Origin of the sequence: Guyparkeria sp. SB14A (genome assembly GCF_005096345.1) — a bacterium.
GTDB lineage: Bacteria > Pseudomonadota > Gammaproteobacteria > Halothiobacillales > Halothiobacillaceae > Guyparkeria > Guyparkeria hydrothermalis.
Genome location: NZ_SWAW01000011.1, coordinates 1 through 55,213, shown reverse-complemented (window position 1 = coordinate 55,213; position 55,213 = coordinate 1). Strand labels below are relative to the sequence as shown.

The 55,213-nt window shown below is 67.8% G+C and carries 54 protein-coding genes; 28 read left to right on the top strand and 26 right to left on the bottom strand.

Going from position 1 to position 55,213, the window contains the following annotated elements; translation table 11 throughout:
* Positions 1-140: 140 nt before the first annotated feature.
* On the bottom strand, positions 141-1,541 hold the full coding sequence (locus tag FAZ79_RS06170; RefSeq protein WP_169303618.1) for a M48 family metalloprotease: 1,401 nt from the start codon (positions 1,539-1,541) through the stop codon (positions 141-143).
* A 234-nt stretch (positions 1,542-1,775) separates the two neighbouring features.
* Between FAZ79_RS06170 and FAZ79_RS06165 the strand changes: the two genes are divergently transcribed.
* The 11 genes from FAZ79_RS06165 to FAZ79_RS06115 all read left to right on the top strand — a co-directional run bounded on the left by FAZ79_RS06165 (position 1,776) and on the right by FAZ79_RS06115 (position 12,509).
* The gene (locus FAZ79_RS06165) at positions 1,776-2,096 is read left to right on the top strand and encodes a rhodanese-like domain-containing protein (RefSeq protein ID WP_136867106.1); all 321 of its coding nucleotides are present in this window, start codon (positions 1,776-1,778) and stop codon (positions 2,094-2,096) included.
* Between the two features lie 61 nt (positions 2,097-2,157).
* Positions 2,158-2,394, top strand: a complete 237-nt coding sequence (locus FAZ79_RS06160) for a sulfurtransferase TusA family protein (RefSeq protein WP_247709510.1) — start codon at positions 2,158-2,160, stop codon at positions 2,392-2,394.
* Between the two features lie 199 nt (positions 2,395-2,593).
* A complete protein-coding gene (locus FAZ79_RS06155) occupies positions 2,594-3,541 on the top strand; it encodes a hypothetical protein (protein WP_136867105.1) in 948 nt (315 codons plus the stop codon).
* Between the two features lie 392 nt (positions 3,542-3,933).
* Entirely contained in the window at positions 3,934-5,634 is a 1,701-nt protein-coding gene (locus FAZ79_RS06150; protein ID WP_136867104.1) for an acetolactate synthase 3 large subunit, read from the top strand.
* Between the two features lie 13 nt (positions 5,635-5,647).
* Complete coding sequence (gene ilvN / locus FAZ79_RS06145; RefSeq protein WP_136867103.1) at positions 5,648-6,148, top strand: acetolactate synthase small subunit; 501 nt, start codon at positions 5,648-5,650, stop codon at positions 6,146-6,148.
* A gap of 51 nt (positions 6,149-6,199) precedes the next feature.
* On the top strand, positions 6,200-7,216 hold the full coding sequence (ilvC, locus tag FAZ79_RS06140) for a ketol-acid reductoisomerase (RefSeq protein WP_136867102.1): 1,017 nt from the start codon (positions 6,200-6,202) through the stop codon (positions 7,214-7,216).
* A 42-nt stretch (positions 7,217-7,258) separates the two neighbouring features.
* Positions 7,259-8,038: a CDP-diacylglycerol--serine O-phosphatidyltransferase gene (pssA, locus tag FAZ79_RS06135; RefSeq protein WP_136867101.1), complete on the top strand. Its 780-nt coding sequence runs from the start codon at positions 7,259-7,261 to the stop codon at positions 8,036-8,038.
* A 233-nt stretch (positions 8,039-8,271) separates the two neighbouring features.
* Positions 8,272-9,819: a 2-isopropylmalate synthase gene (locus tag FAZ79_RS06130; protein WP_136867100.1), complete on the top strand. Its 1,548-nt coding sequence runs from the start codon at positions 8,272-8,274 to the stop codon at positions 9,817-9,819.
* A gap of 15 nt (positions 9,820-9,834) precedes the next feature.
* Positions 9,835-10,377 carry a hypothetical protein gene (locus tag FAZ79_RS06125; protein ID WP_136867099.1) on the top strand — a complete coding sequence of 181 codons (543 nt, stop codon included), beginning with the start codon at positions 9,835-9,837 and terminating at the stop codon, positions 10,375-10,377.
* A 17-nt stretch (positions 10,378-10,394) separates the two neighbouring features.
* On the top strand, positions 10,395-10,844 hold the full coding sequence (gene rimI, locus FAZ79_RS06120; protein WP_136867098.1) for a ribosomal protein S18-alanine N-acetyltransferase: 450 nt from the start codon (positions 10,395-10,397) through the stop codon (positions 10,842-10,844).
* Positions 10,845-10,907: 63 nt separating this feature from the next.
* A complete protein-coding gene (locus tag FAZ79_RS06115; RefSeq protein ID WP_136867097.1) occupies positions 10,908-12,509 on the top strand; it encodes a peptide chain release factor 3 in 1,602 nt (533 codons plus the stop codon).
* A 20-nt stretch (positions 12,510-12,529) separates the two neighbouring features.
* On the opposite strand, the gene FAZ79_RS06110 is transcribed toward FAZ79_RS06115, so the two are convergent.
* Entirely contained in the window at positions 12,530-13,240 is a 711-nt protein-coding gene (locus FAZ79_RS06110; RefSeq protein ID WP_136867096.1) for a hypothetical protein, read from the bottom strand.
* A 268-nt stretch (positions 13,241-13,508) separates the two neighbouring features.
* Between FAZ79_RS06110 and FAZ79_RS06105 the strand changes: the two genes are divergently transcribed.
* Complete coding sequence (locus FAZ79_RS06105; protein WP_169303617.1) at positions 13,509-14,315, top strand: rhodanese-like domain-containing protein; 807 nt, start codon at positions 13,509-13,511, stop codon at positions 14,313-14,315.
* A gap of 83 nt (positions 14,316-14,398) precedes the next feature.
* On the opposite strand, the gene gluQRS is transcribed toward FAZ79_RS06105, so the two are convergent.
* Positions 14,399-15,295 (bottom strand): tRNA glutamyl-Q(34) synthetase GluQRS, encoded by an 897-nt coding sequence (gene gluQRS / locus FAZ79_RS06100; RefSeq protein ID WP_136867094.1) that lies wholly within the window; start codon positions 15,293-15,295, stop codon positions 14,399-14,401.
* Positions 15,296-15,509: 214 nt separating this feature from the next.
* On the opposite strand from gluQRS, the gene FAZ79_RS06095 reads away from it, so the two are divergent.
* The 3 genes from FAZ79_RS06095 (at position 15,510) to FAZ79_RS06085 (ending at position 19,929) form a co-directional block, all read left to right on the top strand.
* Positions 15,510-17,471 carry a lytic transglycosylase domain-containing protein gene (locus FAZ79_RS06095; protein WP_169303616.1) on the top strand — a complete coding sequence of 654 codons (1,962 nt, stop codon included), beginning with the start codon at positions 15,510-15,512 and terminating at the stop codon, positions 17,469-17,471.
* A gap of 32 nt (positions 17,472-17,503) precedes the next feature.
* Positions 17,504-19,042 (top strand): exodeoxyribonuclease I, encoded by a 1,539-nt coding sequence (sbcB, locus tag FAZ79_RS06090; RefSeq protein ID WP_136867092.1) that lies wholly within the window; start codon positions 17,504-17,506, stop codon positions 19,040-19,042.
* Positions 19,043-19,290: 248 nt separating this feature from the next.
* Positions 19,291-19,929 carry a CBS domain-containing protein gene (locus FAZ79_RS06085; RefSeq protein ID WP_136867091.1) on the top strand — a complete coding sequence of 213 codons (639 nt, stop codon included), beginning with the start codon at positions 19,291-19,293 and terminating at the stop codon, positions 19,927-19,929.
* Positions 19,930-19,959: 30 nt separating this feature from the next.
* Here the strand turns inward: FAZ79_RS06085 and FAZ79_RS06080 are convergent, their stop codons facing one another.
* Both FAZ79_RS06080 and FAZ79_RS06075 read right to left on the bottom strand, forming a co-directional pair.
* Positions 19,960-20,388 (bottom strand): CZB domain-containing protein, encoded by a 429-nt coding sequence (locus FAZ79_RS06080; protein ID WP_136867090.1) that lies wholly within the window; start codon positions 20,386-20,388, stop codon positions 19,960-19,962.
* 313 nt (positions 20,389-20,701) lie between these two features.
* On the bottom strand, positions 20,702-21,457 hold the full coding sequence (locus FAZ79_RS06075) for an HAD-IA family hydrolase (protein WP_136867089.1): 756 nt from the start codon (positions 21,455-21,457) through the stop codon (positions 20,702-20,704).
* Between the two features lie 78 nt (positions 21,458-21,535).
* On the opposite strand from FAZ79_RS06075, the gene FAZ79_RS06070 reads away from it, so the two are divergent.
* Positions 21,536-22,342 carry a BPSS1780 family membrane protein gene (locus FAZ79_RS06070; protein WP_136867088.1) on the top strand — a complete coding sequence of 269 codons (807 nt, stop codon included), beginning with the start codon at positions 21,536-21,538 and terminating at the stop codon, positions 22,340-22,342.
* A 142-nt stretch (positions 22,343-22,484) separates the two neighbouring features.
* Here the strand turns inward: FAZ79_RS06070 and FAZ79_RS06065 are convergent, their stop codons facing one another.
* The 4 genes from FAZ79_RS06065 to wrbA all read right to left on the bottom strand — a co-directional run bounded on the left by FAZ79_RS06065 (position 22,485) and on the right by wrbA (position 24,916).
* Entirely contained in the window at positions 22,485-22,967 is a 483-nt protein-coding gene (locus FAZ79_RS06065) for a peptidylprolyl isomerase (RefSeq protein ID WP_136867087.1), read from the bottom strand.
* A gap of 103 nt (positions 22,968-23,070) precedes the next feature.
* Positions 23,071-23,892 (bottom strand): UTP--glucose-1-phosphate uridylyltransferase GalU, encoded by an 822-nt coding sequence (gene galU / locus FAZ79_RS06060; protein WP_136867086.1) that lies wholly within the window; start codon positions 23,890-23,892, stop codon positions 23,071-23,073.
* 2 nt (positions 23,893-23,894) lie between these two features.
* The gene (locus FAZ79_RS06055) at positions 23,895-24,326 is read right to left on the bottom strand and encodes a DUF2069 domain-containing protein (RefSeq protein WP_136867085.1); all 432 of its coding nucleotides are present in this window, start codon (positions 24,324-24,326) and stop codon (positions 23,895-23,897) included.
* Positions 24,326-24,916: an NAD(P)H:quinone oxidoreductase gene (gene wrbA / locus FAZ79_RS06050; RefSeq protein ID WP_136867084.1), complete on the bottom strand. Its 591-nt coding sequence runs from the start codon at positions 24,914-24,916 to the stop codon at positions 24,326-24,328. The genes FAZ79_RS06055 and wrbA overlap by 1 nt, the downstream gene beginning before the upstream one ends.
* Positions 24,917-25,095: 179 nt before the next feature.
* On the opposite strand from wrbA, the gene FAZ79_RS06045 reads away from it, so the two are divergent.
* The 3 genes from FAZ79_RS06045 to FAZ79_RS06035 are packed head-to-tail and all read left to right on the top strand — an operon-like array spanning position 25,096 to position 27,975.
* The gene (locus FAZ79_RS06045) at positions 25,096-25,677 is read left to right on the top strand and encodes a thioredoxin family protein (protein WP_136867083.1); all 582 of its coding nucleotides are present in this window, start codon (positions 25,096-25,098) and stop codon (positions 25,675-25,677) included.
* Positions 25,678-25,735: 58 nt separating this feature from the next.
* Positions 25,736-27,190 carry a TolC family protein gene (locus FAZ79_RS06040; protein ID WP_136867082.1) on the top strand — a complete coding sequence of 485 codons (1,455 nt, stop codon included), beginning with the start codon at positions 25,736-25,738 and terminating at the stop codon, positions 27,188-27,190.
* Positions 27,187-27,975 (top strand): HlyD family efflux transporter periplasmic adaptor subunit, encoded by a 789-nt coding sequence (locus FAZ79_RS06035; protein ID WP_136867081.1) that lies wholly within the window; start codon positions 27,187-27,189, stop codon positions 27,973-27,975. Before FAZ79_RS06040 ends, FAZ79_RS06035 begins: the two co-directional genes overlap by 4 nt.
* A 79-nt stretch (positions 27,976-28,054) precedes the next feature.
* Here FAZ79_RS06035 and FAZ79_RS06030 read toward each other — a convergent pair whose 3' ends face one another.
* Positions 28,055-29,761: a proline--tRNA ligase gene (locus FAZ79_RS06030; protein ID WP_136867080.1), complete on the bottom strand. Its 1,707-nt coding sequence runs from the start codon at positions 29,759-29,761 to the stop codon at positions 28,055-28,057.
* 170 nt (positions 29,762-29,931) lie between these two features.
* On the bottom strand, positions 29,932-30,465 hold the full coding sequence (locus FAZ79_RS06025) for a DUF4124 domain-containing protein (RefSeq protein WP_136867079.1): 534 nt from the start codon (positions 30,463-30,465) through the stop codon (positions 29,932-29,934).
* Positions 30,466-30,699: 234 nt separating this feature from the next.
* On the opposite strand from FAZ79_RS06025, the gene FAZ79_RS06020 reads away from it, so the two are divergent.
* Positions 30,700-31,653, top strand: coding sequence for a LysR family transcriptional regulator (locus FAZ79_RS06020; RefSeq protein ID WP_136867078.1), 954 nt, complete (start codon positions 30,700-30,702; stop codon positions 31,651-31,653).
* Between the two features lie 293 nt (positions 31,654-31,946).
* Here FAZ79_RS06020 and FAZ79_RS06015 read toward each other — a convergent pair whose 3' ends face one another.
* The 3 genes from FAZ79_RS06015 to FAZ79_RS06005 all read right to left on the bottom strand — a co-directional run bounded on the left by FAZ79_RS06015 (position 31,947) and on the right by FAZ79_RS06005 (position 34,698).
* Entirely contained in the window at positions 31,947-32,516 is a 570-nt protein-coding gene (locus FAZ79_RS06015; protein WP_136867077.1) for a DUF302 domain-containing protein, read from the bottom strand.
* Positions 32,517-32,732: 216 nt separating this feature from the next.
* Positions 32,733-34,157, bottom strand: coding sequence for a PhoH family protein (locus FAZ79_RS06010; protein ID WP_136867076.1), 1,425 nt, complete (start codon positions 34,155-34,157; stop codon positions 32,733-32,735).
* 46 nt (positions 34,158-34,203) lie between these two features.
* Positions 34,204-34,698 (bottom strand): peroxiredoxin, encoded by a 495-nt coding sequence (locus tag FAZ79_RS06005; RefSeq protein WP_136867075.1) that lies wholly within the window; start codon positions 34,696-34,698, stop codon positions 34,204-34,206.
* Between the two features lie 273 nt (positions 34,699-34,971).
* Between FAZ79_RS06005 and dapA the strand changes: the two genes are divergently transcribed.
* Both dapA and bamC read left to right on the top strand, forming a co-directional pair.
* Positions 34,972-35,868 (top strand): 4-hydroxy-tetrahydrodipicolinate synthase, encoded by an 897-nt coding sequence (dapA, locus tag FAZ79_RS06000; protein WP_136867074.1) that lies wholly within the window; start codon positions 34,972-34,974, stop codon positions 35,866-35,868.
* Between the two features lie 65 nt (positions 35,869-35,933).
* Positions 35,934-37,049, top strand: a complete 1,116-nt coding sequence (gene bamC, locus FAZ79_RS05995; protein WP_169303615.1) for an outer membrane protein assembly factor BamC — start codon at positions 35,934-35,936, stop codon at positions 37,047-37,049.
* Positions 37,050-37,179: 130 nt separating this feature from the next.
* Here bamC and folE2 read toward each other — a convergent pair whose 3' ends face one another.
* The 12 genes from folE2 to FAZ79_RS05935 form a co-directional block, all read right to left on the bottom strand.
* On the bottom strand, positions 37,180-37,968 hold the full coding sequence (folE2, locus tag FAZ79_RS05990) for a GTP cyclohydrolase FolE2 (protein ID WP_136867072.1): 789 nt from the start codon (positions 37,966-37,968) through the stop codon (positions 37,180-37,182).
* Between the two features lie 99 nt (positions 37,969-38,067).
* Positions 38,068-38,469: a 6-carboxytetrahydropterin synthase QueD gene (gene queD / locus FAZ79_RS05985; protein ID WP_136867071.1), complete on the bottom strand. Its 402-nt coding sequence runs from the start codon at positions 38,467-38,469 to the stop codon at positions 38,068-38,070.
* On the bottom strand, positions 38,466-40,391 hold the full coding sequence (gene dxs, locus FAZ79_RS05980; RefSeq protein WP_136867070.1) for a 1-deoxy-D-xylulose-5-phosphate synthase: 1,926 nt from the start codon (positions 40,389-40,391) through the stop codon (positions 38,466-38,468). Before dxs ends, queD begins: the two co-directional genes overlap by 4 nt.
* Positions 40,391-41,374 (bottom strand): polyprenyl synthetase family protein, encoded by a 984-nt coding sequence (locus FAZ79_RS05975; protein ID WP_211238804.1) that lies wholly within the window; start codon positions 41,372-41,374, stop codon positions 40,391-40,393. The genes dxs and FAZ79_RS05975 overlap by 1 nt, the downstream gene beginning before the upstream one ends.
* Before the next feature lie 5 nt (positions 41,375-41,379).
* Positions 41,380-41,661, bottom strand: a complete 282-nt coding sequence (locus FAZ79_RS05970; RefSeq protein ID WP_136867068.1) for an exodeoxyribonuclease VII small subunit — start codon at positions 41,659-41,661, stop codon at positions 41,380-41,382.
* Positions 41,662-41,741: 80 nt separating this feature from the next.
* Positions 41,742-43,124 carry a DNA repair protein RadA gene (gene radA / locus FAZ79_RS05965; protein WP_136867067.1) on the bottom strand — a complete coding sequence of 461 codons (1,383 nt, stop codon included), beginning with the start codon at positions 43,122-43,124 and terminating at the stop codon, positions 41,742-41,744.
* Between the two features lie 6 nt (positions 43,125-43,130).
* The gene (locus FAZ79_RS05960) at positions 43,131-44,405 is read right to left on the bottom strand and encodes an HlyC/CorC family transporter (protein ID WP_136867066.1); all 1,275 of its coding nucleotides are present in this window, start codon (positions 44,403-44,405) and stop codon (positions 43,131-43,133) included.
* A 172-nt stretch (positions 44,406-44,577) separates the two neighbouring features.
* Positions 44,578-45,399: a cytochrome c biogenesis protein CcsA gene (gene ccsA / locus FAZ79_RS05955; RefSeq protein WP_169303614.1), complete on the bottom strand. Its 822-nt coding sequence runs from the start codon at positions 45,397-45,399 to the stop codon at positions 44,578-44,580.
* Positions 45,400-45,683: 284 nt separating this feature from the next.
* A complete protein-coding gene (locus FAZ79_RS05950; RefSeq protein WP_136867064.1) occupies positions 45,684-47,087 on the bottom strand; it encodes an FAD-linked oxidase C-terminal domain-containing protein in 1,404 nt (467 codons plus the stop codon).
* A 5-nt stretch (positions 47,088-47,092) separates the two neighbouring features.
* Positions 47,093-47,656 carry an SIS domain-containing protein gene (locus FAZ79_RS05945; protein WP_136867063.1) on the bottom strand — a complete coding sequence of 188 codons (564 nt, stop codon included), beginning with the start codon at positions 47,654-47,656 and terminating at the stop codon, positions 47,093-47,095.
* Between the two features lie 68 nt (positions 47,657-47,724).
* Entirely contained in the window at positions 47,725-48,150 is a 426-nt protein-coding gene (locus FAZ79_RS05940) for a YraN family protein (protein WP_169303613.1), read from the bottom strand.
* A gap of 25 nt (positions 48,151-48,175) precedes the next feature.
* Complete coding sequence (locus FAZ79_RS05935; RefSeq protein WP_136867062.1) at positions 48,176-50,122, bottom strand: penicillin-binding protein activator; 1,947 nt, start codon at positions 50,120-50,122, stop codon at positions 48,176-48,178.
* A gap of 179 nt (positions 50,123-50,301) precedes the next feature.
* Between FAZ79_RS05935 and rsmI the strand changes: the two genes are divergently transcribed.
* The 6 genes from rsmI (at position 50,302) to fliO (ending at position 54,969) form a co-directional block, all read left to right on the top strand.
* Positions 50,302-51,201: a 16S rRNA (cytidine(1402)-2'-O)-methyltransferase gene (gene rsmI, locus FAZ79_RS05930; protein ID WP_136867061.1), complete on the top strand. Its 900-nt coding sequence runs from the start codon at positions 50,302-50,304 to the stop codon at positions 51,199-51,201.
* A gap of 188 nt (positions 51,202-51,389) precedes the next feature.
* Positions 51,390-52,328 carry a GGDEF domain-containing protein gene (locus FAZ79_RS05925; protein WP_169303612.1) on the top strand — a complete coding sequence of 313 codons (939 nt, stop codon included), beginning with the start codon at positions 51,390-51,392 and terminating at the stop codon, positions 52,326-52,328.
* Positions 52,329-52,476: 148 nt separating this feature from the next.
* Positions 52,477-52,995, top strand: a complete 519-nt coding sequence (locus FAZ79_RS05920) for a flagellar basal body-associated FliL family protein (protein WP_136867059.1) — start codon at positions 52,477-52,479, stop codon at positions 52,993-52,995.
* A 57-nt stretch (positions 52,996-53,052) separates the two neighbouring features.
* Positions 53,053-54,105, top strand: a complete 1,053-nt coding sequence (gene fliM / locus FAZ79_RS05915) for a flagellar motor switch protein FliM (protein ID WP_136867058.1) — start codon at positions 53,053-53,055, stop codon at positions 54,103-54,105.
* Entirely contained in the window at positions 54,098-54,514 is a 417-nt protein-coding gene (fliN, locus tag FAZ79_RS05910; RefSeq protein ID WP_136867057.1) for a flagellar motor switch protein FliN, read from the top strand. Before fliM ends, fliN begins: the two co-directional genes overlap by 8 nt.
* Before the next feature lie 11 nt (positions 54,515-54,525).
* Positions 54,526-54,969 (top strand): flagellar biosynthetic protein FliO, encoded by a 444-nt coding sequence (gene fliO / locus FAZ79_RS05905; protein ID WP_169303611.1) that lies wholly within the window; start codon positions 54,526-54,528, stop codon positions 54,967-54,969.
* Positions 54,970-55,213 lie beyond the last annotated feature (244 nt).

Here is a 55,213-nt window from a genome sequence, read left to right as displayed (position 1 = left end):
CGGTTCGCCCGATTGTTTTTACCACATCCTGGTGGTTTTTGACGAGTGGGGGTGTTGGCTGACTAGTCGGGCGATCTTGAGCGTTCGAGGCGCGCCATGGTCAAGTCCGAGGCTGGGTTTTCCCACAAAAAACAGGGGGTTCAGTCGTCTGTCTGGCCGGCGCGACGTTCGATTTCCTGCAGGGTGGACTCGATGCGTGCCTGGGCGCGCGGGTTGTTGGCCGTGAAGGTGTAGGCGGTCTCGAGCTCCTGATGGGCGGCGACCAAGTTGTCCTTGAGCAGGAAGTAGCGGCCGAGTTGCTCGTGGTGCTCGAGCGGTCGGTCGGCCGCGCTCGCCGCGCGGGAGAGGGTCAGCGCGGCCTCGGCGTCCCCGGGGCGCGCCTCGACGGCGCGGCGGGCGGTTTCGTAGGCGGTCTCGGCATCGCCCCGGTCGAGCATCCAGTCGACCTCGACGCGCAACAGGGTCGTGTCGCCGGGATAGAGCGCGATGAGGTCGTCGAGGATGCGGTCGGCCGCCTCGGTCTTGCCGACGTCGTTGAGTGCCCGCGCCAGGGGCAGGGCATACCAGCGGTTGCCCGGGTTGGAGGCGTAGAGCGGGCGGAGCTTGTCGATCGCCTGGTCGTGCCGCCCCTGGCGCTGGGCGACGACGGCCTGGCGATAGGTTTCGTCGGCCGGGTCGAGGGAGAGGCCGCTGCGGCCGGTGAGCGCTGCGAGCCGGGCCCGGGCGAGGCGGAACGATTGGCTGTCGCTTGCACCGAACCGGTTGCTCGACAGGCCGGCGAGGCGGTCGCGTATGGCGCTGATGCGCTCGCTGTTCATCGGGTGGGTGCGCAGGAACTCGAACTGGCGCCCCGGGTCGGCGCCGGCTCGCCGTTGCAGGGTCTCGAAGAAGCTGGCCATGCCACGCGGGTCGATGTCCGCTCGGCGCAGGGTGTCGATGGCGATGCGGTCCGCCTCGCGCTCGTGCATGCGCGTGTAGTTAATGGCGCTCTGTGCCGCGCCGGCGATGCCGGCCGTGGCGACCGCCGCGCCCAGTTGCGGATCGATGGCGCCCAGCAGGATGCCGGCGATGAACCCGGCCACCGCGGTCATGCTGTTGCCGGTCTGCGCGGCCACCATCTGCGCGATGTGCCGCTGGGTGGCGTGGGCGATCTCGTGGGCGACCACGCCGGCGAGCTCGCTCTCGTTTTCCGCGGCCAGCATCAACCCGGAGAACACCGCGATGTAGCCGCCGGGCACGGTGAAGGCGTTGATCATCGGGTTGTCGACGATGATCATCTGGGGGGCGAACTGCCTGTCGTTGCTCGACGACATCAGGCGGATGCCCAGGTCGTTCAGGTAGGCATCGAGCAAGGGGTCCTCGATCACGCCGCCGCGGGCGCGCAGGCGCTCGAATACCTCGGCGCCGATCTGGCGCTCTTCGGCGGGCGAGAGCACGGTGTCGACCGGGTTGCCCAGTTCCGGCAGTTGCGCGTCCGCACGGCCCGGCAGGCTGATGAGCAGCAGGGTCGAAAGCAGACAGATAACGAGATGTCGTGTCATGGGTGCGCTGTCTTGCATGGTGAGGGCAGGGTATTCGCTGTGCGGTATGACCGTGGGGCGCGCGTCGGGTTTCGTCCCTTGAGCCGGATAAATGGACGCGGCGCGATACTCGCCGCTAAACTGCGGCGCACTCCCTTTAATAGGGAAGGCCCGCATGCGGCGTGCGATGACTGGTTTATCCTGTCTCGCGCCGCCGTCGGGGCCTTCCCCGATCGAACCGGTTTGGAGAGGATTATGGCAGCCTACGAAAGCATCAGCCCCGACGAATTGAACGCACGCCTCGGCGAGGTCGCGCTGTTCGACGTGCGTGGCCCGGCCGAGACGGAGCGCGGCATTATCGAAGGGGCTACCCTCGTCCCGCTGCACCTGGTGCCGATGAACGTCGACCGATTCCGTGGTGATCGCGACGTGGTGGTCTACTGCCACAGTGGTGCCCGTTCGGCACAGGCCTGTCAGTTCCTCGCCGGTCAGGGTATCGATCGCCTGTTCAATCTCGAGGGCGGGGTGATGTACTGGGCCGGTTCTGGGTTGCCGCTGGTCGCGCCGAAGGATTGAGTCGTCCCCGTCAGTGCCGTCTGTTCGCGGGCGGGCCTGACGCCAACGAGAGGGAGTATCGATGAGCGAGGACATGCCGATCGAGGTCGATGCGCGCGGGCTCTCCTGTCCGATGCCGCTGCTCAAGGCGCGCAAGGCGCTGGCGACGGCGGCGCCCGGCCAGCGGATCGTGGTGATGGCCACCGATCGTGGTGCGGAAAGTGATTTTCGCGCCTATTGCGAGCGGGCCGGGCACGAGTTGGTGTCGCTCGACTGGCAGGGAGACGAGTTGCGGGTCGAGTTGATCCGCGGCGAGTAAGCCGTCGGCCTCGGTGTCGGCGGGTTTCATGGGCCCCAGGGATGGGGTGTGATGTCGTTGTGTCGCGACGTGAACGTTGCCAGGGCTGTCGTGGATGACGGCCGGGGGTAGGCGTTCGCAGGGGTTCTGGCGTATTGTCGGACTCGTCAAACGACAACAACAACGACAGAACGACTTTGACGCAAGGGAGTGATGAGCCATGGGGAATGCCCACCCGATCCGCCTGCTTCTGGCAGGTATCTTCATGTTTGGCCTGCTGTTTTCCGGACTGGTCCGGGCCGAATTCCAGCCGTTTATCGAGGGGCAGACGCTCGCCGAGGACGTCGATGCCTCCGCCGACACCGTGCGCGGCAAGCTGGTCGCCGAGGGCTTCGATCTCGTCGGTGACTACGCGCCCACCGAGGGCGTGCGCGTGCTGGTCGTGACCAGCGATACGCTGCTCGACACCGCGGCGCAGAGCCCGCGCGGCGGCTACGGTGCCGTGCTGAGCGTGGCCCTCGAGCAGACCGACGCGGGCACACGCGTGTCCTACCAGCACCCGCAGTACGTGGCGCACGGTTACCGCCTCGAGTCCGACAACGAGCCGGTCTTCCAGGCCATGGCGCGCGCCCTCGGGGCCATCGGCTACTTCGGTGCCGAGCCGATCTCCAGTACCAACCTGCGCACCTACCAGTACGCCTTCGGACTCGAGACCTTCGAGGACCCGGTCGACCTGGGTGGCTTCCCGTCCTTCGATGCCGCCGACCGTCAGATCGGCGCGCGGGCCGAGGACGAGGCGCGCGGCACGGAGCTGGTCTACCGCGTGCGCATTCCGGGGCGCAACCAGGTCGTCTACGGCATCGGCATGCACACCGACGACCCCAACGCCAACGGCGCGGCGCTGGTGCAGTCGGTCGATCACGACGCGCCGCGCGGCTATGCCTTCCTGCCCCACCCGGTGCTGCTCGACGGCAGCGAGGCCGAGACCCTGAGCCTGCGTTTTCGCATGGCGCTGTTCTTCCCCGACCTGCCCATGATGGGCGGCGATGCCTCGTTCTTTAAGCTCCGCAAGGCGCCCGATGCCATCAACCAGTTGATGATCGAGGTGGTCGACGGCGAGATCGAGCAGGAAGAGCCGAGCTCGGGTGGTGGCTTCGGTACCTTCTGAGTTCGATTGCTGATCGGCTCGCGCCGCTCGTCGAGGGCGCGGCCGTTAGGCCCAAAGTGGTGAAATCTGACCAATAACACGTTATATTGGCAGGTCTACGATTGAGACCGCCGGGCCCTAACGGGCGCATCCGCGGTTGATGGCAGCCTGCTCGGCCGGTGATGATCTCACCGCCCGGGCGGGCTGCCGTCGTCATGGGCTGCGTTGATCGCGTTGCACTCTTTGCCTTTGGGCAAACTCAATGAGAAGTGGATGACCATCCGGGGCAGGGTCCCGGATGCGGGGACGGTTACCCCGAAATCGGACGCTCGCTCCGGTGGTTCGCCCGCCGTCGAGTCGATCGTCAAGCCATTTAGTCAGTGAAACGCGCAAGTTTCGAGGTGAGTACTCTCGTGGAATTGTCCGGCGGTGAAATCCTGGTCGAGTGCCTCAAGTCGGAAGGGGTCGATACGGTCTTCGGCTACCCCGGTGGGGCGGTCCTTCACATCTACGATGCCCTGTTCCAGCAGGAAGACGTCAAGCACGTGCTGGTGCGTCACGAGCAGGGCGCAGTCCACATGGCCGATGGCTTTGCTCGCGCCACGGGCAGGCCGGGCGTGGTGCTGGTCACCTCCGGCCCGGGGGCGACCAACGCCGTGACCGGCATCGCCACGGCGCACATGGACTCCATTCCGCTGGTGGTCTTCACCGGCCAGGTCCATAGCGCCCTGATCGGCAACGACGCCTTCCAGGAAGTCGACAACGTCGGCATCACGCGTCCCTGCGTGAAGCACAACTTCATGGTCAAGGACGTCAGCGAGATGGCCGAGACCATCAAGAAGGCGTTCTACGTCGCGACCACCGGTCGCCCGGGCCCGGTCGTGGTCGACATCCCCAAGGACGTCACCGATCCCAAGGTGAAGGTCCCGTTCGAGTACCCGGAAAAGGTCGCGATGCGCTCGTACCAGCCGACCGAGAAGGGGCATTCCGGGCAGATCCGCAAGGCGGTCGACCTGATCGTCAACGCCGAACGGCCGATGATCTACACCGGCGGTGGCGTGGTCCTCGGCCGGGCCGGCGACGAGCTGACCCACTTCACGCAGAAGCTCGGCTACCCGATCACCCAGACCCTGATGGGCCTGGGCGCCTACCCGTCGAGCGACAAGCAGCACCTGGGCATGCTCGGCATGCACGGCACCTACGAGGCGAACATGGGCATGCATCACTGCGATGTCCTGATCGCCATCGGTGCGCGCTTCGATGACCGGGTGACCGGCGACCTGTCCAAGTTCTGCCCGCACGCGAAGATCGTCCACGTCGACATCGACCCATCCTCGATCTCGAAGAACGTGGTCGTCGACGTGCCGATCGTCGGCGCGGTCAAGTCGGTGCTCACCGAGATGATCGAGCTGATCAACCAGGCCGGCGGCGCGAAGAAGACGAAGGAACTCGAGGCCTGGTGGGACCAGATCGAGCAGTGGCGCGGCATGAAGTGCCTCGACTACAAGTGGTCCGACGAGATCATCAAGCCGCAGTACGTGGTGCAGAAGCTCTGGGAGGTCACCAAGGGCGACGCCTTCGTCACCTCCGACGTCGGCCAGCACCAGATGTGGGCGGCCCAGTACTACGGCTTCAACAAGCCGCACCGCTGGATCAACTCGGGTGGTCTCGGCACGATGGGCTTCGGCCTGCCGGCCGCGCTGGGCGCGAAGTGGGCCTACCCCGACGAGGAGGTCGCCTGCATCACCGGCGAGGGCAGCATCCAGATGTGCATCCAGGAGCTGTCGACGGCGCTGCAGTACAACCTGCCGGTCAAGATCGTCAGCCTCAACAACGGTTATCTCGGCATGGTCCGCCAGTGGCAGGAGTTCTTCTACTCCGGCCGCTACGCGATGAGCTACATGGAGTCCCTGCCGGACTTCGTCAAGCTGGCCGAGTCGTATGGCCACGTCGGCATGCGCATCGAGAAGCCGTCCGACGTCGAGGGCGCGCTCAAGGAGGCGTTCGCCATGAAGGACCGACTGGTCTTCATGGACTTCCAGACCGATCCGGAAGAGAACGTCTACCCGATGGTCCCCGCCGGCGCGGGCCTCAACGAAATGATCCTGGTGTGAGGGCGGCCTGACTATGCGACACATCATCTCGATCCTGATGGAAAACGAGGCCGGCGCGCTCTCGCGAGTGGCCGGGCTGTTCTCGGCACGCGGCTACAACATCGAGTCGCTGTGCGTGGCACCGACCCACGACGAATCCCTGTCGCGCCTGACGCTGGTGACCAGCGGCGACGAGCAGGTGATCGAACAGATCGTCAAGCAGCTCAACAAGCTGATCGACGTGGTCAAGGTCCAGGACATGGCCGACACCGCGCACATCGAGCGCGAACTGATGCTGGTCAAGCTGCAGGCCTTCGATGCCGTGCGCGAGGAGGTCTACCGGCTCGCCGACATCTTCCGCGGCCAGATCATCGACGTGACCGAGTCCAGCTACACCGTGCAGCTGGTGGGCCCGGGCAACAAGCTGGATGCCTTCATCGACGCGCTGGGTTCAATCCCGGTGGTCGAGATCGTGCGCTCGGGTGCGTTGGGTATCTCGCGTGGCCCGCGCGGCATGCTGATCCCCGAGGTCTGAGCCTCGGCCGAATTCCCGTAATTTCAAGTAACTCGACTGGAGACACATCTCATGCAGGTTTACTACGACAAGGACTGCGACCTCTCCCTGATCCAGGGCAAGAAGGTCGCCATCATCGGCTACGGCTCGCAGGGTCACGCCCACGCGCTGAACCTGAAGGAATCGGGCGTCGAGGTCGCGATCGGCCTGCGCGCCGGCTCCGCCTCGCAGAAGAAGGCCGAGGGCGAAGGCCTGACGGTCAAGACCATCGAGGAGGCCTCCGCCTGGGCCGACGTCGTCATGGTGCTGGCCCCGGACGAGAACCACGCCGAGATCTACGCCAACCAGATCGAGCCGAACCTGCGTGAAGGCGCGACGCTGGCGTTCGCCCACGGCTTCTCCGTCCTCTACAACCAGGTCACCCCGCGCAAGGACCTCGACGTGATCATGATCGCGCCGAAGGCCCCGGGTCACACCGTGCGCTCCGAGTTCGCCCGTGGTGGCGGCATCCCGGACCTGATCGCGATCCACCAGGACGCCTCCGGCAAGGCCAAGGACATCGCGCTGTCCTACGCCTCGGGCGTCGGCGGCGGTCGCACCGGCATCATCGAGACCACCTTCAAGGACGAGACCGAGACCGACCTGTTCGGTGAGCAGGCCGTGCTCTGCGGCGGCACCGTCGAGCTGGTCCGTGCCGGTTTCGAGACCCTGACCGAGGCGGGCTACCCGGCCGAGATGGCCTACTTCGAGTGCCTCCACGAGCTCAAGCTGATCGTCGACCTCATGTACGAGGGCGGCATCGCCAACATGAACTACTCGATCTCCAACAACGCCGAGTTCGGCGAGTACGTCACCGGCCCGAAGGTGATCAACGAGGAGTCCCGTCAGGCGATGCGCGAGGCGCTGGCCAACATCCAGAACGGCGAGTACGCCAAGCGCTTTATCAACGAGGGGGCACTGAACTACCCTTCGATGACGGCCCGCCGTCGCCAGGACGCCGAGCACCCGATCGAGCAGGTCGGCGAGCGCCTGCGTGGCATGATGCCGTGGATCAGCGCGAACAAGATCGTCGACAAGTCCCGCAACTGATCGCGGGACGGTCGCACGAGGCAATCCCGGGAGGGGCAGAACATGGATCACGAGACGCAGACCGAGCAGCAACCGGCCGACCGGCAGGATGACCATCGGCGGCGCAAGGCGATCTATCTTCTGCCCAACCTGATCACGACCGGCGCCCTGTTCGCCGGTTTTTTCGCGATTGTGATGGCCGTTCAGGACAACTTCGTCCCGGCGGCCATCGCCATTTTCGTTGCCATGCTGCTCGACGGCATGGATGGCCGCGTGGCGCGGATGACCGGCACCGAATCGGAGTTCGGCATCCAGTACGACTCGCTCTCCGACGTGATCTCGTTCGGCATCGCCCCGGCGCTGATCGTCTACCTGTGGAGCCTGCAGGGCATGGGCGATCGCTGGGGCATGCTCGGCGCGTTCGTCTTCGCCGCGGCGGCCGCGATTCGCCTGGCACGCTTCAACGTGCAGGTGGAGACGGTCGACAAGGGCTACTTCGTCGGGCTGGCCTCGCCGGCGGCCGCTGCGGTGCTGATGGGCATGGTGTGGTTCTTCGAGGCGCACGATATCCCGTTCGAGGCACAGCAGGGCTGGGTCTGGGTGATCACCATCACCACCGGCCTGCTGATGGTCTCGAGCTTCCCGTACTTCAGTGGCAAGCGGCTCTCGCCGCGTCTGCGCGTCTCGTTCCTGAGCCTGCCGATCGCGATCATCGTGTTCGTGCTGCTCCTGAAGGATTTCGCCCTGACGCTGTGGGTGCTGGCGAGTGCCTATGCGCTCTCGGCGCCTCTGTGGACGTTGACGCGGGGGTTGCGTCGGCGCCTCAAGCGCCCGGCATCTTGAAACGCATCGCGCGCGTCGTTACCTTGCAGTCATGAGCCGTCTTCTGCGCACAGCCCATTTTTCCCTCCCGGCCACCGTTCCGGTGGTGGGGCTGTGCGCCGTCGGCTCGTCGCTGCTGCTGCGACTGCCCCGCTGGGGCTAGTGACGAAGGCCTGGCGAGGCGATCCACGCGACCACCAATACGTTTGACATGCCGACGGGATCGCCCGGCGGTGACTTTTGAGGTTTATGCCATGAGCAGCAGTGACTCCTTGATCATCTTCGACACCACCCTTCGCGACGGCGAGCAGAGCCCGGGCGCGTCCATGACGCGCGACGAGAAGCTGCGCATCGCCCGTCAGTTGGAGCGACTGGGCGTGGACGTGATCGAGGCCGGCTTCGCCGCGGCAAGCGAGGGCGACTTCAACGCCATCCGCACGATCGCCGAGCACGTCGAGCATTCCACCATCTGTTCGCTGGCGCGCGCCGGCGAGAAGGACGTGCGCCGCGCCGGCGAAGCGGTTGCCCCGGCACCCAGGCGCCGTATCCACACCTTCATCGCCACCAGCCCGATCCACATGGAGAAGAAGCTCCGCATGACCCCCGACGAGGTGGTCGGGCATGCGGTGAACGCCATCAAGATCGCGCGCGAGTACACCGACGACGTCGAGTTCTCCGCCGAGGACGCGGTGCGCTCGGAGATGGACTTCCTGGTCCGCGTCTTCGAGGCGGCGATCGAGGCCGGTGCGACCACGCTCAACGTCCCAGACACGGTCGGCTATGCCACACCGGACCAGTGGGCCGAGCAGATGGCGACCCTGATCGAGCGGGTGAACGGCTCGGAGAACGTGATCTGGTCGACGCATTGCCACAACGACCTCGGGCTTGCCGTGGCCAACTCGCTGGCCGCGGTACGCTCCGGTTTCCGCCAGGTCGAGTGCACCATCAATGGCCTGGGCGAGCGCGCCGGTAACGCCGCGCTCGAAGAAGTCGTCATGGCCACCCGCACGCGCCAGGACGTCTACGGCGTCTCGACCCGCATCGACACCACCCAGATCGTGCCAACCTCGAAGCTGGTCTCCACCATCACCGGCTACCCGGTGCAGCCGAACAAGGCGATCGTGGGGGCCAACGCCTTCGCGCACGAGTCGGGCATCCACCAGGACGGCGTGCTCAAGCACCGCGAGACCTACGAGATCATGCGCGCCGAGGACGTCGGCTGGTCGACCAACCGGCTGTCGCTGGGCAAGCTCTCCGGGCGCAACGCCTTCAAGAGCCGCCTGAAGGATCTCGGCGTCGAGCTCGAGAGCGAAGAGGCGCTCAACGACGCCTTCCGTCGCTTCAAGGAACTCGCCGACAAGAAGCGCGAGATCTTCGACGAGGACATCCAGGCGCTGGTTTCCGAGGTCTATGACGAGCAGGAAGAGGCCTTCCGCTTGGTGGCCCTGCACGTCTGCTCGGAGACCGGCGAGACCCCCGAGGCGACCGTCACCGCCTCGATCCGCGGCGAGGAGATGACCGCCACGGCCACCGGCGCCGGCCCGGTCGACGCCGCGCTGGCCGCGATCGAGAAGATCGTGGCCTCGGGCGCCAACCTGCAGCTCTACTCGGTCAACAACATCACCAGCGGCACCGACGCGCAAGGTGAGGTCAACGTGCGTCTCGAGCGCGCCGGTCGGATCGTGACCGGGCAGGGTGCCGACACCGACATCGTGATCGCCTCGGCCAAGGCCTACCTCAATGCCATCGAGCGCCTCGAGCATCCCCCGAAGCGCGCCCACCCGCAGATGGGTGACGTGTGACCGGGCTCCTCTGACATGGGGTTGCGCGTGGATCGGCAGGCGGCGTTGGGATGGCTGGGTATCGAGGGTTACCGGCCCAGTGGTCGGATCGCTCCGGTCGCGCCCCGGTCGATGCCGGCCGACGAGGCCGGCGAGATGGACGCGCCGGTAGAGACGGCGGTTGACGCCGAACATCAGCCCGCCGAGCACCTGGGCGCATCGCCGGTGGCTGAGACCGCTGCCGTTGTCGAAACCGAAGCGAACATCGACGTCGAAGGGCAAGACCGCGGCGACGCGATGGCGCAAGCCGGGTCCGTCGCGACCGGGGCGGAGACGCCCAGCGACACGGCCATGGACGGATCGCCCGCCCGCTTGACGGTCAGCGTCGACTCGCCCCACCGCCCCCTGGCCGAGGCGATCGCCCGCGTGGCCGGCCTGGCCTGTGAGACCGACCCGGCCGGTGACTGCCTGCGGCTGGCCGGGGAGACCTGGTCGCTGGCTACCCTGGCGAACGATGCCCAAGCGAAGCGTCAGCTGTGGCGGGCGCTGGTCGCTCGTGGCAGGCGGCCGCGGGCGTGAGCACCGCGGCTGCCAGGATGCCGTCATGGGATTGGGCGGCATTGGCCGGCGAGGACCTGCCCGAGATCCTCGCGATCGAGGAGGCCGCGCACCCGTACCCCTGGAGCGAGGCGGTGTTCGAGGACTGCCTGCGCGCCGGTTACCGGCTCGACGGGGCGTTCGACCGCGGCCAGCTGATCGGCTACTCGGTGGTGATGACGGTGCTCGACGAGTGGCACCTGCTCAATCTGTGCGTCGACCCCGCCGTGCAGCGGTGCGGGGCGGGCCGGTTCCTGCTCGAGCGGCTGCTCGACTCGGCGGTCGCGGCCGAGGCCAGTTGCCTGCTCCTCGAGGTGCGTGCCGGCAACCGGGCGGCCATTGCCCTGTACGAGTCGGCCGGCTTTGCCGATATCGGCCACCGAAAGGCGTATTATCCGGCCCCAAACGGACGCGAGGACGCGCGCGTGATGCGCCGCTCGCTGTCCTGAACCTGTTTTACCGGCCTGCCGCCGCATCGGCGGTGGGCCGAGCGATTTCCTAGCCGAGCATTCATGAGCACCACACCCGAAAACGATTACTCCAGCCGCCGGACGTTCGCGATCATCTCGCACCCCGACGCGGGCAAGACCACCATGACCGAGAAGCTGCTGCTGTTCGGCGGCGCGATCCAGCTCGCCGGGACGGTCAAGGGCAAGAAATCCGGTCGCCACGCCACCTCCGACTGGATGGCGATGGAGAAGGAGCGCGGCATCTCGGTGACCTCCTCGGTGATGCAGTTCCCCTACCGCGAACGCATCGTCAACCTGCTCGACACCCCGGGCCACGAGGACTTCTCCGAGGACACCTACCGGGTACTCACCGCGGTGGATTCGGCGTTGATGGTGATCGATGCGGCCAAGGGCGTGGAGGCGCGCACCATCAAGCTGATGGAGGTCTGCCGCCTGCGCACCACGCCGATCATGACCTTCGTCAACAAGCTCGACCGCGAGGGTCGCGACCCGCTCGAATTGCTCGACGAGGTCGAGACGGTGCTGAACATCCGCTGCGCGCCGGTGACCTGGCCGATCGGCAGCGGCAAGCGTTTTCGCGGCATCTATCACATCGCCCAGGACACCACCTACCTGTACGGGGCGGCCGACGGCACCCGCGACCAGGCGGTCGAGGCGATCAAGGGGCTGGACAACCCCGAACTCGACGAGCGCATCGGCACCCAGGCCGACGAGTTGCGCGACGAGATCGAGCTGGTGGCCGGCGCGGCCGACGAGTTCGACCTCGAGGCGTACCTGGCCGGCGAGCAGACGCCGGTGTACTTCGGCTCGGCGATGAACAATTTCGGCGTGCAGTCGTTGCTCGATGACTTCGTCGAGTACGCCCCGGCCCCGCAACCGCGCGAGGCGACCGGCCGCACGGTCGACCCGTCGGAGAACAAGTTCACCGGCTTCGTCTTCAAGATCCAGGCGAACATGGACCCGCAGCACCGAGACCGGATCGCGTTCCTGCGAATTTGTTCCGGCGAGTTCCGCCGCGGCATGAAGTCCCACCACGTGCGCCTGGGGCGTGACGTGAAGATCCCGGACGCCCTGACCTTCATGTCCTCCGATCGGGTGCGCCTCGAGACGGCCCAGGCCGGTGACATCATCGGCATCCACAATCACGGCACGGTCCGCATTGGCGACACCTTCACCGAGGGCGAGAAGCTCGCCTTCACCGGCATCCCCAACTTCGCCCCGGAACTGTTCCGCCGCGCGCAGCTCAAGGACCCGCTCAAGTCCAAGCAGTTGCTCAAGGGCCTGTCACAGCTGTGTGAGGAAGGGGCGACCCAGCTCTACCGGCCGATGATCAACAACGACCTGATCCTGGGTGCGGTGGGCGTGCTGCAGTTCGACGTGGTCGCCCAGCGACTCAAGGACGAGTACAACGTCGATTGCCGCTTCGAGGCGGTCAACGTCAACACCGCCCGCTGGGTCGAGTGCGACGACGCCAAGCGCTTCGAGGAGTTCAAGAACAAGAACCAGCAGAACCTGGCGCTCGATCACGCCGGCGACCTGGTCTACATCGCCCCCACCCGGGTCAACCTGCAGATGACGCAGGAGCGCTGGCCCGAGGTCCGTTTCCTCGCCACCCGCGAGCACGGCGACTACAGCACGGAATAGTCGGGACGCCCGCCGTGGGCTCAGTGCTCCGCCGGATCCCCGTCGGGATCGCCGCCCAGTGTGCCCTCGACCAGTTGGTCGAACTGGGCCGGGTTGATGTACTGGAACAATTCCTTGTCGTCCGGCTCGACGGTGATGGCCAGGCCCTTCTCGGGGTAGAGCCACAGCTGTGCCTGCGGCTCGTCCTCGTCGCGCTCGGCGCGTGGCATCGGTCGTTTTTCCGCCGGCTCGCCGAAACGGCGGGTGATCAGGTCTTCCTCGTAGTCGGCGCTGGGCGCGTAACTGATCGAACGGATCGGCTTGTTTTGCGCCTCGAGCAGCGCGTCGTCCGACATCGACAGCTTGCGCGCCCCGCTGGGCGTCGGGTCGGCGATGCGCGAGTCCTCGGCCCACCGCTCCAGCGTGTCGGGATCAACCTCGGCCACCAGGATCACCTTGGCCGTCAGCGGTCCCACGTTCATGCGGCCGAAGAAGGCCTCCATCGACAGCGGCTTGCCGGGCTGGGAAAAGATCGCCAGGTCCGCCTTCTGGTCGTAGCGTCGCTTGAAGTCCAGCAGGGTCGATTCCCCCAGCGTCACGCCGAACACCGACACCTGACCGCGGTCGTTGACCTCGACGTCCCAGGGCAGGAACGGGTGGTCGGGCGGGGTAGGCTCGCAGCCGGCCAGCAGGCCGGCGAACAGGCTCGCGGCAAGCGCGATGGACCGGGGGGCGGAGAGGAGGTGGGGCATGGGCATTCCAGAAACGAGCCAGTGATAAGGAGAGTGGGGCGGTGTCGGATGCGGCAAACGGCCCGAGCCGGGATTTAATCAGCACGGCGGACGGCGGGCAAGTCGGCCGACCTCTCGTGACGGCTGGTCGTACGGCCCGTGTCTCGCCCATATATTGCGTTGAGCGAGTCCATGGGGGTATGTTGCCTGCATTCGGTTTGTCACATCAGGAGGGACGCGCATGCCGATTGCCGGGAGTTCGAATGGAATCGTTGGGCGAGTCGGGCCGTTGAAAGGCCTGTCGGGGGTCCTGGCGCTGGGCGTGGCCCTGCTGCTAGGCGCCCCGGCCGGTGCGGAGGACTTCCCGCTACGTGACAAGTACGCCTCGGTGGGCGTGCCGCCGGTGGAAACCGAGGAGCTGGCGGCCTCGCTGGATGCCATGACCGTGGTCGATGCGCGCTCGCCCTACGAGTACGAGACCCTGCACGTGCGCGATGCCGTCTCGATCCCGCTCGCCTCGCGGGACTTCGACGAATCCGTCCTCGCCCTGGCCGAAGAGAGCGGCCAGCCGCTGGTGTTCTACTGCAATGGCGTGACCTGCGCGGTCTCCTACAAGGCCGCCCTGAAGGCCAAGGAGGCGGGGGTCGAGGATGCCCGCGTCTACGACGCGGGGGTGTTTGCCTGGGCCCAGGCCCATCCCGAGCACACCGTGCTCCTGGGCGAGCCGCTGCAAAGCGTCGACCGCCTGATCGCCAACGAGGAATTCAAGGGCCGGGTCCTCGGGGAGGACGCCTTCTACGCGCGCATCCAGGCTAGCGCCGATCCGATCATCGTCGACATCCGCAGCAAGGATCAGCGCCAGGGGGTGTCGTTGTTCCAGATGCGCGACCGCCACGTGCCGCTGACCAACGACAACCGCGAGCTCGGTGGCCTGGTCGAGGTGGCCATGAGCGAGAACCGGCCGATGTTCTTCGTCGATGCCACCGGCAAGCAGGTGCGCTGGCTGCAGTACTACCTCGAGGGGCAGGGCGTCCCGGAATACTGGTTCCTCGAAGGCGGGGCCAGCAAGATCTACGAGAGCATGGGGATCCAGTAGTCCCCGGCCTCCCCATCGGCCGTCTGTCGCACGGCCGTCATTCCTAGCAAATCACCCCATTCCCTAGCCGCGGCCGGTGGCGCTCAGGCGATCGCGTGGCGATCCCGCCACTCGGAGGTCCAGCGTTCGAGCTGGTCGGGCACGGTCAGCCGGTCGGTGACCTGGGTGTCGAGCCCGAGCACGTCCCCCGCTGCGCGCAGGTTGTCGGTTGCCTGTCGCGTGTCCAGCGGGGCGGCCTGGTTCGTCTTGCTCAGCTTGCGCCCGTCCGGGCCGGTGACCAGGGGCAGGTGCAGGTAGGTCGGTACGCGCAGGCCCAGTGTCTCGGCCAGTTCCACGTGCAGCGGTGTCAGGGGCGCGAGGTCCTCGCCACGCACCACCTGCGTGATGCCCATCTCGTGATCATCCACCACGTTGGCCAGATGATAGGCAATTGGTCCGTCGGCCCGGCGCAATACCGGGTCGCCCACCTCGGTGGCCAGTTGCTGGCTCACCTCACCCAGGCGGCGGTCGGCCACGCGCCGTTGTCGATCGCTCACCCGGAACCGCCAGGCGTGTCGCTCGTCGGCCGCGGCGGGCTCTCGGCGGCAGAAACCGGGGTAGATCGGACCGATCGCGCCGATGACCTGGCCGTGTTCCTCGGCCCACTCGCGCAGCCGGGCGCGGGTGCAGTTGCAGCGGTACAATCTCCCCATGGTCTCGAGCCGTTCCAGGGCGGCTTCGTAATGGGCCGTGCGGCGGCTCTGGAAGACCACCTCGCCATCGAAGACCAGCCTGTGCGCCTGCAACTGGGCGAGGATCTCCTCGATCGCCTCCGGTCGACTGCGTGCCTGGTCGGTATCGTCGATCCGCAGCGACCACCGCCCCGCGTGGGCCCGTGCGTCCAGAAAGCTCCCCAGCGCCGCGACCAACGAGCCGGCATGCAGCGGCCCCGACGGGGTCGGGGCGAAGCGGCCGTGATAGCTCGGTTGGCGGGAGGTCATGCGATCAGGGGTCTCGGTTGCTGGTTTCCTGTCGATGTAATGACGGCGGGCGGCGAACTCAAGGGCGAATGGCGCATCCTACAGGGGCTTGAGAATCGCACCGTTGTCATGCCCCCATCGTTTCCTGATGTCGTAGAGTATCCCCATGTTCCCATCCGCTGTCTCCCGAGTTGTCCCTGCCATCGGCCGTTTCCTGCGCCGGGGTGCGTCCCTGTTGCCCGCGGGATTGCTGGCGATCAGCCCGCTGGCGGGCGCAGCGAATGGCCCCGCCAATGGATTCGGGCACCCGGCCCTCGGCGCCGAGCTGGACGGTTCGCTGGAGATTGCCCTCGAGGCGATCGAGCGTGGCGATCGTCGCGGCCTAGATCGGGCGCTGGAACGACTCGATGCGCTGCCACATGGCACGTCGGCCGGGCAGTACCTCGAGGCACGCTGGCTGCTCGATCGGGTCGACCAATCGCCCTCGGCCGTCGCCGCCCGCCTGCGCGATTACCCCGAGACGCCGCTGATGCCTCGGCTCAAGCGTCGCTATCTCGATCACCTGGCCGATAATGAGTCCTGGGGCGAGTACCGGCTGGTGTTCGATCGAGCCCCCGAGATCGAACCGGGCACCCGGCGTCAGTGTGCCTACTGGCAGGCCGAGCTGGTGCTCGAGGGCAGCCTGGGCGAGGCGCAGGCCGATGCCGCCCGCGAGGTCTGGCAGCGCGGGCGCAGCCAGCCGGAGGCCTGCGACCCGGCCTTCGAGTGGCTCGAGTCCAATGGCCATCTCGACGAGTCGGCCTACCGGGCCCGGGTGCGGGCCGCCGTGGCCGCCGGCCAGGATGGCCTGGCGCGCTACCTCGTTCGTCGCGGACCGACGGGGTTGGCGGAATATCGCGATCGCTGGCTGGCTCTGCGCGACCGCACCGCCACCGCCGTGCCCGCCTTGATCGAGGCCGAGGGTGATGCCGAGGAAATCACCCAGGGGCTGCTCTGGCTGGCCAAGCGCGAGCCGGCGCGTGCCCGCGAGTGGTTGGCCCGGGCCGAGTCACAGGAGTTGATCGAGACCGAGCAGGCCGGCCGCGTGGCACGCCTTGCTGCGCTCAAGGCGGCGTACCGCCACGAGCGCCAGGGGCACGAGTGGCTGACCGAGGTGCCGCTTGCCGCCCGCGACGAGGAGGTCTGGACCTGGACCGTGCGCTCGGCATTGCGCCATCTGGACTGGTCGCGGGTCAAGGCATCCATCGACGCCATGCCGGAGGAGCTGGCCGAGCGACGCGAGTGGCGCTACTGGCGCGCCGTTGCCGATGAGCACCTGGGCCAGTCGACCGCCGCGCGTGCCGCGTGGCGCGAACTGGCGGACACGCCCGATTACCACGGCTTTCTGGCCGCCGACCGACTCGGCCTGGGTTACCCCCTGCCGGCCCAACAGAACGGGCCGCCCACGCCCCCGGACGAGTCGGTGGCGGCCCTGCGTGAGCGCCCGTGGCTGGCGCTGGCCTTTGCCCTGCACCGGCTGGACCGTCCGGAGGATGCCCGCCGCCTGTTCAATCACGAGATCGACCAGATCGACGATGCGCTCCTGCCGGCCCTGGCCTACCTCGCCCACGCGGGCGAGTGGCACGACCGGGCCTCGGTGGTGATCGCGCGCATGGACAAGCTCCATGACCCGGCCTGGTACCCGACCCGATTCGCGCTGCCGCACCGGGCGATCGTCGAGGCCCAGGCCGAGCGTCAGGGCGTGCCCACCGAATGGGTCTATTCGATCATGCGTCGAGAGAGCCTGTTCATGCGGGATATCGGCTCGGGGGCCGGCGCGCAGGGGCTGATGCAGCTCATGCCGGCCACCGCGCGCTGGATCAACCGACAGGCCGGCCTGGGCCTCTCGCCACGCCAGCTGGCCGACCCCGGCACCAACGTCGCACTGGGCACGGCCTACATCGGCAACATGGCCGAGCGCTTCGGCGGGCAATACCCGCTGGCGACCGCCGCCTACAATGCCGGTCCCGGTCGCATCGGCGACTGGCTGCCGGCGGTGCCGCTGCCCGGCGACGTCTGGGTCGACACCATCCTGTTCGACGAGACGCGCGCCTATGCCCAGGCCGTGCTTGCGGGCATGGTGACCTATCGCTGGCGCCTGACCGGTGAGCCGCGCCGCCTGGGCGAGCTGCTCTCGGTGGTCAGGCCGGCGGATTGATTCACTTGTTTTGATGCCACGGAGTCGGGCCCTTGTCAGTCGCCACCTACCCACCGAGCTTCCTGTTCTTCGACCTGGAGACCACCGGGGCCGATCCGGTCTTCGACCGCCCGCTGCAATTCGCGGCCATCCGCACCGACATGGCCCTCGAGCCGATCGGCGAACCGGTGGTCTGGTACGCGCGCCCGCCCGATGACTGCCTGGCCCACCCGGCCGCGGTCATGACCACCGGGCTGTTGCCCGACGACCCGGTGCTGGCCGGGGCGGACAGCGAGGCCAACCTCGCCAACCGCATCCACCGCCTGGTGAGCCAGCCGAACACCTGCGTGGTCGGCTTCAACAACCTGCGCTTCGACGCGCCCATGTTGCGCTTTCTATTCTGGCGCAACCTGCTCGATCCCTACCGCCACGAATGGGCCGACGGCAACAGCCGCTTCGACATTCTCGACGCCGCGCGCGCCTATCGCCTGCTGGCCCCCGCCGCACTCAACTGGCCCGTGGACGGCAACGGCCACCCGACGTTGCGTCTGTCCGAACTGTCGGCGGCCAATGGCCTGACCCATGAGAACGCCCACGACGCCCTCAGTGACGTCGAGGCGACCATCGACCTGGCGCGGGCCCTGCGTAACGCCGACCCCGCGTTGTGGGAGCGCCTGCTCGCCGCGCGCGACAAGCGCGAGGTGGCCCGCGTGATCGACCAGCCGGGTCACGTCCCCTTCCTGCACGTCTCGCCGCGTCTGCCGGCCCGGGTGGCCTCCGCGTCCATGTTCTGCTCGTTCGGCCAGGTCGACGGCAATCGCAACCGCCGCGAATGCTGGGATCTGCGTTTCGATCCGTTGCCCTGGCTCGATCTGGATGCCGAGCAATGGGCCGAGCGTCGCTTTCTGAAAACCCCGCCGATCGAGGCCGAGCGCGACTGGGACGAACTGCGCCTGCCGATCAAGTCGATCCACCTCAACCGGGTGCCGGTGGTGCTGCCGGCCGAGGCGCTCGAGCGCGACGGGGTGGCCCAGCGGATGGTGATCGACCGCGCGCGCATCGAGGAGCACGCCGCGTCCTTCCGGCGGCACGTCGATGCCCTGCGCGAGCGCCTGATCGGCGCGCTCGAGCAGACGGAAGGGGACTTCCCGCCGCGACCGGCCGAGCAGTCCCTCTACGCGGGGTTCGTGCCCAACGCCGATCGCCGTCACCTCGAGGATTGGTGGGGGCGTGCCCGCGGGTTGCGCTCGCGCGACGAGGCGATTGCCCACGCGCGTGACCTCTTGGTCTGGCCGTTCGAGGACCCGCGCCTGCCGGAATTGGCCGAAGGTTTTGTCGCCCGGAACCTGCCCGAGGCGCTGGACGACGCCGCGAGGGAACGTTGGCGTGCGCGGCTGGTCGATCAATTGCGCCCCGGGCAGCGACTCGATCCGGGACAGGGGCAGGCGCCCGGCACGGACCGCGATTTCCCCACCCTGTTTGCCCAAGCGGATCGACTGGCGACCGACGAGCACTGGTCGCCCGAGCAACGGGCCTTGCTCGGCCCGTATCGACGCTGGCTCGAACAGCGCGAGCGGGCCCTCAAGGGTTAGGGAAACTCTGCACGAATGCCATACCGCTCTGCGCGCCTTGGCGAGTCGCCCGTGCTCGGCGTTGCAATGCCTTGACGTGGCCACCGGCACGCCGGCGACATCGCGCCTTGATCGCGAACGACTCGCCAAGCCAGAGTGGCATGGCATTCGTGCAGAGTTTCCTTAGGGAACGTCCGCCGATTCAGGCACTTGGCTCAAGTGGGGGCGTGGCGCGCCGATAACCCGGCAGGGAACACGAGGAATCCAGCATGAGCTTTACGGTCTTTGGTCGCGGGGTCAGCGACGGGGTGACGATCGACGAGGCGACGTCGCCCGGCCTGCTGCGCCCGCCGATGATGGTCGAGCCGCCGCCGGCCGTGCGCGAAGATCAGGCCGGTACGCCGTTCGCACGGGAGCGGGAGGCGGGCGGTCGACGGGATGACTCGTTGCGTGCGTATCGGGAGGCGGCCGGGCAGGTCAACCGCGAGCCGTCGCCCGTCTCGGTGGCCGAGCAGATCATGTCGAGCCCGGCACTGACCATCCGCATCAATGACACGGTGGGGCGGGCGCGCGATCTCATGGCCGAGCGGCGGATCGGGCTGTTGCCGGTGATGGGCGAGGACGGGCGCATCGAGGCGGTGATCACGCGCGGCGACATCACGCGCCAGCGGATTCGCTACTCGGATCTTGCCAAGATGCCGGTCGGGGCGATCGCCCGCTTCGAGGTGCTGACCGCCGGCCCCCAGACCAACATCCGCGAGTTGGCCCGGGTGCTGCTCGAGCAGGACATCCGTGGCATGCCCATCGTCGATCAGGCCGAGGACCCGCCCCGGGTGGTCGGCGTGGTCACACGCAGCGACATCCTGCGCGCGCTGATCAACTACGCGCCCCTCGAGCTCTGGCTCTAGCCCGGTATCGCGTGTGCCCGACCCCGAGGGTCAGATGGTCGGCGTCATGCCCTGGCGCTGTGCCAGTTCGCAGCTGTCGCTGTAGGCATCACGCATCAGGTTGAAGCAGGTCGCCAGGAACAGGCTCTGCAGTTCGACGAACTCGTCGAAGGCTTCCCGCTCGGCCTGCTCGCCGCCCTCGGCGCTCGTGATCAGCGTATCGGCCGCCTTGTGCATCTTGACGTGCAGCTGATGGACCTTGTCGAATTCGCCCTGGCGGCCGGGAGGTGCGCCGTGGCTCTCCAGGAAGCGCCCGAACCGGCACTCGTGTTCGCTCAGGGTCGGGCGGGGCGTGTTGTAGAGCAGCACCGCCATGATCCGCGAGTACCAGTCGAAGTGCCAGTAGGTGACTTCCTCGAAGCCGTCGATGAAGGCCTGGTAGTCGAACGAGTCCGGCAGGGTCTGGGACGATGCACTCATGGGCGATTTCACTTGCGGTGTGGGGCGTGGGGTCAGTCTAGGGAAGGTCTGCACGAATAGCCAATGCCTCTACGGGTCGCCCGACGGGGCTTGCCGGCTTGCCCGCCCTCGGTGTTGCCGATTCTCGCCGGGCAATGAGCCCGACTTCGAATCGGCGCCTTGATGGCGAACAAGCCGGCAAGCCAGAGGCATTGGCTATTCGTGCAGACCTTCCCTAAGCGATTTCAATTCGCCCTGACAGGATGAGTCGAACATTCGGCCATGACGACTTGATGTCGCCAGGGCCGCGTCGAGTGCGGCGTGCCGACCAGTCCTAGCGTTTCAGCAGTCCGGCCAGGTACTGCAAATCGACCACGCCGTTGTCGGGGGCGGGGCCGGCAAGCGTTTCGGCCGGCGCGTCCGGTTCGCCCAGCTGGTCGAGGACCGCGGCCGCGCCGTCGAAATCGTCGTCGGCGGTGTAGTCGTTAATGGTCACCACCACCGGCACGTCGGCCGCGCGGGCCGAGCGCACGCCGTTGGCCGAGTCTTCCAGGGCGATGGTCTCGCTCGGGGCAAGATCCATCTGCTCGAGCGTCCAGGTGTAGATGTCCGGGGCCGGCTTCTTGGCCGGGACGATGTCGCCGGCGGCGATCAGCTCGAACCAGCCCGGGCTGTCCTCGCCCAGGGTGGCGCGCAGGAGGCCGGTGACGTTTTCCGGCGTGGTGGTCGTGGTGATGGCCAGCCGCATGCCGGCCGCGCGGGCCTCGTCGATCAGTCGCTTGACCCCGGGACGCAGCGGGATCTCGCCGCGCTGCAACAGGTCGAGGTAGTGCGCGGTCTTGGCCTTGTGCAGGCCGGCGATCCAGGCGGCGAGGTCGTCGACCGCCGGACGAGCCGGGGCATGGGTCTCGATGAAGTGCCGGATGCGCTCCTTGCCGCCGGTGACGGAGAGCAGCTCGCCGTAGGTGGCCACGTCCCAGTGCCAGTCCAGCCCGGCATCACGAAAGGCGAGGTTGAAGGCGACGCGGTGACCGTCGCGCTCGGTGTCGGCCAGGGTGCCGTCGACGTCGAAAAGGATGGCTTGCAGCATGCGCGGTTCCAACTTTGGTTACCATTGGGCCCGTTCCCGGAACGGGGATACGAATCAAAACGATCGAGAGTCTACGCAATGCGCAAACGACCGGCCAGTTCCGGTGCCCGCTGGATCGCGGGTGGCTGGCAGCTTCTGAAGACCCGCCCGGGTCTCGTGATTGGCAGTGTGCTGCTGATGTACCTGCTGGTCTTCCTGACCAGTTTCGTGCCCGTGATCGGCATGGGGGCGGGCTACCTGATCGCCCCGATCCTGGGGGGCGGGGTGATCGTGATCTTCGCGCGGATCGCCGAGATCCTGGAACGGGCCGAGGACGAGCCGCTGGCGCGCGAGCAGCCGATCGGCTTCGACCTCCTGTTCTCGCAGTTTTCGGGCCAGGCGCCGTGGCGCCCGTTGCTCGGGCTGGGGGGCGTCACGATTCTCGTGAACCTGGCCATCCTGCTCCTGTTGGCGGCCTTTCTCACCGCGGCGATGCCCGAGGGGGGCATGGCGGCGCTGAACAACCCCGAAACCACCGACAGCGAGCGCCTGGCGCAGTTGCTGCCCATCCTGACCTCCGGCTCGGCCATGGGCATCTGGCTCGCGGTGATCGTGATCTACGTGCTCTACCTGTCGGCCATGCTGTTTGCCATCCCGCGGGTGGTGCTGGCCGGGGCGGGCCTGACCGCGGCGCTCACGGCGAGCTTCCGGGCCGTGTGGCTCAACTGGTTGCCGATGCTGATCTTCGGGCTGATCTGGCTGGCCCTGTTCATGACCATTCCGCTCACCGCGGGGCTGAGCGCGATCCTGCTGGTGCCCTGGGCCTGGGCGGCGCTGTATGCCGCCTACGTCTCCATCTTCCCGGCCGAGGAGCCGCGCGCCCAGACAGACGACGCCGTCGGCTGACGCCGTTCGAGGCGCGGGCCGCGCCGGGCTCTCTCGGGCGCTTGGCGCCAGGGCCTGTCCAGGCAAACAAAAAAGGCAGCGTGCTGGCACGCTGCCTTTTTCTTTGGGCGTGCCGGACGGGCGTCCGGCACGCGGCGCTCGATCAGTGCTCGTGACCGCCCGGGCCGTGGACGTGACCGTGCTCGATCTCCTCTTCCGAGGCCGGACGCACGTCCTTGATCTCGACGTCGAAGTGCAGGGTCTCGCCGGCCAGCTCGTGGTTGCCGTCGAGGGTGATCTCGTCGCCGTTGACTTCCTTGATGGTCACGACGGTGACGCCGCCCTCGGTCTGGGCCTGGAAGCGCATGCCCGGCTCGATCTCGTCGACGCCCTGGAACATGGAGCGCGGCACAGTCTGAATCATGCGCTCGTCGCGCTCGCCGTAGGCATCCGCCGGCTCGATGGACACGGACAGGGTGTCACCGACCGCCTTCTCGTCCAGCGCCTTTTCCAGGCCCGGGATGATGTTCTGGTGGCCGTGCAGGTAGGCCAGCGGGCCGGTCTGCTCGGAGCTGTCCATGACCTCTCCGGCATCGTTTTTCAGGGTGTAGTCGATGGAAACGACGTGGTCGTTCTGAACTTGCATTGATTTGCCTCGCGTGGACGGCTGTGAATGTCGGGGACACTTCCCGAATCCTTCTGCGACGTCAGGATCGATAAGAGGTTCCCCGGACGCGCGGGCAGGCGCCCTAGCGCGTGCTGAGGTGATAGAAGTGGTTGGTGGCGGCGACGAAGCCCGACGGGCTGCCGCAGTCGAAACGCCGTCCCTTGAACCGGTACGCGATCACCTTGCCTTGTTCGGCCTGCTCGCGCAAGGCGTCGGTGATCTGGATCTCGCCCCCGGTGCCCGGCGGCGTGCGACGCAGGATGTCGAAGATGTCCGGGGTCAGGATGTAGCGGCCGATGATGGCGAGATTGCCCGGCGCCTCCTCGGCGCTGGGTTTCTCCACCATCTCGCTCACCTGGATGACGTCGTCGTCGATCGGGGTGCCGCCGATCACGCCGTACTTGTGGATGTCCTGTTCGGGGACTTCCTCGACGGCGATCACCGAGCACTGGTGGCGCTCGTAGATGGTGGCCATCTGCGCCATGATCCCGACCGGCGAGCCGACGCAGAGATCGTCGGCCAGCACGACGCCGAACGGCTCGTGGCCGACCAGGCGTTCGCCGGTGAGAATCGCGTGACCCAGCCCCAGCATTTCCAGCTGGCGGGTATAGGAGAAGGTGCAGTTGTCGATCAGGCGGTCGATCGAGGCGAGCAGCGATTCCTTCTTGGTGCCGCGGATCTGGTGCTCGAGCTCGTAGTTGACGTCGAAGTGATCCTCCAGCGCCCGTTTGCCACGCCCGGTCACCATCGCCATCTGCGTCATGCCGGCCTCGAAGGCCTCCTCGACGCCGTACTGGATCAGCGGGCGATCGAGGATCGGCAACATTTCCTTGGGCATGACCTTGGTGGCCGGGAGGAACCGGGTGCCGTACCCGGCGGCGGGAAACAGACACTTGTCGATCATCGTCAGTCCTCTGGTTTGCTGTTTGCTTGTTCGGGGTGGCCGTTCTGCGCCTTGGCGTGACGGGCCTTGAGGTACCGCCGGCGCTTGATGCTGTGCCACCAGGCGGCCAGGAAGGCGACCGTGGCGGCGACGGCGATCAGCAGGTGCCAGCCACGATCGGCGGCGACCGCCCAGGCATCGGTGGCCGAGATCAGAAGGTAGAACAGGGCGACCAGCGCCGCCCAGATCATGGTCTTGTAATGCCCCAGCCACAGGCCGGGCAGGACGACGATCCCGGGCAGCAGCATGAACGTGGTGGTCAGGCCGCCGGGGCGGATTTCCGCGCGGCCGGCGAGCAACAGGCCCAGGTAACCGGCGATCACGGTGAGCAGACCGAGTGCCATCAGCCGCAGCGGCCAGATCGGCAGGCCTTCGCTGGTGCGCCCGGCGAACATCAGGTCAGTTGCCGGGCGATCGTGGCCACCCGCGCACCCAGCGCGCGGGTGAGCTCGCGCTCGTCGCGGCTGAGCCGGGGATGGTCGTTGGCGGTGTGGCTCGCGCCGTAGGGCGTGCCGCCGGTCTGGGTATGGGCCAGCTCGGGTTGCTGGTAGGGGATGCCGGTGATCAGCATGCCGTGATGGATCAGCGGCACGATCATCGACAGCAGCGTGGTTTCCTGGCCGCCGTGCATCGAGCCGGTCGAGGTGAACACCCCGGCGGGGCGGCCGGTGAGCTCGCCGCGGAACCACAGCCCGCTGGTGTCCTCGAGGAAGCGCTTGACCGCCGAGGCCATGCCGCCGAAATAGGTCGGGCTGCCCAGTAACAGGCCGCGGCACTCGCGCAGGTCCTCGATGCTCACCTCCGGGTCGCCGTCGGCGGGTTGCTGACCGTCCGGGCAGGGGATGCGGCGCAGTCGGGCCTGGGCCCCCTCGACTCGTTCGACGCCCCGCGCGGCCTGACGGGCGAGGGACTCGGTGTTGCCGCTGCGGCTGTAGTAGAGAATCAGGATGTCCACGGGAAATTCCGGCAGGGGTGGTAACGCCATTGCGGCCATTGCGCCTCGCGCCAGTTTAGCAATAACCTCGACGGGCAGGGGGCGACGTCCGTCGCCGGGCCGGTCGATGCGGGTGTATTGACAAATCCGCGTTTCGGTTTGATTGTTAGCCCACTATCTGTCTTGCTGCATGTCTGCGCAGGACATGGCCACATCGAGAGGTTACGGCGATGACTGCAAGCCACGTGACACGCCCTACATTGACCAAGCTGGCGAAGCCTCTGCGGTGGATCGGCGCCGCGCCGATCCTGGCCCTGCTCATGGCGATGGGGCTGGCGTTTGCGCCGGCCGGTCAGGCGCAGGAGCTCGAAGGCTTCTGGGACGACCCGTTCAAGGACCTGCAAGCCGACGTCGAGCAGGCCCGCGACGAGGGTAAGGCCGGGGTGTTCGCCTTCTTCGAGATGGACGAGTGCCCGTTCTGCCATCGCATGAAGACCCAGGTGTTCACCGACCCCGAGGTGCAGGAATACATCAAGGAGCACTTCGTCACGGTCAGCATCGACATCGAGGGTGACGTGATGATGACCGCCCCCGACGGCGAGCAGATCAAGGAAAAGGACTTCGCCTTCAAGAAGTATCGCGTGCGCGCGACTCCGGTGATGATCTTCTTCGACACCGAGGGCGAGCCGGCGCTGCGCTACACCGGCCCGACCCAGTCGCCCGAGGAGTTCCAGCAACTGATGGCGTTCTTCGCCTCGGGTGCCTACAAGGAGCCGGGCATGAACTTCTTCAAGTACAAGAAGCAGCAATAAGGCAACAAGGACGCCGCCCGCCGGGCGGCGTCACGGTGCGGGCAGGGAGGCATCGAGCATGGGAAAACGGCGAGACCTCGTCCCGAATCCGCCGGCCGGTCGCAAGCGAGCGGCCGCGCTGACGGCGTTGGTCGCGGGCCTGTTGGTCGCGGCGTTGCCGCCGGCAGGGTGGGCGGCCGACGACCTGCCGCCGCCCCCCGCGGTTGGCGAGGCGGGGCTGGTGAGCCCCGAGCCCCTGCCCGATGCGCTGACCTTCGAGCAGATGCTCCAGCTGCCGCTGGCCAACCAGTACGGCGTGATCGCCGCTCGGGCCCGTTACGAGCGCCAGCGGGCCGAGGAGCAATTGGTCCGTTCATCCAACCGTCCCCAGGTGACCCTCGACGGTCGGCTGCGCTACGTTGAGCCCGGCGAGCTTGCCGTCGAGAACGATCAGCACGACGACCATCGTGCCGGCCTCACCCTGCGCCAGAAGCTGTTCGACTTCGGTCGGCAACAGGATCGCGAGTCGGCCGCCGAGGCACGCCTGGCCGGAGAACGCCTCGCCCTGCTCGACGAGCAGCAGCGTCAGCGCCTGGCCCTGTTGCGTGCCTACTTCGATGTGCTGCTTGCCGACCAGCGCTACCAGGCGCTCAACGAGCGCATGGCCATCCTCTTCATCCGCTACGACCGCGCCCGTGACCGGCGCGAGCTCGGGCAGACCTCCGACTACGACATCGCGGTATTCGAGCGCGATTACCAGGACGTGATGCTCGAACGCGCCCGGGCGGATGCCGAGCGGCGCTTGACCCGCCGGCACCTGGCGGAGGTGGCCGGTCGTCCCGATCAGCTGCCGCGCGAACTCGAGCCCCCGGATCTCGACCGCCTGTTCGAACGCGAGGTGCCCGCCATCGGTGACCTGATCGAGACCGCGCTGGCCGAGGACCTCGCCCTCAACGGTCTGCGACGCCTGCACGAGGGCAGCCGGTCCGAATTGGCCGCGGCCCGCTCGGGCAACCTGCCCAGCGTGCACGGCGAGATCAATGCCGATTACTACACCCGCGAGGGCGCGACCCGCGACCCGTTCCGTGCCGGCGTCTACCTGGAATTCCCGCTGTTCCGCGGTGGGGCGCGCAACGCCGAGATTGCCGCCGCACAGGCCGAGCGCATGGAGGTCGTCGCCCGCATGGCCGAACGCGAGGCGGACATCCGTCGCTACGCCACCGAACTGGTCGAGATGATCCGGGTGCAGCAGTCGGTCGGCCGGCAGCGTATCGATGCGCTCGACACCTACGCCGAGCTCAACTTCATGCGCAACCAGACCCTCTACCAGATGGAGAAGGCCGCCGACCTGGGCGATGCCATGGCGGAGATGTCGATGGCCAAGTTCGAGCGCATGCAGACCACCTATGCCCTGGCCATGCGCTGGGCCGAGCTGGCCCTGCTGACCGACCAGTCGCTGGAGGCGGTGCTGTTGGGCGAGGCCGGCACAGCCCTCGGGGACGGTGACCAGAACACCATGGAGGAAACCTCATGAGACGAATCGAATCGAGCTGGGCGCGTCGCCTGATCGGACCGGTCGCCCTGCTCGGCGCCGGCCTTGCCACGCCGGCCTGGGCGGTCGAGGTCGAGGGGCGGCTGGGGTTTGCCGATCGCGTGGCACTCTCCACCCCGGTCGCCGGGGTGGTCGAATCGGTGCCGGTGCGGGCGGGCCAACGAGTCGAGGCCGGGGCCCTACTGCTCGCACTCGACTCGACGCCGTTCGATCAGCGCCATCGCATGGCCGCGGCGCAGATCGAGGGTCTGCGGCTGGCCGCCGACGAGGCGGCGCTGGACGCCGAGCGGGTCCAGGCCCTGTACGACCGCACGGTCGGCTCGGATTCCGAGCGGGCCCTGGCCGTGATCGCCCGCGAGCAGGCCGAGGGCGAGCGTGATCGGGTGCGCGCGCAGGCGGCCTTGCGGGCCTGGGAGCGTGACCAGGCCCGGCTGGAGGCGCCGTTCGACGCGCAGGTCCTGTCGGTGAATACCGCGGTGGGGGAGGTGGTCTCGCCGCAGCTGACGCCGCCGACCCTGGTCGAGATCGCCCGGGCGGACGAGCTGCTGGCCGTCGCCCGCGTGGATGCCGACCAGCTGGGCGCGCTCGAGCTGGGTGATGAGATCGCGGTCGATCGCAACGGTGATCGCCAGTCCGGCACCGTGGACGCGATCCGCGCCCGGACGGACGGAGACGGTCCGGTGCGTTACGAGCTGGCGGTACGCGTGCCGCGTGGCGACGGTTGGCGTGCCGGCCAGTCGGTCACCCTGGACCTGCCGGGCGATTGAACGCCTGAATTTTCCGGAGCCGGAAACGAAACGGGGCGGGATGCCAATCCCGCCCCGTTTTGCGTTCCCTTGATGCCGATCAGGCCAGCTGGGCATCCAGCCAGTCGAACAGTTGCTCGGCGGCAATGTCCTCGCTGGCGTCCGCGTCGCGGCGGCGCACCTCGAGCTGGCCGGCGGCGAGCCCGCGCGGGCTGACCACGATGCGCAGCGGGATGCCGATCAGCTCCCAGTCGGCGAAGGCCGCGCCCGGGCGCAGGCCGCGGTCGTCGAGGATGACCTCGATGCCGCGGGCGCGCAGGTCGGCGTAGATGGCCTCGGCGCGTTCCATCACCGTCTCGTCCTTGTTGGCGCCGATCGGCACGATGGCGACGGTGAACGGGGCGATCGGCTGGGGCCAGCGGATGCCGCGCTCGTCGAAGTTCTGCTCGATGGCCGCGGCAACGATGCGCGAGACGCCGATGCCGTAGCAGCCCATCAGCGGGGTGATCGGCTTGCCGTCCTCGCCGAGCACCTCGCAGTTCATGGCCCGGCTGTACTTGTCGCCCAGCTGGAAGACGTGGCCTACCTCGATGCCACGGCAGATGTCGAGCTTGCCCTGGCCATTCGGTGCCGGATCGCCGGCCACCGCGTCGCGCAGGTCGGCGGTTTCCGGCTCGGGCAGGTCGCGGCCCCAGTTGACGCCGGTCAGGTGATAGCCGTCCTTGTTCGCCCCGCAGACGAAGTCGCTCAGGGCAGCGGCGGCATGGTCGACGATCACGGGAATGTCGAGGCCGACCGGGCCGATCGAGCCGACCGAGGCACCGGTGAGCTTGGGCGCCTCGGCCTCGTCAACGAAGGTCAGCGGCTCGGCGATGGCCGGTTGCTTGGTTGCCTTGATCTCGTTGAGCGCGTGGTCGCCGCGCAGTACCAGCGCGACGGCCGGCACCTCGGTACCCTGGACCAGCAGGGTCTTGACCGTGCGTGTGGCCGGTACGTCGAGCGTGCTGGCCACGTCGTCGATGGTGCGCGCGTTGGGCGTGGCGACCTCGCTCATGGCCTCGGCCGGTTCGGCGCGCGGGCCGTCAGCCGGGAAGGTGGGGGCCATCTCGACGTTGGCGGCGTAGTCGCCATCGACGGCGTAGGCGATAGCATCCTCGCCGGAGTCGGCCAGGACGTGGAACTCGTGCGAGGCGTTGCCGCCGATCGAGCCGGTGTCGGCGACTACCGCGCGCCAGGCGAGACCCATGCGCTCGAGGATCCGGCTGTAGGCCGAGTACATCAGCTGGTAGGTCTGCTCGAGCGATGCAGCATCGGCGTGGAAGGAGTAGGCGTCCTTCATGACGAACTCGCGGGCGCGCATCACGCCGAAGCGAGGGCGTATCTCGTCGCGGAACTTGGTCTGGATCTGATAGAAGTTGACCGGCAGCTGGCGGTAGCTCTTGAGCTCGCGGCGGGCGTAATCGGTGATCACCTCTTCATGGGTGGGGCCGAAGCAGAAGTCGCGGCCGTGCCGGTCGGTCAGGCGCAGCAGTTCGGGGCCGTACTGCTGCCAGCGGCCCGATTCCTCCCAAAGCTCGGCCGGCTGGACCGCCGGCATCAGCAGTTCGAGCGCCCCGGCGGCATCCATCTCCTCGCGCACGATGGCTTCGACGCGGCGCAGCACCTTCAGTCCCAGCGGCGACCAGGTGTAGAGCCCCGAGGCCAGTTTCTTGAGCATGCCGGCACGCAGCATCAACTGGTGGCTGACAATCTCCGCCTCGGCCGGGGTTTCCTTCATGGTGTTGATGGCGAATTGGCTGGCGCGCATTGGGATCTCGTTCGTATTGGAAAGCGGGGTGCCGGCGGTGTCTCACCGGTGCGTGGCAGGCCGGGATTGTACCGAGCCGGGCGAGGGGGCGTCGAGCGAATCGACGTGACGCCCCGGGAAACGACAACGGCCGCGCGGGGCGGCCGTTGTGTCCGACGGATGGGCCGGGCTTATTCCTCGGCGGCGCTGCAGGCCTCCTCGATGATGGCGTCGAGCCGCTCGAGGCGTTCGCTGCGTTGCGCCTCGCTCATCGGCTGGTACTTGCCATCCTCGTCCTGGACCATCAGCTGGTTGCCGCTGTTGGCCACCGCCTCGCGCTGCTCGCGTGCCTGACGGCAGGTTTCCCTCGCCTTTTCCCGATCGACCACCTTGACCTCGGTGGCCGGGTCGGCGGCCCGGTCGCCGGCGGCCGGGGTTTCCTCGTCGCGGGCTGTCTCCGCCGACACGCTGGGGGCGGGGGGCGAGCCGCCGGCCTCGATGGTTTCGGAGGGGCGGTCCTTGGGCGGGGTCTGCGAGAACTGGACGTTGCCCCGCTCGTCGACGGACTTGTAGATCGTGGCGGCCTCGGCCGGCTGGTGGGCGAACGCCAGCATGATGACGGCCAGCGCGGTGACGCCGGCGCCGGCCAGGCGACGACCGGTGCTCGCCTGGCTGCGAGTCGAGGGGATCCCCAAGAGGGTGGGATGTGCTGCGATTCCTTGCATGATGTCGGGTCCCGAAGTGATGGACGATCCAGTGACGAGTCGACCCCTGCCCGGGCAGGCGTCCTCCTTGCCCGAGCATAAACCGCTCGCCCCGCCGTGAAAAGCCCCCGGCGGGGCGGTCGTGCGGTGATCGCGCCGCGCCTGGTGCTGGTCGCAAAGCAAAAGGTGGCTTGATACACTCACTGCCCAGTTTATCGCTCATCCCTACCGTTCACCGGAACAGAGACTGAACCAATGGCCGACCGTCGCCTCAAGGTTTTCAACACCGTCGCCCGCCTGCTGAGCTTCACCAAGGCAGCCGAGGCGTTGCACATGACGCAGCCGGCGGTCACGTTCCAGGTGCGCCAGCTCGAGGAGCACTTCGACACGCGCCTGTTCGACCGGACCCACAATCGGGTGACGCTCACCGACGTCGGTCACACGGTGTACGAGATCTCCGAGCGCATCTTCGAGCTGTACGACGAGATGGATCGGCGCGTGAAGGAGATGACCGGCGAGATCGGCGGCGCGCTGAACATCGGCGCGAGCATGACGGTCGCCGAGAACATGCTGCCCGCGTTGCTGGGCAACTTCCGCCAGGAGCACCCCGACCTGTCCGTGCGCCTGAAGGTGGGCAACACCGAGTCGGTGGTCTCGATGGTGGAGCACAACGTGGTCGACCTGGCGCTGGTCGAGGGCAGCGTCACCAACAAGAACCTGCTGGTCGAGACCTGCCGGCGCGACGAGCTGGTGGTGATCATGCCGCCGGAGCACGAGCTCGTCGCCTTTGCCGAGGAGGGCGTGCCGGTGGAGAAGCTGATGAAGTACCCCTTCATCTGCCGCGAGGAAGGCTCGGGCACCCGCGAAGTGGTCATCTCCTACATGAACGATCAGGGCTTTGCCGAGGGGTGGGACGTCTGCATGGAGCTGGGCAGTCCCGAGGCGATCAAGGGGGCCGTCGAAGCGGGCATGGGTCTGTCGATCATGTCCTCGGCGGGCATCAGCAAGGAGCTCAAGCTCGGCTTGCTGACCGCCGTACCGCTAAAGCCGCGACTGTTCCGCGACTTCTCCTTCGTGCGTCAGCGCCACAAGTTCCGGCTGCCGGCCATGGAGCAGCTGCTCGAGTTCTCGCGGGGTTACTGCCGAGACAGCACGCCGATGCACGACCTGGAGGTCATCCAGCACACCGCGAATGGCGAGGAGGCCTGACGCGCGCTGGCGATTCGCCGTTTGACCGCGATCCCATCCACGATCGAAACGCCCGGAGGCAACCCTCCGGGCGTTTTTCGTTGCGGGGGTGTCGGGTTTGCTCGCGGCAGATGCAGGACGGCGCGGGGCGGTTGGCGAGCGGGCGGCCGACGACTGCCCGTGAGTCGCGCGGCATGGCGACTCATCGACCCATGGATGGGTGTCGGGGCGAATGGCGGGCAACAAAAAGCCCGGCGCGGGCGACCCCGGCCGGGCTGATCAAGTGCCCCGCGGGGCGACGGGCTGGTCGGGGCTTAGAAGCCGCCGCTGGCAGCCGACTGCATCATCTTCCACATGGTGTCGCGGACGTGCATGGCGTCTTTCTTGAAGTCCGGATCCATTTCCTTGCCACCGTGAACGAACATGTCCATGTTCAGGCTGTAGAGGTGGTAACCACCTTCTTCGTCCTCGACCACGGCGATGCGGCAGGGCAGGTAGGCGGAGAAGTACGGGCTGAAGTTGACGGCCTTGCGAGCGATCTGCGGGCTGCAGTACTGATAGATCATCAGGTAGCGCTGCTCTTCGCCGGTCTCGAGCTCGAGCTGCTTGGACAGCGGCATTTCGCCGACATTCATCAGGCCAGAACCGACGGCTGCCGACTCGATGCTCATCTTGATGTCGTCCGGACCGAGGCCGTCAGCAACTTCCATATGCCAGACAGTGGCCGCGCCCAGGTCGCCGCCGCTCTCGACAAACTTGTCGTACATGTTGCTGTAGATGTCCATGGCCTTCGGATCGAGGTTGTCCTTGACGGACAGGAACCCACAGCCGGACAGCGTCGCGATGGCGACGCCAAGGATCGATGCCTTGAGGAAATTACGCATTGTGTGACTCTCCCTGTGTAATTTTTCGTCTTGAGGCCAGGTGGCCTCGACGAATCCGATTATCTGCGCATTAGAACATGCTTACAAACTTGATTAATTTACTCCTGATAAAGGGGCTTAATTTGGCTATCCAGCCCCGTCATGGCGCGGTTTTTCGGGGTGAAAAACGCCCGCATCGCGGCGGGCGAGGCGGCGTTGGCGGGCAATTTTCGGCCCTCAGAGCACCTCGGCAGCAAACTCGGCCAGGCGCGAGCGCTCGCCCCGGGTCAGGGTCACGTGCGCCCCGTGGGGCCAGCCGCGGAAGCGGTCGACCACGAAGGTCAGCCCCGAGCTGGTCTCGGTGAGATAGGGGGTGTCGATCTGGGCGATGTTGCCCAGGCAGACCATCTTGGTGCCCGGGCCGGCGCGCGTGATCAGGGTGCGCATCTGCTTGGCCGTTAGGTTCTGCGCCTCGTCGATGATGACGAACTTGTTCTGGAAGGTCCGGCCGCGCATGAAGTTGAGCGAGCGGATCTTGATACGCGACTGCAGCAGGTCGTTAGTGGCCGCGCGTTCCCAGGAGCCGCCCCCGCCATCGGTCTTGGCCAGCACCTCGAGGTTGTCCATCAACGCGCCCATCCAGGGGGTCATCTTTTCTTCCTCGGTCCCGGGCAGGAAGCCGATGTCCTCGCCCACCGGGATGGTCACGCGCGTCATGACGATTTCGGTGAACAGCTTCTGCTCCAGCACCTGGGTCAGGGCCGCGGCGAGGGTCAGCAGCGTTTTGCCGGTACCGGCCTGGCCGAGCAGGCTGACGAAATCCACGTCGGGGTCCATGAGCGCATTCAGGGCAAAGCTCTGTTCGGGGTTCCGCGCGGTGATCCCCCAGACCGAATGCCGCTCCTGCTGGTAATTGGTGACGCTCTCGAGCACCGCACTGCCGTCGGCCTCGACCTCGCGCACCACCGCGGTGAACGGCGAGGGTGCCTCGAGCCGCAGGTAGAGGTTGGGGTACCACTCGGCCGTGTCCGCGCCGTGGATGCGGTAGAACACCCGGCCCTCGTCCTGCCACGATTCCAGCGACTCGCCGTGCGCCTCCCAGAAGTCCGGGCCGAGGCTCTCGTGGCCGGTGTGCAGCAACGAGACGTCGTCGAGTACCTGGTCGTTGTGGTAGTCCTCGGCCTTCAGCCCGACGGCAGTCGCCTTGATCCGGAGGTTGATGTCCTTGGAGACCAGGATCACCTCGCGGTCCGTGACCCGCTCTTGCAGGGCAAGCGTGATACCGAGGATCTGGTTGTCCGCCCGGCTGCCCGGCAGACTCACCGGCAGGTCGTTGCTCTCCTCGCGGGTCTGCAGGAACAGCCGCCCGGTGGGTGTCACCGCGTGCTCCGGCTGGCCGTGCAGGGTGGTGTGGATGGGCAGACCCTGATTGATCGTCGTCATGTCGACGTCAGCGAGCATCTCGTCGAGGAACCGGCTGACCTGCCGCACGTTGCGCGCGGTCTCCGACTGGCCCTTCTTGCCGGCGTCGAGCTCCTCGAGCACGATCATCGGCAGGTAGATGTCGTGCTCCATGAAGCGGTAGAGGGCGGTGGGGTCGTGCATCAGCACGTTGGTGTCGAGGATGAACAGGCAGCGGGTCTTGCGGGTGGTGGTGATCATCGCGTGAGCTTGTCCCTGTGATTGGCGGGCGGGCGAGCGGTCGTCGTTAAAGGGCCTTGACCGCTTCGAGTACCGCCTCGACGTGACCGGGGACCTTGACCTTGCGCCAGGCCTCCCGGATCACGCCGTCGGCGTCGATGAGAAAGGTGCTGCGCTCGATGCCCTCGAAGCGCTTGCCGAACATGTTTTTCATGCGCAGGACGTTGAAGGCCTGGCTGACCGAGCGGTCGGTGTCGGCAATCAGGGGAAAGTCGATACCCTGCTTGTCGCAGAACTTGCGGTGACTGGCGGCATCGTCGTTCGACACCCCCACGACCCGGGCGCCGGCCGCCTCGAAGGCGGGCAGGGCGGCCTGGAAATCGCGCGCCTCGGTGGTGCAGCCCGGGGTGTTGTCGCGCGGGTAGAAGTACAGCACCAGCGGTTGGCCGCGCAGGTTGGCGAGGGTCAACGTGTCGCCGTCGGTGGTCTGGCCGGAGAAGTCGGGCGCTTTCTGGCCTGGGCGGGGGTCGGGGGACGCGGTGGCGGCGGTCTTGCTACTCATTGGACTCGATGGAACTCCTCGGCTGTGACGTCGTGATGAAACCGGGCCGGTAACGCCCGATGCCTGCTGCCAATATAGCAGCCGTCCGAGGGGCCGTGCGGGCCGTGGAGACCGGCCGTCGGAGCGCAGTGGACCCGGCTTGTCACTGGCCGATAACTGCCGGTACTATGCGAGTTTGGCCCCGCCCCCGATCGACCTGGAAGAAGGTCGTCGCCGGGGCCGGACGGCCACGATCCACCGATCCGTAGGCGATCTAGACACACGCGAGGCGACATGGCGGCGAACACGATTACCGGCAGCATGGTGGCCCTGGTCACCCCATTGCACGACGACGGCGCAGTGGATTATGTCGGTCTCAAACGCCTGATCGAGTGGCATGTCGATGCCGGCACCCACGCGATCGTCGCCGTCGGCACCACCGGCGAGTCGGCCACCCTCGATTACGAGGAGCACATTGCGGTCATTCGCGCCACGGTCGACCTGGCCGCCGGCCGCGTGCCGGTGATCGCCGGCACCGGGGCGAACTCCACCCGCGAGGCGCTGGCGCTGGCGCGCGGCGCCCGCTCGGCCGGTGCGGATGCGCACCTGTCGGTCACGCCCTACTACAACAAGCCCACCCAGGAAGGGCTCAAGCAGCACTTCCGGGCGATCGCGGACGCGGTCGACCTGCCGATGATCCTCTACAACGTCCCCGGCCGCACGGCGGTGGACATGGCCCCGGACACCACCCTGTCGCTGGCCGAGCACCCCCATATCGTCGGCATCAAGGAGGCCACCGGCTCGATCGAGCGCATGCGCGACATCATCCAGCGTGGCCCGGACGACTTCGCCGTCTACAGTGGCGAGGACAACCTGGGCGCCGCCTGCATGCTCTCCGGGGGCAAGGGCAGCATCTCGGTTACCGCCAACGTCGCGCCGCGGTTGATGGCGCAGATGGCCGAGGCCGCGCTCGCCGGCGACCAGGCCACCACGGAATCGCTGGACGCCCGCCTGGCCCCGTTGCACCGCGAGCTCTTCTGCCAGACCAATCCGATCCCGGTCAAATGGGCCCTCCACCGCATGGGCCTGATCGGGCCGACGCTCCGGCTGCCGTTGACGCCGCTGGACGACGTCTACCAGGCCGGGGTCGAGGAAGCACTCAACGAGGCCGGCTGTCTCGATCCCGATTGACCGGCACCACGCGTACCGAATTTTCCCCACCCGACATTCAACCAAGACACTGGAACCGAACAGGCATGCGATACCCCACCCCTTCCCGGATGTTGACCTTCGCCGCGCTGGCGGCCACCGGCCTGATCAGCGGTTGCTCCAGCATCCCGTTCGTCGGCGGCGATGACGACCGTGACGCCGAGCGCGCCGCGCAGCTGGAAGTGCCGCCGGCCTTCTCCGGCCCCGCGGCCGGCGGTTCGGTCGCGTTGCCCGAGATCGCCTCCGCCCGCGCCGAGGCGATGGCGCGCAACGAGGAATCCGGCGTACTGGCGACCGGCACCGACATCCGGGTGGCCGGCGAGCCGGGTAGCCGCTACCTGGTCGTGGGCACCGACCCGGACTCGGTCTGGCCGAAGCTGCAGGGCTTCCTGCGTGACGAGGGCTACTCGATCCGCCGACTCGAGCCCGGTGTCGGCCTGATCGAGACCGACTGGACCGGCGTGGCAAGCAACGACGGGGGCGGCTTCAACATCATGAGCTTCCTCAAGATCGCCCAGGACACCCTGTTCAAGCCGGACTCGATCGAGAAGGTGCGCCTGCGCATCGAGCGTGGCGAGGCCGACAACGAGACGCTGGTGTTCGTCACCGGCCAGAAGCGCGAGCTGACCGGCGACGAGCCGCTGGTCCCCGGCGACGAGAGCACCACCTTCGAGTACAGCAACCCGGTGGATTCGCAGGCCATGACCGCCGAGACCATGTCGCGGCTGGCGGCCTACCTCTCGGGTAGCGATGCCGAGGAGTCACGCGCCCTGGTCGGGCAGAAGTTCTCCGCCCGTTCCAAGGTGATCACCGGCGAGGAGCCCGAGGATCGCTACATCGAGGTCAGCCAGTCCTTCCCGCGTGCCTGGAACCGCGTCGGTCTGGCCCTCGATCGCCTCGGCTTCGATCCGGTCTCGCGCGACCAGGACGACGGCGAGATCGAGGTCAAGCACAGCTACCCGCAAGCGCTCTACGAGGGCATCGTCATGCGCGGCGTGACCGTCGACAAGGACGCCGAGATGACCCTGCACCTGAACCTCGAGGTCCAGCCGCGGCGTGACGGCGGCACCGATGTGCGCATCGAGCGCATCAACGTCGCCGGCGGCACCCTGCCGCAGGACCGCGCGGTGATCCTCTCGCGGATCAACGCCGAACTGGAGTGACCGTCGCGGTCGGGCGGCAGCCGCCCGACCGAGTCACCCAAAACGAAGGCCCCGTCCGGTCGAGACGGGGCCTTTTTTGTTGCGAGATCGGTTGAACCGGAACCGATGGCGGGTGGGTCCGTCCTGCGGCCTATCGTCCCGGGCGATGGATCACGGCCCAGGCCGAGTGGTTGTGGATCGACTCGAAGTTCTCGACGCCGATCGAGAAGCCGTTGATGCCCGGGTAGCCTTCCAGGGCGTTGGCGACGTCGCGCACCATGTCCTCGACGAATTTCGGGTTGTCGAAGGCGTACTCGGTGATCCACTTCTCGTCCGGGCGCTTCAACAGCCCCCACAGCGGGCAGGAGCCCTCGGCCTCGACCGCGGCGATCAGGTCGCGCAGCGACAGCGCGGGGTCGATGACCTCGGTCTCGACCGTGATGTGCGAGCGCTGGTTGTGCGCGCCGTAGGCCGAGATCTCCTTGGAGCAGGGGCAAAGGCTGGTGACGGGGATCACCAGCTTCAGGCCGACGTGGGGCCGGCCGTGTTCGACGCGCCCGATCAGGGTCACGTCGTAGTCCATCATCGCACCCTGGCCGCTGACCGGCGCATCCTTGGCGACGAAATAGGGGAAGGTGAAGTGCGCCTCGCCGGACTGGGCCTCGAGTCGCTCGATCATCGCCCGGGTCCAGTCGGACAGACCGGCAATCGACAGCGTGAGCGGGCCCTCGTTGAGCAGCGCCACGAAGCGCGACATATGGGTGCCCTTCTTGTCGGCGGGCAGGCCGACGGTCAGTTGGCACTCGGCGACGGTGGCGTGCTCGCGGCCGTCGTCGAGGAACGTCATGGGATGACGAATCGCCTTGATGCCCACCTGGTCGATCGCGATATCGCGCGCATCGTGGCTGGACTGGACATCGGGCATGTCGTGGCTGTTCATGGGCAGTTCAAACGCTGTGTGAATGGGGTGGGCTGGCGCCGCGTGGGGCCAGACTCTAGCACGTCGCAACGTGCCTCGCCGGGCGGCTCAGGGTTTCCCTCAGGGGCGGAACGTGACCGCCGAACGGTCGTTCTCCCAGACGGTCACGGCCGAGACCCGGTAGGCGTCGGTATCGAAGCCGGCGGCCAGCGCCTGGTGGAAGTAGGCCGCGATGTGTTCGGCGGTGGGATTGACCGAATCGAATGGCGGCACCTCGTTGAGGTAGGCGTGATCGAGCCGCTTGGCGATCTCGCGCGCCTGGGCGCGGATGACCTTGAAATCGACCACCATGCCGACCTCGTCGAGCGTCTGGCCGGTGACCTCGATCACCACGCGCCAGTTGTGGCCGTGCAGCCGGGCGCAGTTGCCGTCGTAGCCGTGCAACCGGTGGGCGGCGGCGAACTCGACCTCGGTGGTCAGGGTGTAGCTGCCCCCTGACGGCAGCGAATACGCGGTGCTCATGTGGCGCTCACCTTGTCTGAGTCCCCTATAAATGCGGCGATACTAGCGGCGATCGATCCAGAATCAAGCCCGGTGTCGGCCAGGCACTCCTCGCGGCTGCCATGTTCGATGAATCGGTCCTCGATCCCCAGACGCAGGCCCGGACGACTCACGCCCCGCTCGGCCAGCGCCAGCAACAGCTCGCTGCCGACCCCGCCGATGCGCGCCCCTTCCTCGACCGTGACGACCGCGTCGTGCTCTGCAGCGAGTTCGGCGAGCGGCTCGATTGCCAGCGGCCGCGCCCAGCGCAGGTTGACCAGGGTGGCATCCAGCGTCTCGCAGATCGGGATTAGTCGCTCGACCATCGCGCCGACGCCGATCACCAGGACGCGCCGAGGCGCCTTCGCCGCGCTGCGACGCAGCAGGGTCGGAGCGGTGATGCCCTCGGCCAATGCGTGACCACCCAGCTCGGCCGGGCATTTGTCACGGGGATAGCGGACGAGACACGGTCCGTCGTGGGCCAGCGCCCAGTCGATCGCCGCGTCCAGATCGCGGGCGTCGGCCGGGGTGGCGACGGCGAGATTCGGCACGCTGGTCGCGAGCGCAAGATCGAAGCTGCCGGCGTGGGTGGGGCCGTCCGGGCCCACCAGGCCGGCGCGATCGACCAGGAAGGTCACCGGCAGATCCTGCAGGGCGATGTCGTGGATCACCTGGTCCCAGGCGCGTTGCAGGAAGGTCGAGTAGATCGCGACCACCGGGCGCATGCCCTCGGTGGCGAGCCCCCCGGCCAGTGTTACCGCGTGCTGCTCGGCGATGCCCACGTCGTAGAGGCGCTCCGGGAAGCGGTCGGCAAACCCCTTGAGCCCGGAACCCTCGATCATCGCCGGCGTGATCGCGACCACCCGTTCGTCCTTGGCGGCGTGGTGCTCCAGCCGGGTGGCGGCCACCTCGGTCCAGGTCGGCGGGCCGGCCGGCGTGGTGACCTTGTCACCCGAGGACGCCATCGCCCGGCTTACCCCATTGCGACCCACGCCGTGAAACCCGACCGGGTCGCGTTCGGCCGGGGCCAGGCCGCGGCCCTTCTGCGTGACCACGTGCAGCAGGCGCGGCCCGTCTTGTTGGCGCAGGTTGGACAGGGTGTCGAGCAGGGTGTCGAGGTCGTGGCCGTCGATCGGACCGAAGTAGCGAAAGCCCAGTTCCTCGAACAGGCTCGAGGCGCCCAACAGGTGGCGCATCCCGTCGCGCAACCCGGCCCGCGTCGAGCCGATCAGCTCGCCCAGCGGCCCGGCCTGGGCGAGCATTTCCTCGCCGGAATGGCGGAAACGCTCGATCAGCGGGTTGCTGCGCAGGCGGGTCAGGTGCTGGTTCAGCGCACCGACGTTCGCCGAGATGCTCATCTCGTTGTCGTTGAGGATCACCAACAGGTTCGCCTGCCGGTCCCCGGCGTGATTGAGGGCCTCGAAGGCCTGGCCAGCGGTCATCGCGCCGTCGCCGATGATGGCCACCGCCTGGCGGTCTTCTCCCTTGCGTTCGGCGGCCAGGGCCATGCCGAGTGCCGCGCTGATCGAGGTGCTGGAGTGGCCGGCGCCGAAGGGGTCGTACTCGCTTTCCACCCGCCGGGTGAAGCCGGCCGGCCCGCCGTGCTGGCGCAGTCGGCTCATCCACCCGCGCCGACCGGTGAGCATCTTGTGCAGGTAGGTCTGGTGGCCGACGTCCCAGACCAGCCGGTCATGGGGGGTGTCGAACACCCGGTGGAGTGCCAGGGTGAGCTCGACCACGCCGAGGTTGGCGGCCAGGTGCCCGCCGGTCGCCTCGACCTGCTCGAGCAGGGCATGTCGCATCTCGTCGGCAAGCGCGGCGAGCGAGCCGCGCGAGAGGGCGCGAAGATCGGCCGGCTGTTCGATCAGGTCCAGCAGGTGCGTCTGGCGGGGCGACAGCGGCATCAGTGGTTGCGCCGGGTCACGAAGTCGAGACAGGCGGACAATGCCTCCGGGTCGGCGCCGAGGGTGCCCATCTCCCACAACACGGCGTGGGCGTGGCGCACGGTGTCGTCGAGTTCGCGTCGCGCCCCGTCGAGGCCGGCGACGGTAACGTAGGAGCACTTGTCGGCGGCGGCGTCCTTGCCCGGGGTCTTGCCCAGGTCGTCGGCCGAGCCGGTGACGTCGAGGATGTCGTCCTGGATCTGGAAGGCGCGGCCCAGCAGCCGACCGAAGCGGTCGACCAGCCGCAGTTGGCGTTCCGGAAGACCCGCCCAGCGCGCCCCCAGGCCCAGCGAGGCGCGGATCAGTGCGCCGGTCTTGCGATCGTGCAGGTCGGCCAGTCGGGCGAGATCCGGGGCATCGTCGTCCCCCGCCTGCCCGGCGAGGGCGAGATCGATCGCCTGACCGCCGACCATGCCCGCCGGACCGATCGCCGCGGCGAGCTGGCGGGTCCAGTCGAGTCGGGTCGGTGCATCGGCCTCGGCTTCGGCCAGCGTGGTGAAGGCCAGGCTCTGCAGGGCGTCACCGGCGAGAATGGCGGTGGCCTCGTCGAAGGCGCGGTGCAGGGTGGGGCGCCCGCGACGCAGGTCGTCGTCGTCCATGCTCGGCAGGTCGTCGTGGACCAGCGAGTAGACGTGCACGAGTTCGACGGCGATCGCCGCCGGCCACAGGCTGTCGAAGCGCGCCTCGGTGGTCGCCGGCCACGGGCGGCCGATCAGGCTGCCGAGGAAGACCAGGGCCGGGCGGAATCGCTTGCCGCCGCCGAGAGTGGCGTGGCGCAGGGCGCTTGCCAGCCGGGGTGGGGTGTCGGCGAGCCGACGGTCGAGCGACTCGGTCAGGCGCTGCTCCACCTGGTCGCGAACGTCGGTCAGCCAGTCGTCGAAACCGTCCGGGGCGGCCAGGCGGATTCCGGTGGCGTCGGGGACGTGGGGTGTCGTATCGGTCACGGGCGTCAGGACGAGCGCTCGTCGCGTCCGGTCTCGTCGGCGTCCGGTTCGTTGATCGCGGCCACGCGTCGCTCGGCCTCGTCGAGGGCACGCTGGCATTGGCGCTCGAGCTCGACACCGCGCTCGTAGTCCTTCAGCGACTGCTCGAGGCTCTGCTCGCCGGTCTCCAGGCGCGCGACGATCTGCTCGAGCTCGGCCAGGGCCTGCTCGTAGCGGGTGATCGCGGAGGGATCGCCGTTCTCGACGGTCTGCGGATTGATGGTCTTGGACGCGGGGGAAGAATCCATGGGAAGCCTCTCGGATAGCGGCCCCGATTATATCGTTGCGGGGTGGGGCGGCCAAAAGCCGTGGCCCGAACGACCGACGCTCAGAACGTGTCGACGGCCTCGATCGCCTCGTCGAGGTGGGCCACGGCGATGACCTCGAGCCCGTCGATCGGCTTGGGCGGCTTGTTGCCCCTTGGGACGATCGCGCGGGTAAAGCCGTGCTTCGCCGCCTCAGTCAGTCGTTCCGGGCCGCCGGGAACCGGGCGGATTTCGCCGGCCAGGCCCACCTCGCCGAAGATCACCAGCCCCTGCGGCAGGGGGCGGTCGCGGAAGCTCGAGAGCATGGCGATCAGGCTGGCGAGATCCGCGGCGGTCTCGTTGACACGCACGCCGCCGACCACGTTGAGGAACACGTCCTGGTCGAACAAGGCGACCTGGCCGTGGCGGTGCAGCACGGCGAGCAGCATCGCCAGGCGGTTCTGGTCGAGCCCGACGGTCAGCCGGCGCGAGCCGCCGCCGGGGTGGTCGGCCACCAGCGCCTGGACCTCGACCAGCATCGGGCGGGTGCCCTCGCGGGTGACCATCACCACGCTGCCGGGGACCGGCTTCTCGTGGCGGGAAAGGAAGATGGCCGAGGGATTGGAGACGGGCTTCAGGCCGTGATCGGTCATGCCGAACACGCCCACCTCGTTGGCCGCGCCGAAGCGGTTCTTGACCGCGCGGATGACGCGAAAGCGCGCGCCGGGGTCGCCCTCGAAGTAGAGCACCGTGTCGACCATGTGCTCGAGCACGCGCGGACCGGCCAGCGCCCCTTCCTTGGTCACGTGCCCGACGATCAGCACGATCACGTCATGGCGCTTGGCAAAGCGCACCAGCTGGGCGGTCGCCTCCCTGAGCTGCGAGACCGAACCCGGCGCGGCCGAGAGTTCCTCGGTATAGAGGGTCTGGATCGAATCGACCACCATCAGCCCGGGGAGGGATTTCGAGCAGGCCGCGAGAATGGATTCGATGCGGGTCTCGGAGAGCAGGGTCAGTTCGCCGGCCCGCCCGGCCAGGTCCGTGCCCAACCGCCGACCTCGCAGGGCGACCTGCTGCAGGGATTCCTCGCCAGTGACGTACAGGCACTCGATGCGGTCCTGCAGGCCGAGCACGGTCTGCAGCAGCAGGGTGGACTTGCCGATGCCCGGATCGCCGCCGAGCAGGACCACCGAGCCGGGTACCAGCCCGCCGCCGAGCACCCGGTCGAGCTCGCCCAGGCCGCTCGACTCGCGCGGGGTGTCGGAGACCTCCACCTCGCCGATGGCGGTGATCTGCGGCGCCTCGCCGGCGTAGCCGGCCACCTCGCGGGCGGGTGACTTGCCGCCCGGCAGGCGCATCTCGGCGAGGCTGTTCCAGACGCCGCACTCGCTGCAGCGGCCGGCCCACTTGGGGTGGTCGGCACCGCACTCGCGGCAGACGAAGGCGGTCTGGCTCTTCTTCGCCATGCGCCCTCAGCCCTCGCTGTCGTCGCGCTTGAAGGTGGTGATCAGGGCCGTGTCGACCGCGCGCTTTCTTACCGTACGCACCTCGATGTGGGCATCGGGCAGCTCGATGGCCGCGCCCACGGTGGGCAGGGATTCCAGTTGCTCGATCACGAGACCGTTGAGCGTGCTGGCCTCGTCGGTGGGCAGCTCGACCTCGAGCTCGCGGTTGATCTCGCGGATCGGCAGGTTGCCGCGCACGATGTAGCGGCCGTCGTCCTGGAGCGTGATGCCCTCGTGATCCGAGTCGGGTGAAGTGGTGAACTCGCCGACGATTTCCTCGAGGATATCCTCGAGCGTCACCAGGCCCTGGATGTCGCCGTACTCGTCGACCACCAGTGCCGAGCGGCGCTCCTGGCGTTGGAAATTCAGCAGCTGGGTGGTCAGTGGTGTGCCCTCGGGGACGTAATAGGGCTCGGCCAGCCGGCGCTTGAGACGCGGGAGCGTCAGGCTCTGGTCGATCAGCGGGCCGATCAGGCGGCGGACGTTGATGATGCCGATGGTGTGCTCGACCGAGCCCTCGAACACCGGCAGCCGCGAATACTGCGCGTGGATCAGCTGGTCGAGGATATCGTCCCAGTCCTGCGTGATGTCGATGCCGACGATCTCGGCGCGCGGGATCATGATGTCCTCGACGCTGGCCTGGCCGAGCTCGAGCACCGACAGCAGCATGGTCTGGTCGAGGTCCGGCAGGCGCTGGCCGGATTCGCGGACGATGGTATGCAATTCGGCGCGTGTCAGCGCGTTCGAACCCCGGTTCTTCGGGTGCAGGCCGAAGATCGAGAGCAGGCCGTTGGCCAGCCAGTTGATCAGCCAGATCACCGGACGCAGCGGGCGGATCAGGAACGTGTAGACGAACGAGGCGGGGAAGGCGAACCGTTCGGGGAAGACCGCGGCGGCCGTCTTGGGCGCCACCTCGCCGAAGATCAGCAACAGCAGGGTCATCGCCCCGGTCGCGATCGCGATGCCGGAATCGCCGAACAGCCGCAGGCCGATCACGGTGGCGATCGACGAGGCGAGGATGTTGACGAAGTTGTTGCCCAGCAGGATCAGGCCGATCAGGCGATCGGGCTCGTCGAGCAGCCGGGAGGCGAGCACCGCACCGCGTTGACCCTGCTTTGCCAGGTGGCGCAACCGGTAGCGGTTGAGCGCCATCAGCGCGGTCTCCGAGCTGGAGAAGAAGGCGGACAGGACGATGAGCACGGCCAGGGCCGTGAACAGAAAACCTAAGGGTATTTCGTTCAAGAGGGGGTGCGCTTGTGATTGAACCAGCGGGAAGTGTACGGCGAAGACCGCCGTATTTCGAGCCGGGTGGTCGTGGTCGGCGCACGCGGCCCGGCACCGGTGACCCGGCGCGCGTTCAGGGCGTGCCGGGTCACGTATCCCGTGCGCCCCGAGCGGGGCTCACCCGGGTGGCTCAGCCGAGGTTGAGGATCCACTCGAGCACGATCTTGGTGCCGAAGTAGGCCAGGCCCATCAGGATGAAGCCGGCCAGCGTCCACTGGACCGCGGTGCGCCCGCGCCAGCCGGCGATGTGCCGACCAGCGAGCAGCACGGCGAACACCACCCAGGCGATCACCGACAGGACGGTCTTGTGCACCAGGTGCTGGGCGAAGATGTTCTCCAGGAACAGAAAGCCGGTGACCAGGGCCAGGGTAAGCAGCAGAAAGCCGATGACGATGAAGCGGAACATCAGCTGCTCGACCGATTCCATCGGCGGCAGTCGACGGATCCAGCCGGCCGGGTGGTGGCCGTGCAGTGCCTGGTGCTGGATCAGGAGCATCACGCCCTGCAGGGCGGCCAGGGTGAGCAGGGCATAGGCCGACAGCGAGATCAGGATATGCGCATCCAGCGCGATCTCGCCGGTGCGGATGGGCACGTTCGATTCGGGCACGAACACGGTCAGGAACACCGTGATCGCCGTGACCGGCAGCAAGACCACCGCAATGCCCTCGAGCCGTTCGCGGAAGGCGCTGACCACCGTGATCGCGCTGGCCAGGCCGAATACCGCGGCGAGCGCATTGAGCACGCTCAGGTTGAGCGCGGCCGGGTTGGGCTGGAAGCCCAGCTGGTAGAGCAGGGCACCCTGGCCGACCAGGGCGGCGACCGCGATCAGCAGACCGGGCAGACGGAAGGAAAGCCGCTCGAAGCGTTGCCACTGGTCCACCAGCAGCAGGATGGTGGCCAGTGCAAAGCCGGTGATGGTCGCGGTGGCGAGAAAGGTGACGCTATGGTCCACGTGGGACGCTCCTCCTGGAATCGGGGCCCCGGATCGGCCCGGGTCAGCCGAGTGGGGTCGTGTCGCTAGGAAAACTCTGCATGAATGCCATACCGCTCTGCGCGCCTTGAGCCGGGCAGATGCAAGGCGTTCGTCCGCCGCGGAAGGGTGATTCCCTTTCCAAGGACGACAACGCAGCAGGTGCCCGGCTCAAGGCGTGCCCTGCGGAGCACGGGCGACTCGCCAAGCCAGAGTGGCATGGCATTCTTGCAGAGTTTCCCTAGACGGCACAGTCTGCCACAGAGTCAGGACGGCAATGCCTCGTCGGGTCGGTCGGGCAGTTTCTTGTGCGGGTTGAGGATGCCGGCCGGGTCGAAGACCGCCTTGATGCCGCGCATCAGGTCGAGCGAATCCGGCGGGATCTCGCGGGAGACGAACTCACGCTTGACCAGCCCGATGCCATGCTCGCCGGAGAGCGTGCCGTCGAGGCGCAGCACCGCGTCGAACACCTCGTCCAGGGCCTGCTCGGCGCCGGCCATCTGCGCCGGGTCGTCCGGGTCGACCAGCAGGTTGACGTGGATGTTGCCGTTGCCGGCGTGACCGAAGCTGACGATGGTGATGGCATGCCGGGTGGCGATCTCGTCCAGGGTCTCGATCAGGCGCGGGATGCGCGAGACTGGCACGACCACGTCCTCATTGATCTTCTTCGGCGCGACCTGGCGCAGGGTGGGCGAGAGCGCCTTGCGGGCGGCCCACAGGCGCGCCTGTTCCTCGGCGGTCTGCGCGACGGCGATGTCGGCCTCCGGCGAGCGCGCCGCCGCGACCACCCGTTCGACCGTCGCGTCGATACCGCTCTCGTCGCCGTCGACCTCGATCATCAGCATGGCCCCCGCGGATGATGGGATCTCGACCGCCGAGTTCTTGCGCAGCAGGTCGAGGGCATTGCCGTCGATGAACTCGATCGCCGCCGGGGTGGCCGGCTGGGCCATCACGCGCGAGACCGCCGCCGAGGCGGCATGCATGTCCGGGTAGAAGGCGCGCAGCAGGCGCCGGGTCTCCGGCAGCGGCGTGAGCTTGAGCGTCGCCTCGGTGATCACGCCCAGCGTGCCCTCGCAGCCGATCAGCAGCCGGGTCAGGTCATGCCCGACCACGCCCTTGGTGGTCTGCGAGCCGGCCTTGATGGTCCGGCCCCGGCCGTCGACGGCCTTGAGGCCCAACACGTTCTCCCGCGTGGTGCCGTATTTGACCGCGTGCGGACCGGCGGCGTTGCAGCCGAGGTTGCCGCCGATGGTGCACAGGGCATTGCTGGTCGGGTCGGGTGGCCAGAAAAAGCCCCGTTCGCCGACGATACGTTGCAGGTCGGCGTTGATCATCCCGGTCTGGACCACGATCAGGCGGTCCTCGGGGCGAAAGTCGAGCACCCGGGTCATGCGATCGGTGACCAGCACCACCCCGCCGCGTACCGGCACCGAGCCGCCGGCCGTGCCCGTGCCGCGTCCGCGCGTGGTCACCGGCACGCGGTGGGCGTAGGCCAGGCGCATGATCTCGGCCACCTCGTCGTGATCTTCCGGGAAGACCACCACCGCCGGGGCGTGATGAACCCGGCTGTTGTCCATGCCGTAGGCCCAGGTCGAGCCGGCATCCCGGAGGATGCGTTCGGCCGGCAGGACGTGGGCAAGCTGGTCGAGGAAGGCGTCGAGTGCGCTCATGGGAGTCAGTCGGTCAGGCCGAGCAGTTGACGGTCGACCAGGTCGACCAGGGCGTGGATGCACTTGATCTGCGTCTCGTAGGCGATGCCGGGGCGCTCGGTCGGGATGCAGATCAGTCGATCCTGGCTGTGCAGGTGCGGGGCGATCACCTCTTCGGAACCCGCCGAGAGCAGGACCACCTGCATGTCGCGCTCGTGGGCCGCGCGCAGCGCTGGCAGGATGCCGTCGACCGCGTTGCAGCTGATGGCGAACAGCACGTCGCTCTGGGCGCCCAGTGCGCGAATGGAACGGACGAACGGCTCCTTGCCGCCCGGGTATTCGGACAGGGCCATGACGGGCAGGCCCGGCCGCGGGTGCTCCAGTTGCCCGGTCATCAGTCGGGCGAAGTAGTGCGCCATGTCGCTGCGCTCGCGCGAGCCGCAGGCGTAGACGCGCTGGCCGTTCAGTACGGCGGTCAGGATGACGCCCGCGGCCTCGAGCGCCTGCGGCGCACCGGCGTCCAGCAACTGGCCGATCTCGGCGAGATCCTTGTCGAAGCGTTGTTTCAGGCCGTCGAGAATGTCGCTCATGCGTGTCGGGTCCGTGCAGTCGTGGCGAAGTGGTTGCGTGCCGTCATGGTGAGTCGTGCCGACCTTCCCTAAAAGGCGTCGGCCAGCCAGTCGATGTGATTGTGGTCGCCGCGCGCCGTGACCGCTACCACGTCGAAACGGCAGTAGAGTCCTTGCCAGGCCGGCTGGGCCGCGATCAGGCGCTCGGCGGTTTCGCGCACCTTGGCGCACTTGCGCGGCGACAGGCTTTCCGCGGCACTCACCAGGGCCCCGCCACCGCGGGCGCGCACCTCGACGAACACCAGGGTGTCGCCGTCGCGCAGGATCAGGTCGATCTCGCCGCGTCCGGCGCGGGCGTTGCGCCGCAACGGCGTGAGGCCGGCCCGCTCGAGGTGGGCCAGGGCCAACGCCTCGGCCTCCTGGCCGAAGCGGCGTCGATGGGCATGCGGTCCATCGTCAGCAGCCTCGTGGCGGCGCCACCAGTGCCGTAAGGCGTCCATGCCGCGGCGTGTCATGCTCGATCGACTGCCTTGCGGCCGGTCAGGGCGTCAAGGTCGGTTGGTCGGCGCCGCCCATGGTCGCGTCGGGCGAGGTGGTGCCCGGTAGCCGGGTCGGGCTGGTGATCGAATCCGGCAGGGCGGCGCCCGGGGTCGGGTCGACCGGCCGGATCAGGCCGTCCCGGAACTGCCCCCAGCGCGGCTGGCGCTCGACCACGCCGGTGGCGGTGACCGACAGCTCGCCGGTCAGCCCGTCCAGGGTCCCGCCTTGCAACAGGGTGTCCATGCGCCCGGCCAGTGCCGCGGCATCGGCGCCGAAGGCGAACAGGCGGGGCAGCGAGCCGGCCAGCTGGGCCTGCTCGTAGGTGATGCGCAGCGGGTGTTCCGGGCCGGCCGTGCCGGCGAGCAGCAGGGGGGCGATCGGGATGATCACGCCGTCCTTGTCGGCATCGCCGCGCGGATCGCGGTTGCCGTTGTAGGCCAGTCCCAGGCCGTAGCGCGGCAGGTCCTCGGCACCGAAATAGTCGAGTTGCGGAACCACCAGCGTCAGCTCGTCGCCGCTGGCGGCCAGAAAGATCGCATCGAGGTCGTCGCGGATGATGGGTTGGAATGGGCCGTCGTCGGACTTGGTGCGTACCCGCAACAGGTCGCGCAGTTCGCTGGAGAAATCCGTCTGGCCGGAGGCGAAACGGGCGCGGTCGACGACCTCGCCACCCAGCAGTTCGAACTCGTTGGCGAAGGCCTCGCGGGTGCGTTCGCCCAGTCGGTGGTCGGCCGAGAAGATCGCGGCCCGGCGGTGGCCGTCGGTCCACATGCGCCGGGCGACCGCCGCGGCGTCCTGTTCCGGCGACAGCGAGAAGCTGACCACGCCAACGGGCAGGCTTTCGCCCGACGGGGGCGTATTCAGCGCGATGGCCAGCGGCCCATCGGCCGGTAGGGCGGCCAGCGCACCCAGCTGATCCTTGAGCAACGGGCCGATGATCAGGGCCGCGCCCGCCCGTTGAGCCTGCTCGATCGCGGCGTTGGCGCCGATCCGGTCGCTGCCCGAGTCGAAGAACAGCAGCTCCCGGCTACCCAGCGCACCATTGTCGCGGGCGTACTCGATGCCGGCGCGGATCTCGCGGGTGATGCCGGCGTAGCGCTCGCCTTCCGGCAGCAGGACGGCGACCGGGCCGGTTGCGGCCGGTGCGGTCAGCTGGCCCACCGGGGCGGCGGCGCCGAGCATCTCGATAAACCCGCTGTCGATCGCCGGGTGGCTGCGGTGATCGGCCATCCAGCGGTCGATCTGACCCGGTTGTTCGCGGTAGGTCAGGGCCAGTTGCACCCAGCCGGCAAACTGGCGGTCGGTGGTGTCCTCGGCGGCACGACGCAGGCGGTCGGTCGGCACCTCGGTAAGCCGGTTCCACAGGCGGGCGTGGTTTTCCTGGCGTTGATCGTCGGCGAGCCGATCGTCGACCGCGGCGTAGTAGCGTGCCGCGGCCAGGGGATTGCCCAGCTCGGCCTCGAGCGCGCCGAGCAGGATCAGGCGTCGGCGCTCGCTGTCGGCATCCAGCGGCAGGGGAATGCGATGGATGGTTTGCCGGGCCTGATCCGGATTGCCGGCACTCCATTCGCCCACACCGCGGGCAATGGCTGCGCGGCGGGCATTGATCGCCTGCCAGCGCCCCTCGGTATCCGCCTGCTGGTAGAGTTCGCGGGCCAGCGCCAGTTCGTGGGCATCGATCGCGGTTTCCAGTGCGCCCAGCTGCTGTTCGGCGCGGGCCGCGCCGGAAAGCGTCTGAGAGAGCGCCATGCGGGCGCGGGCCAAGGCGGCCGGGTCCTCGGCGCTGATGGCCTGGTCGACCTGCGTCTGCGCCGCCTTGCGCTGGTCATCCTGCGGCGAGGTGGCCATCTGGGCACAGCCGCCCAAAGCGAGGCCCAGGGTCAGCAGGCTGGCCATCAGGGCCCGCCGGGTGACAGGGTGGGCGAGCGGGCGAGGGCGTGTCGGCATGCGATCCGTCTCCGGTAACGTGTCGGTTTGCGTGCTGGCGGCCGGAGACGACGGGGTCGCGTCCGGCTGATCGCCGGCTGTTCGGTTGTGGTCTCCGGTCGAGGTGGACCACCGGGAGGATGGCTCGTTCGCTCGAACGGATCCGGAAACACTGAAAAATCGTGAGTGAGTATAACCAAATGTCCAGTCCGAATGCGGGGTCGCGCCCCGCGGGCGAAACCGGTGGTCGCTGGGTCGAGCCCGGCCACCTCTACGTGGTGGCCACGCCGATCGGCAACCTTGCCGACATCAGCGAGCGCGCGGTCTCGGTGCTCAAGGGCGTGGACTTCATCGCCTGCGAGGACACACGGCACGCGCGCGTCCTGCTGGATCACCTCGGGGTGCGCCGGGAACTGGTCGCCCTGCACGAGCACAACGAGCGGGGCGCCAGCGAGTCCATCGCCCGCCGGTTGGCCGACGGGCAGTCGGCGGCGCTGATCAGCGATGCCGGCACGCCGGCAATCAGCGACCCGGGCGAGGTGCTGGTCCGGGTGCTGGTCGATGCCGGCCTGCCCGTGGTGCCGGTGCCCGGTGCCTCGGCCGTGATCGCGGCCTTGTCGGCCTCGGGCCTGCCGGCCCGTCCCTTCTGGTTCGAAGGATTTCTGCCGGCGCAGGACAAGGCGCGTCGCGACCGGCTCGACCGCCTGGCCGACGTCGAGGCCACCCTGGTCTTCTACGAGGCGCCCCACCGGATCGTCAAATGCGTGGCCGCGGCCGCCGAACGCCTGGGTGGTGATCGACGTGCCGTGCTCGCTCGCGAGCTGACCAAGCGTTTCGAGCAATTCGCCCACGGCTCGCTCGAGGCCTTGGTCGGGGAGCTGGCCGACGGCGACGTTCCCGCCCGGGGCGAGTTCGTGTTCATGGTGGCGCCGGCCGACGCCCGGGCGGAGGCGCCGGCGGCCGAGGCCGAGGCGCTGATCTCGGCGCTGATCGAGGAGGGCGTGGCGCCCAAGACCATCGCTCGCGTGGTCTCCCGGACCACCTCGCTGTCGCGCAACGCGGTCTACGCGGAGGTACTGGCGCGGCGCAAGGAGTCCTGAGCCGGACGGCGGGGCGCGAGTGGAGCGCCTGGCAGGGCAGCGAGTCGTGCGTTGAGACCGACCACATATCCTGATTGGCATACATGCTGCATAAGCCCCTGGGCATCGACACGGTGCGCGCCTGGACGCCGCCGTGACGACCCAAACCGATGACCACCTTAGTGGTCGTACATCAGGGGTTTAACCGCATGGCCTACTACCTCACCAGCGACGAATCACTTTGCGGGCAGGCGCCGTCTCGCCTCGCCGGCGCCTATCGCGCGCCGCTCGAGCGCCACGCGGCGATCGAGACGCCCGCTGCGCGCGCAGAGGCACTGCTCGCCTCGCTGCTGCGTTGCGTCAACGTCGGCTCGGCGCTGGACACGATCCGGTCGCACGTCGAGGGGTTGCTGGCCGTGACGTCAATTTCCTGGCAGGTGGATGACGAGCGCTACTGCGGCACGGTCTGCGAGCCGTCCGAGCACACCATCCCGGTCGCCCTGTCGCTGGACGATCGCCCCTTTGGCCGGTTGCGCCTGCACAGTCGCCGTCCGGTGGGCGAGGCCGAACTGGCCGCACTGCGCGAGATGCTCGCCGTGGTGGCCTACCCGCTGCGCAACCTGCGCATGCTCGAGCACGCCCTGATCGCTGCCGAACACGACGCGTTGACTGGTCTCAAGAACCGGCGCGCCTTCGACCTCGAACTCAAGGCCGTGCATGCCCGCGTGGCGCGTTACGGTGGCCAGGCAAGCCTGCTGATCCTCGACATGACCCGCTTCAAGGCGATCAACGACACCTACGGCCACGACGTTGGCGATCGGGCGCTGGCTCGCGTGGCCGAGGGCCTGGATCGCTGCCTGCGCGAGACCGACAGCGCCTACCGCCTCGGCGGGGACGAGTTCGTGGTGATCCTGCCCGAAACCCCGTACCAGGGGGCGCGTCGCCTGGGCGCGCGGTTGCTCGACTGGTTCCGCGATCACCCGCTGCGCGAGCCCGGCGGCGAGCGGGTGCCGCTCAGGGCACGGATCGGGATGGCCCAGTTTCGCGAAGGCGACGACGCGGACGGCTGGTTCCGTCGGGCCGACCAGGCCCTGTACGGCAACCCCGAGCCGAACGGCGCGGGTCGCCGCCTGGGTCGTCTGGCATAAGACGCCTGCCACCCCCGGCGGCGGGTTCGGGTGAGGGAGTGGCAAATCAAGGCCAAACACGTGAGAATCGCGGACGTTTGTTAAACCGATTGTGACTGCCGGCCCCGACAACGGGGCCGACTCCGAAACACGTGACGAGGAACGAGAGATGGCCGAAGGCGACGAGGCAACCGCGGAAAAGAAAGGTAGCAACAAGCTGATCGTGATCCTGCTCGCGGTGTTGATTGTCGTGATCCTGGCGATCGGTGCCGTGGTGACGACGCTGTTGCTCACCGGCGACGACAAGCCGGCAGGCGAGGGCGAGGAGACCGCCGAGCAGAGCGAGGAGGCCGAGGAGCCCAAGGGGCCACCGATCACCGTCTCGCTGGGCGATCCGATCACGGTCAACCTGAGCAAGCCCAATGACGCCAACGTGCTGCAGGTGCAGCTCGATCTGGTCACCCGCGACCCGAAGGTCGAGGAGTTGATCAAGACCCAGCGCTCGCGGATCGTCAACGACGTGATGCTGGTGCTGAGCGACGTCGATTCGGCCGAACTGCGCACGCGGGCGGGCAAGGAGGCGCTGCAGGCGTCGCTGACCGAGGAGATCAACCGGATCCTCGAGGACGGCAGCGAGCTCGAGCAGCCGGTCGAGAACGTGTATTTCACCAAGCTCCTGATGCAGTGATGCGTTGGGTGATGCCCCCGGGGTTGGAGCCACGGGGCCAACAGGCGCGAGGCGCTTATGTCTGAAGCCGACATCCTCTCCCAGGACGAGATCGACGCGCTGTTGAACGGCGTCGACGAGGGCGACGTCGAGACCGAGCAGGGGGTCGGCGACCCGACCCAGGCCAAGTCCTACGACCTCACCACCCAGGAGCGCATCGTCCGGGGTCGGCTGCCGACGCTCGAGATGCTCAACGAGCGTTTCGCACGCAGCCTGCGGATTCGCCTGGTTTCCATGCTGCGCCGCTCGGTCGAGATCTCGATCGAGGGCGTGGAGATGACCAAGTTCTCCGAGTACATCCACACCCTGTTCGTGCCCACCTCGATGACGCTGATGCACGTGCGTCCGCTCAAGGGGCTGGGGATGTTCATGATGGAGTCGCGACTGGTGTTCTCGCTGGTCGACAACTTCTTCGGCGGCTTCGGCATGCACGCCAAGATCGAGGGACGCGACTTCACGCCCACCGAGCTGCGCGTGATCAAGCGGGTGCTCGAGCAGGCGACCGAAGAGATGCAGAACGCCTGGGCGGGCATCTACCCGATCATGTTCGAGACCGTCAGCCACGAGATGAACCCGCAGCTGGCCAACATCGTCTCGGCGACCGAGGTGGTGGTGGTATCGAGCTTCCGCATCGAGGTCGAGGGCGGTTCCGGCAAGTTCGACTTCGTCGTGCCCTACTCGATGATCGAGCCGATCCGCGATCTGCTCGACGGCGGCATGCAGGGCGACCGGCTGGAGGTCGACGAGCGCTGGACCAAGGCACTCAAGCGCGAACTGGGTTTCGCCGAGATCGAGCTGACCGCGCATCTGGCCGATGTGCGCATGTCGCTGAAGGACGTGGCGCACATGGAAGTGGGTCAGGTGATCCCCTTCGAGATGCCGGAATACTCCACGCTTGCCTGCGACGGCTTGCCGCTCTACCGCGGCAAGATGGGCGTGTTCAAGGGCAATAAGGCGATCCGCGTCGAGGAGCCGGTGCCCGAACGGCTCGAGCGGGCCACGCACCCCAACGAGATCCTGCGGGCGCAGATCCCCGGGCTGAATCAATCAGGAGACAAAGACGATGGCTGAAGAATCCGACAAGTCCACCGAGGACGACTGGGCGGCGGCCATGGCCGAACAGGCCGACTCGGAAGGCGGCCAGGGTGAGGCCGATGAGGCCGAGCCGGTCGGCATGGAGCAGTTTGCCGACGGCGCCCATCCCGACGATGACGAGAACCCGGTCAACTTCGACGTGATCATGGACGTGCCGGTCAACATCTCGATGGAGATCGGCCGCACCGCGATCAATATCCGCAACCTGCTGCAGCTGAACCAGGGCTCGATCGTCGAGCTCGACCGGCTGGCCGGCGAGCCGCTGGACGTGCTGGTCAACGGCACGCTGATCGCCCGCGGCGAGGTGGTGGTGATCAACGAGAAATTCGGCATCCGCCTGACCGACGTCATCAGCCCGGCCGAGCGCCTGCGCAAGCTGCGCTGATCGGGATGGTCATGCGAGTCATTCCGTTCCTGATGCTGCTCCTGCTGGCCGGCCCCGCCAGGGCCGCCGAGGCCATCGATCCGCTCGCGCCGAGCTATCTCGTCAAGCTGGTGATCAGCCTGATCCTGGTGCTGGTACTGATGTTCGCCCTGGTCTGGGTGGTCAAGCGCGTCGGCCGGCTGGACGCGCGCGCCGGCAACTACCCCATGCAGGTGCTCACGCAGATGTCGATCGGCCCCCGCGAACGCATCCTGCTGGTGGCCGTGGGCGATCGGCAGATGCTGGTGGGCGTGAGCCAGGGGGCGATCGAGTCGCTGGGCTGGCTCGACCCGCCGCTCGAGCCGCGTCGCCGCGACGGCGAGAACCCGAGCTTCGGCGACGCCTTCCAGGCGCAGCTGGCCGCCCGCTTCGGCAAGGGTGGCCAAGGTAGCAAGGGGAACTCGAACGATGGCTAGGGAAACTCTGCACGAATGCCATGCCACTCTGGCCTGTCGAGCCGTTCGTGATCAAGGCGCGTCGTCGCCGGCGTGCCGGTGGCCACGCCAAGACGACGCAACGCGGAGCACAGGCGGCTCGCCAGGCCCCGCAGGGCGCGCCTTGAGCCGGGCATCTGCTGCGTTGCCGTCCTTGGAAAGGGAGTCACCCTTCCGCGGCGGACGGACGCCTTGCACCTGCCCGGCTCAAGACGCGCAGAGCGGT

Bases quoted from the DNA above. Each gene is read 5' to 3' on its own strand.
- FAZ79_RS06170 (WP_169303618.1), bottom strand. From the start codon at position 1,541: ATGACACGACATCTCGTTATCTGTCTGCTTTCGACCCTGCTGCTCATC.
- FAZ79_RS06165 (WP_136867106.1), top strand. From the start codon at position 1,776: ATGGCAGCCTACGAAAGCATCAGCCCCGACGAATTGAACGCACGCCTC.
- FAZ79_RS06160 (WP_247709510.1), top strand. From the start codon at position 2,158: ATGAGCGAGGACATGCCGATCGAGGTCGATGCGCGCGGGCTCTCCTGT.
- FAZ79_RS06155 (WP_136867105.1), top strand. From the start codon at position 2,594: ATGGGGAATGCCCACCCGATCCGCCTGCTTCTGGCAGGTATCTTCATG.
- ilvN (WP_136867103.1), top strand. From the start codon at position 5,648: ATGCGACACATCATCTCGATCCTGATGGAAAACGAGGCCGGCGCGCTC.
- ilvC (WP_136867102.1), top strand. From the start codon at position 6,200: ATGCAGGTTTACTACGACAAGGACTGCGACCTCTCCCTGATCCAGGGC.
- pssA (WP_136867101.1), top strand. From the start codon at position 7,259: ATGGATCACGAGACGCAGACCGAGCAGCAACCGGCCGACCGGCAGGAT.
- FAZ79_RS06130 (WP_136867100.1), top strand. From the start codon at position 8,272: ATGAGCAGCAGTGACTCCTTGATCATCTTCGACACCACCCTTCGCGAC.
- FAZ79_RS06125 (WP_136867099.1), top strand. From the start codon at position 9,835: ATGGGGTTGCGCGTGGATCGGCAGGCGGCGTTGGGATGGCTGGGTATC.
- rimI (WP_136867098.1), top strand. From the start codon at position 10,395: ATGCCGTCATGGGATTGGGCGGCATTGGCCGGCGAGGACCTGCCCGAG.
- FAZ79_RS06115 (WP_136867097.1), top strand. From the start codon at position 10,908: ATGAGCACCACACCCGAAAACGATTACTCCAGCCGCCGGACGTTCGCG.
- FAZ79_RS06110 (WP_136867096.1), bottom strand. From the start codon at position 13,240: ATGCCCCACCTCCTCTCCGCCCCCCGGTCCATCGCGCTTGCCGCGAGC.
- gluQRS (WP_136867094.1), bottom strand. From the start codon at position 15,295: ATGACCTCCCGCCAACCGAGCTATCACGGCCGCTTCGCCCCGACCCCG.
- FAZ79_RS06085 (WP_136867091.1), top strand. From the start codon at position 19,291: ATGAGCTTTACGGTCTTTGGTCGCGGGGTCAGCGACGGGGTGACGATC.
- FAZ79_RS06080 (WP_136867090.1), bottom strand. From the start codon at position 20,388: ATGAGTGCATCGTCCCAGACCCTGCCGGACTCGTTCGACTACCAGGCC.
- FAZ79_RS06075 (WP_136867089.1), bottom strand. From the start codon at position 21,457: ATGCTGCAAGCCATCCTTTTCGACGTCGACGGCACCCTGGCCGACACC.
- FAZ79_RS06070 (WP_136867088.1), top strand. From the start codon at position 21,536: ATGCGCAAACGACCGGCCAGTTCCGGTGCCCGCTGGATCGCGGGTGGC.
- FAZ79_RS06065 (WP_136867087.1), bottom strand. From the start codon at position 22,967: ATGCAAGTTCAGAACGACCACGTCGTTTCCATCGACTACACCCTGAAA.
- galU (WP_136867086.1), bottom strand. From the start codon at position 23,892: ATGATCGACAAGTGTCTGTTTCCCGCCGCCGGGTACGGCACCCGGTTC.
- FAZ79_RS06055 (WP_136867085.1), bottom strand. From the start codon at position 24,326: ATGTTCGCCGGGCGCACCAGCGAAGGCCTGCCGATCTGGCCGCTGCGG.
- wrbA (WP_136867084.1), bottom strand. From the start codon at position 24,916: ATGGCGTTACCACCCCTGCCGGAATTTCCCGTGGACATCCTGATTCTC.
- FAZ79_RS06045 (WP_136867083.1), top strand. From the start codon at position 25,096: ATGACTGCAAGCCACGTGACACGCCCTACATTGACCAAGCTGGCGAAG.
- FAZ79_RS06040 (WP_136867082.1), top strand. From the start codon at position 25,736: ATGGGAAAACGGCGAGACCTCGTCCCGAATCCGCCGGCCGGTCGCAAG.
- FAZ79_RS06035 (WP_136867081.1), top strand. From the start codon at position 27,187: ATGAGACGAATCGAATCGAGCTGGGCGCGTCGCCTGATCGGACCGGTC.
- FAZ79_RS06030 (WP_136867080.1), bottom strand. From the start codon at position 29,761: ATGCGCGCCAGCCAATTCGCCATCAACACCATGAAGGAAACCCCGGCC.
- FAZ79_RS06025 (WP_136867079.1), bottom strand. From the start codon at position 30,465: ATGCAAGGAATCGCAGCACATCCCACCCTCTTGGGGATCCCCTCGACT.
- FAZ79_RS06020 (WP_136867078.1), top strand. From the start codon at position 30,700: ATGGCCGACCGTCGCCTCAAGGTTTTCAACACCGTCGCCCGCCTGCTG.
- FAZ79_RS06015 (WP_136867077.1), bottom strand. From the start codon at position 32,516: ATGCGTAATTTCCTCAAGGCATCGATCCTTGGCGTCGCCATCGCGACG.
- FAZ79_RS06010 (WP_136867076.1), bottom strand. From the start codon at position 34,157: ATGATCACCACCACCCGCAAGACCCGCTGCCTGTTCATCCTCGACACC.
- FAZ79_RS06005 (WP_136867075.1), bottom strand. From the start codon at position 34,698: ATGAGTAGCAAGACCGCCGCCACCGCGTCCCCCGACCCCCGCCCAGGC.
- dapA (WP_136867074.1), top strand. From the start codon at position 34,972: ATGGCGGCGAACACGATTACCGGCAGCATGGTGGCCCTGGTCACCCCA.
- bamC (WP_169303615.1), top strand. From the start codon at position 35,934: ATGCGATACCCCACCCCTTCCCGGATGTTGACCTTCGCCGCGCTGGCG.
- folE2 (WP_136867072.1), bottom strand. From the start codon at position 37,968: ATGAACAGCCACGACATGCCCGATGTCCAGTCCAGCCACGATGCGCGC.
- queD (WP_136867071.1), bottom strand. From the start codon at position 38,469: ATGAGCACCGCGTATTCGCTGCCGTCAGGGGGCAGCTACACCCTGACC.
- dxs (WP_136867070.1), bottom strand. From the start codon at position 40,391: ATGCCGCTGTCGCCCCGCCAGACGCACCTGCTGGACCTGATCGAACAG.
- FAZ79_RS05970 (WP_136867068.1), bottom strand. From the start codon at position 41,661: ATGGATTCTTCCCCCGCGTCCAAGACCATCAATCCGCAGACCGTCGAG.
- radA (WP_136867067.1), bottom strand. From the start codon at position 43,124: ATGGCGAAGAAGAGCCAGACCGCCTTCGTCTGCCGCGAGTGCGGTGCC.
- FAZ79_RS05950 (WP_136867064.1), bottom strand. From the start codon at position 47,087: ATGAGCGCACTCGACGCCTTCCTCGACCAGCTTGCCCACGTCCTGCCG.
- FAZ79_RS05945 (WP_136867063.1), bottom strand. From the start codon at position 47,656: ATGAGCGACATTCTCGACGGCCTGAAACAACGCTTCGACAAGGATCTC.
- FAZ79_RS05940 (WP_169303613.1), bottom strand. From the start codon at position 48,150: ATGACACGCCGCGGCATGGACGCCTTACGGCACTGGTGGCGCCGCCAC.
- FAZ79_RS05935 (WP_136867062.1), bottom strand. From the start codon at position 50,122: ATGCCGACACGCCCTCGCCCGCTCGCCCACCCTGTCACCCGGCGGGCC.
- rsmI (WP_136867061.1), top strand. From the start codon at position 50,302: ATGTCCAGTCCGAATGCGGGGTCGCGCCCCGCGGGCGAAACCGGTGGT.
- FAZ79_RS05925 (WP_169303612.1), top strand. From the start codon at position 51,390: ATGGCCTACTACCTCACCAGCGACGAATCACTTTGCGGGCAGGCGCCG.
- FAZ79_RS05920 (WP_136867059.1), top strand. From the start codon at position 52,477: ATGGCCGAAGGCGACGAGGCAACCGCGGAAAAGAAAGGTAGCAACAAG.
- fliM (WP_136867058.1), top strand. From the start codon at position 53,053: ATGTCTGAAGCCGACATCCTCTCCCAGGACGAGATCGACGCGCTGTTG.
- fliN (WP_136867057.1), top strand. From the start codon at position 54,098: ATGGCTGAAGAATCCGACAAGTCCACCGAGGACGACTGGGCGGCGGCC.
- fliO (WP_169303611.1), top strand. From the start codon at position 54,526: ATGCGAGTCATTCCGTTCCTGATGCTGCTCCTGCTGGCCGGCCCCGCC.